This window comes from Mesorhizobium sp. WSM4833, assembly GCF_055811095.1.
In genome coordinates this window covers 352,226-403,861 of sequence record NZ_JBVVQG010000007.1, presented here as the reverse complement: position 1 = coordinate 403,861, position 51,636 = coordinate 352,226, and the positions used below count along the sequence as shown (strand labels likewise).

The 51,636-nt window shown below is 62.8% G+C and carries 48 protein-coding genes and 1 pseudogene (1 of these 49 running past the window's edge); 45 read left to right on the top strand and 4 right to left on the bottom strand.

Annotation, left to right across the window (positions count from 1 at the left end; all coding sequences use genetic code 11):
• The 3 genes and pseudogenes from AC0L2D_RS17115 to AC0L2D_RS17105 all read right to left on the bottom strand — a co-directional run.
• Positions 1-200, bottom strand: a 200-nt coding sequence (locus AC0L2D_RS17115; RefSeq protein WP_473541631.1) for an NAD(P)-binding domain-containing protein, incomplete at its 3' end; no start/stop codon positions are given.
• A gap of 1,012 nt (positions 201-1,212) precedes the next feature.
• Positions 1,213-1,466: pseudogene (gene groEL / locus AC0L2D_RS17110) on the bottom strand (chaperonin GroEL); the annotation flags it as partial.
• 37 nt (positions 1,467-1,503) lie between these two features.
• Positions 1,504-1,893: a hypothetical protein gene (locus tag AC0L2D_RS17105; RefSeq protein WP_473541635.1), complete on the bottom strand. Its 390-nt coding sequence runs from the start codon at positions 1,891-1,893 to the stop codon at positions 1,504-1,506.
• Positions 1,894-2,338: 445 nt separating this feature from the next.
• Between AC0L2D_RS17105 and queC the strand changes: the two genes are divergently transcribed.
• The 26 genes from queC to AC0L2D_RS16975 all read left to right on the top strand — a co-directional run bounded on the left by queC (position 2,339) and on the right by AC0L2D_RS16975 (position 28,708).
• Complete coding sequence (gene queC / locus AC0L2D_RS17100; protein ID WP_473541630.1) at positions 2,339-3,037, top strand: 7-cyano-7-deazaguanine synthase QueC; 699 nt, start codon at positions 2,339-2,341, stop codon at positions 3,035-3,037.
• Entirely contained in the window at positions 3,037-3,393 is a 357-nt protein-coding gene (gene queD / locus AC0L2D_RS17095; RefSeq protein WP_473541629.1) for a 6-carboxytetrahydropterin synthase QueD, read from the top strand. Before queC ends, queD begins: the two co-directional genes overlap by 1 nt.
• Positions 3,390-4,124 carry a 7-carboxy-7-deazaguanine synthase QueE gene (queE, locus tag AC0L2D_RS17090; RefSeq protein WP_473541628.1) on the top strand — a complete coding sequence of 245 codons (735 nt, stop codon included), beginning with the start codon at positions 3,390-3,392 and terminating at the stop codon, positions 4,122-4,124. The genes queD and queE overlap by 4 nt, the downstream gene beginning before the upstream one ends.
• Positions 4,125-4,690: 566 nt before the next feature.
• On the top strand, positions 4,691-5,398 hold the full coding sequence (locus AC0L2D_RS17085) for a DsbA family protein (protein WP_473541627.1): 708 nt from the start codon (positions 4,691-4,693) through the stop codon (positions 5,396-5,398).
• 632 nt (positions 5,399-6,030) lie between these two features.
• A complete protein-coding gene (locus tag AC0L2D_RS17080; protein ID WP_473541626.1) occupies positions 6,031-6,993 on the top strand; it encodes an ArdC family protein in 963 nt (320 codons plus the stop codon).
• Complete coding sequence (locus AC0L2D_RS17075) at positions 6,990-7,136, top strand: hypothetical protein (RefSeq protein ID WP_473541625.1); 147 nt, start codon at positions 6,990-6,992, stop codon at positions 7,134-7,136. The genes AC0L2D_RS17080 and AC0L2D_RS17075 overlap by 4 nt, the downstream gene beginning before the upstream one ends.
• On the top strand, positions 7,133-7,543 hold the full coding sequence (locus tag AC0L2D_RS17070) for a DUF2958 domain-containing protein (RefSeq protein WP_473541624.1): 411 nt from the start codon (positions 7,133-7,135) through the stop codon (positions 7,541-7,543). The genes AC0L2D_RS17075 and AC0L2D_RS17070 overlap by 4 nt, the downstream gene beginning before the upstream one ends.
• 84 nt (positions 7,544-7,627) lie before the next feature.
• On the top strand, positions 7,628-9,355 hold the full coding sequence (locus tag AC0L2D_RS17065; protein WP_473541623.1) for a ParB/RepB/Spo0J family partition protein: 1,728 nt from the start codon (positions 7,628-7,630) through the stop codon (positions 9,353-9,355).
• A gap of 527 nt (positions 9,356-9,882) precedes the next feature.
• A complete protein-coding gene (locus AC0L2D_RS17060; RefSeq protein ID WP_013533279.1) occupies positions 9,883-10,206 on the top strand; it encodes a DUF736 domain-containing protein in 324 nt (107 codons plus the stop codon).
• 151 nt (positions 10,207-10,357) lie between these two features.
• Positions 10,358-10,597, top strand: a complete 240-nt coding sequence (locus AC0L2D_RS17055) for a helix-turn-helix transcriptional regulator (RefSeq protein WP_473541622.1) — start codon at positions 10,358-10,360, stop codon at positions 10,595-10,597.
• Complete coding sequence (locus tag AC0L2D_RS17050) at positions 10,594-11,142, top strand: S26 family signal peptidase (RefSeq protein WP_473541621.1); 549 nt, start codon at positions 10,594-10,596, stop codon at positions 11,140-11,142. Before AC0L2D_RS17055 ends, AC0L2D_RS17050 begins: the two co-directional genes overlap by 4 nt.
• Positions 11,130-11,810 (top strand): lytic transglycosylase domain-containing protein, encoded by a 681-nt coding sequence (locus tag AC0L2D_RS17045; protein WP_473541620.1) that lies wholly within the window; start codon positions 11,130-11,132, stop codon positions 11,808-11,810. Before AC0L2D_RS17050 ends, AC0L2D_RS17045 begins: the two co-directional genes overlap by 13 nt.
• Before the next feature lie 182 nt (positions 11,811-11,992).
• Entirely contained in the window at positions 11,993-13,963 is a 1,971-nt protein-coding gene (gene rlxS / locus AC0L2D_RS17040) for a relaxase/mobilization nuclease RlxS (RefSeq protein WP_473541619.1), read from the top strand.
• A gap of 680 nt (positions 13,964-14,643) precedes the next feature.
• Entirely contained in the window at positions 14,644-16,467 is a 1,824-nt protein-coding gene (gene glmS, locus AC0L2D_RS17035) for a glutamine--fructose-6-phosphate transaminase (isomerizing) (protein ID WP_473541618.1), read from the top strand.
• A 343-nt stretch (positions 16,468-16,810) separates the two neighbouring features.
• Positions 16,811-18,841 (top strand): conjugal transfer protein TraG, encoded by a 2,031-nt coding sequence (locus tag AC0L2D_RS17030; protein ID WP_473541617.1) that lies wholly within the window; start codon positions 16,811-16,813, stop codon positions 18,839-18,841.
• A gap of 117 nt (positions 18,842-18,958) precedes the next feature.
• Positions 18,959-19,372, top strand: coding sequence for a CopG family transcriptional regulator (locus AC0L2D_RS17025; protein ID WP_473541634.1), 414 nt, complete (start codon positions 18,959-18,961; stop codon positions 19,370-19,372).
• Entirely contained in the window at positions 19,369-20,337 is a 969-nt protein-coding gene (gene trbB, locus AC0L2D_RS17020) for a P-type conjugative transfer ATPase TrbB (RefSeq protein ID WP_473541616.1), read from the top strand. Before AC0L2D_RS17025 ends, trbB begins: the two co-directional genes overlap by 4 nt.
• A gap of 11 nt (positions 20,338-20,348) precedes the next feature.
• Positions 20,349-20,657, top strand: coding sequence for a TrbC/VirB2 family type IV secretion system protein (locus AC0L2D_RS17015; protein WP_027164073.1), 309 nt, complete (start codon positions 20,349-20,351; stop codon positions 20,655-20,657).
• Positions 20,657-20,926, top strand: coding sequence for a VirB3 family type IV secretion system protein (locus tag AC0L2D_RS17010; RefSeq protein WP_027164072.1), 270 nt, complete (start codon positions 20,657-20,659; stop codon positions 20,924-20,926). The genes AC0L2D_RS17015 and AC0L2D_RS17010 overlap by 1 nt, the downstream gene beginning before the upstream one ends.
• On the top strand, positions 20,920-23,370 hold the full coding sequence (gene trbE / locus AC0L2D_RS17005; RefSeq protein ID WP_473541615.1) for a conjugal transfer protein TrbE: 2,451 nt from the start codon (positions 20,920-20,922) through the stop codon (positions 23,368-23,370). The genes AC0L2D_RS17010 and trbE overlap by 7 nt, the downstream gene beginning before the upstream one ends.
• On the top strand, positions 23,367-24,092 hold the full coding sequence (gene trbJ, locus AC0L2D_RS17000) for a P-type conjugative transfer protein TrbJ (protein ID WP_473541614.1): 726 nt from the start codon (positions 23,367-23,369) through the stop codon (positions 24,090-24,092). Before trbE ends, trbJ begins: the two co-directional genes overlap by 4 nt.
• Positions 24,093-24,123: 31 nt before the next feature.
• Positions 24,124-25,446 (top strand): P-type conjugative transfer protein TrbL, encoded by a 1,323-nt coding sequence (gene trbL, locus AC0L2D_RS16995; RefSeq protein ID WP_473541613.1) that lies wholly within the window; start codon positions 24,124-24,126, stop codon positions 25,444-25,446.
• The gene (gene trbF / locus AC0L2D_RS16990; protein ID WP_473541612.1) at positions 25,447-26,178 is read left to right on the top strand and encodes a conjugal transfer protein TrbF; all 732 of its coding nucleotides are present in this window, start codon (positions 25,447-25,449) and stop codon (positions 26,176-26,178) included. It abuts the gene before it with no gap.
• Complete coding sequence (gene trbG, locus AC0L2D_RS16985; protein WP_473541611.1) at positions 26,168-27,196, top strand: P-type conjugative transfer protein TrbG; 1,029 nt, start codon at positions 26,168-26,170, stop codon at positions 27,194-27,196. Before trbF ends, trbG begins: the two co-directional genes overlap by 11 nt.
• Before the next feature lie 13 nt (positions 27,197-27,209).
• Entirely contained in the window at positions 27,210-28,433 is a 1,224-nt protein-coding gene (locus AC0L2D_RS16980) for a TraB/TrbI/VirB10 family type IV secretion system protein (RefSeq protein ID WP_473541610.1), read from the top strand.
• A gap of 2 nt (positions 28,434-28,435) precedes the next feature.
• Positions 28,436-28,708, top strand: a complete 273-nt coding sequence (locus AC0L2D_RS16975) for a DUF2274 domain-containing protein (protein ID WP_473541609.1) — start codon at positions 28,436-28,438, stop codon at positions 28,706-28,708.
• 301 nt (positions 28,709-29,009) lie between these two features.
• Here AC0L2D_RS16975 and hemN read toward each other — a convergent pair whose 3' ends face one another.
• Positions 29,010-30,359, bottom strand: a complete 1,350-nt coding sequence (gene hemN / locus AC0L2D_RS16970; RefSeq protein ID WP_473541608.1) for an oxygen-independent coproporphyrinogen III oxidase — start codon at positions 30,357-30,359, stop codon at positions 29,010-29,012.
• A gap of 153 nt (positions 30,360-30,512) precedes the next feature.
• On the opposite strand from hemN, the gene AC0L2D_RS16965 reads away from it, so the two are divergent.
• The 19 genes from AC0L2D_RS16965 to AC0L2D_RS16875 all read left to right on the top strand — a co-directional run.
• Positions 30,513-31,262, top strand: coding sequence for a Crp/Fnr family transcriptional regulator (locus AC0L2D_RS16965; protein WP_473541607.1), 750 nt, complete (start codon positions 30,513-30,515; stop codon positions 31,260-31,262).
• A 497-nt stretch (positions 31,263-31,759) separates the two neighbouring features.
• Positions 31,760-33,388, top strand: coding sequence for a cytochrome-c oxidase, cbb3-type subunit I (gene ccoN / locus AC0L2D_RS16960; RefSeq protein ID WP_473541606.1), 1,629 nt, complete (start codon positions 31,760-31,762; stop codon positions 33,386-33,388).
• Positions 33,379-34,110 (top strand): cytochrome-c oxidase, cbb3-type subunit II, encoded by a 732-nt coding sequence (gene ccoO, locus AC0L2D_RS16955; protein WP_473541605.1) that lies wholly within the window; start codon positions 33,379-33,381, stop codon positions 34,108-34,110. Before ccoN ends, ccoO begins: the two co-directional genes overlap by 10 nt.
• Before the next feature lie 12 nt (positions 34,111-34,122).
• Complete coding sequence (locus AC0L2D_RS16950; protein ID WP_473541604.1) at positions 34,123-34,272, top strand: cbb3-type cytochrome c oxidase subunit 3; 150 nt, start codon at positions 34,123-34,125, stop codon at positions 34,270-34,272.
• 2 nt (positions 34,273-34,274) lie between these two features.
• Positions 34,275-35,138: a cytochrome-c oxidase, cbb3-type subunit III gene (ccoP, locus tag AC0L2D_RS16945; protein ID WP_473541603.1), complete on the top strand. Its 864-nt coding sequence runs from the start codon at positions 34,275-34,277 to the stop codon at positions 35,136-35,138.
• A gap of 175 nt (positions 35,139-35,313) precedes the next feature.
• Positions 35,314-36,831, top strand: coding sequence for a cytochrome c oxidase accessory protein CcoG (ccoG, locus tag AC0L2D_RS16940; RefSeq protein ID WP_473541602.1), 1,518 nt, complete (start codon positions 35,314-35,316; stop codon positions 36,829-36,831).
• Positions 36,828-37,325: a FixH family protein gene (locus AC0L2D_RS16935; RefSeq protein ID WP_473541601.1), complete on the top strand. Its 498-nt coding sequence runs from the start codon at positions 36,828-36,830 to the stop codon at positions 37,323-37,325. Before ccoG ends, AC0L2D_RS16935 begins: the two co-directional genes overlap by 4 nt.
• Positions 37,322-39,610, top strand: a complete 2,289-nt coding sequence (locus tag AC0L2D_RS16930; RefSeq protein WP_473541600.1) for a cation-translocating P-type ATPase — start codon at positions 37,322-37,324, stop codon at positions 39,608-39,610. Before AC0L2D_RS16935 ends, AC0L2D_RS16930 begins: the two co-directional genes overlap by 4 nt.
• Positions 39,607-39,762 carry a cbb3-type cytochrome oxidase assembly protein CcoS gene (gene ccoS, locus AC0L2D_RS16925; protein WP_473541599.1) on the top strand — a complete coding sequence of 52 codons (156 nt, stop codon included), beginning with the start codon at positions 39,607-39,609 and terminating at the stop codon, positions 39,760-39,762. Before AC0L2D_RS16930 ends, ccoS begins: the two co-directional genes overlap by 4 nt.
• A gap of 704 nt (positions 39,763-40,466) precedes the next feature.
• Positions 40,467-41,648 (top strand): 5-demethoxyubiquinol-8 5-hydroxylase UbiM, encoded by a 1,182-nt coding sequence (gene ubiM / locus AC0L2D_RS16920; RefSeq protein ID WP_473541598.1) that lies wholly within the window; start codon positions 40,467-40,469, stop codon positions 41,646-41,648.
• 1,918 nt (positions 41,649-43,566) lie between these two features.
• Positions 43,567-44,769 (top strand): cytochrome P450, encoded by a 1,203-nt coding sequence (locus AC0L2D_RS16915; protein WP_473541597.1) that lies wholly within the window; start codon positions 43,567-43,569, stop codon positions 44,767-44,769.
• A 90-nt stretch (positions 44,770-44,859) separates the two neighbouring features.
• Complete coding sequence (locus AC0L2D_RS16910) at positions 44,860-46,149, top strand: cytochrome P450 (protein WP_473541596.1); 1,290 nt, start codon at positions 44,860-44,862, stop codon at positions 46,147-46,149.
• A gap of 1 nt (position 46,150) precedes the next feature.
• Complete coding sequence (locus AC0L2D_RS16905) at positions 46,151-46,459, top strand: ferredoxin (protein ID WP_473541595.1); 309 nt, start codon at positions 46,151-46,153, stop codon at positions 46,457-46,459.
• Complete coding sequence (locus tag AC0L2D_RS16900) at positions 46,446-47,291, top strand: SDR family oxidoreductase (RefSeq protein ID WP_473541594.1); 846 nt, start codon at positions 46,446-46,448, stop codon at positions 47,289-47,291. The genes AC0L2D_RS16905 and AC0L2D_RS16900 overlap by 14 nt, the downstream gene beginning before the upstream one ends.
• Positions 47,291-48,634: a cytochrome P450 gene (locus tag AC0L2D_RS16895; protein ID WP_473541593.1), complete on the top strand. Its 1,344-nt coding sequence runs from the start codon at positions 47,291-47,293 to the stop codon at positions 48,632-48,634. The genes AC0L2D_RS16900 and AC0L2D_RS16895 overlap by 1 nt, the downstream gene beginning before the upstream one ends.
• 136 nt (positions 48,635-48,770) lie before the next feature.
• Complete coding sequence (locus AC0L2D_RS16890; RefSeq protein WP_473541633.1) at positions 48,771-49,769, top strand: polyprenyl synthetase family protein; 999 nt, start codon at positions 48,771-48,773, stop codon at positions 49,767-49,769.
• A gap of 28 nt (positions 49,770-49,797) precedes the next feature.
• The gene (locus tag AC0L2D_RS16885) at positions 49,798-50,070 is read left to right on the top strand and encodes a hypothetical protein (protein ID WP_473541592.1); all 273 of its coding nucleotides are present in this window, start codon (positions 49,798-49,800) and stop codon (positions 50,068-50,070) included.
• Entirely contained in the window at positions 50,067-51,617 is a 1,551-nt protein-coding gene (locus AC0L2D_RS16880) for a hypothetical protein (RefSeq protein ID WP_473541591.1), read from the top strand. Before AC0L2D_RS16885 ends, AC0L2D_RS16880 begins: the two co-directional genes overlap by 4 nt.
• A protein-coding gene (locus AC0L2D_RS16875) for a terpene synthase family protein (RefSeq protein WP_473541590.1) crosses the window boundary here: on the top strand, positions 51,614-51,636 show its start. Its footprint extends 871 nt past the window's final position; the window shows 23 of its 894 coding nt (coding positions 1-23); its start codon is at positions 51,614-51,616; its stop codon lies off the right edge, out of view. The genes AC0L2D_RS16880 and AC0L2D_RS16875 overlap by 4 nt, the downstream gene beginning before the upstream one ends.

Genomic DNA, 51,636 nt, shown 5'->3' with positions numbered 1-51,636 from the left:
TGCCACCGGGCTCCTTTTTCGACCACGTCTTCCGCGGCTGCGGGATCGATATCGTAGACGTTCACCAGATAGCCGGCCTGCAGGAGCTTGGCGATCATCGGTCTTCCCATGCTGCCGGTACCAATGAATCCGATGCGTTCAGTGTTGTGGAAATGAGCGGCGCTTACAGCCCCTGCGGCAGACACTGGGTTCCCTTTCATAGATGCAGTCGCGCGCTTCTCTTAATGGCGCGCCGAATAGTAGTAAATAGACATCGGCATGGCGATGGGAGCAACGGGAAATGTGTGAAAACAATTGGCATTTATGTTGCAAATCTACTGGCGATTGTTAAATTGTGGTTGGAAAAATTTCAATTGTGCTTTGCCGTCGAGTTAGAGAGTCTTTCATCCGGGTCGACCGACCGATCATCGATCATGGTGATCGCTCGCAGGCTAAGATGTGAGTCTGACTGGGTCGAAGGCTTGCTAATGGGCGAGCGCTTCGCCGCCTGGCTTAGGAACATGGCTTGTCGAAGGCGAGGGTGCGCCAAATCATCGAGATGGCCGTGCGGCCGCAAGCTGAACGTTCAAGCCCAAGTCCGCCCCGATTACATGGTCGAGCGTCCATAGGTGTGGAAGCTGGCGGATCTGCATGGACTCGGAAGCGTCACGCCGCACCACTTCTTTACGGAGCCGGAACGCGGGATCACTGGAGCGGTTGGTCGACAAAAAGGGAGTATTTTTCCGAGCCGCGCACAGGCAACACGTGAGCTGGCGCGCCTCGCGTGGCAAAAGGAGAAGCGCGAGAGACCATGGCCTGCAATGGAGCGATCAAGCATGGCGGTAGTGCAACCAAGCTGCCCGGCTGACGATCCGGTCCGCGGCCTTCGGTGCAACTCGCCTTGGAACCGGCCCTCCAGAATTGAGCGCAGCGAAAACCGGTTGAACCCAGGAGGCGCAGGCCGGCCGGACACACGAGGAAATCACCATACGTTTCGAGAGACCGCGCATGACCGAGATCTCGCCTCGGGCCAGTTCCGGCGAGGGGATACTTTGCTTTCTCTCGGGAATATGAGTGAGTGTTGAGGGGCGCTCGACAGACCCCCGCCAAGCCCGCGTCGCGCACGACAAAAGACGGGTGTGGACATCTCAATAAGCTCCCGACAGGCTAGACGCCCGTGCGGTTATGAGGGCAGTGCCGGTCCAGCTGACACCTGGCATGTGTGCTGAACTTTATCGCGTGCTCCGCCAAGTCGACCTGATGCGGGTGACCGAAGTCCGGTGCCTTGACCGCGGCGATCTTCATTCCACCGCGCAGCTTGTTGACGACCAGTGTGGCCAGGGCCTCCTTGACGTCTTCCGAGATGATGAGCAGCGGCTTGGAGGTTTGCACGACGGCTTCAAGAACTGGCAGCATGGCCTGCAGGTTGGAGAGCTTCTTCTCGTGGAGATGTAGGCGTCCTCGAGATCGGCAACCCCTCTGGCAGGCTGCGGTCGGGCGGATCACACATCCATTGCGGTCGCGCTAACCGCCAAGCATATGACCGGCATTTCGTAAGGCGCCGAGGAAGAGACCGGCATGGACGGTAACATTGATCTTGGCTTGCATCGCCAGGGGCATGCTGGTCCAGTCCTCCAACGGCGCCATCAGATCTGCGAAAGTGCTGTTCACCATGCAATAGTGGGTAACAAGGCCTTGTCTGTCCAACGCCACCACGCCAGTCCATTCGGCTCGATACCGGATGGCTGCGACCCTCTGCACCTGCGCGTCACCGTACACCCGCACGTCGAAAACCAAGGTACCCTGGCTCCTCGCCGCTATCTCCACGGCTCTTTCGCTGAAGCTTAGCGAGAGGGAGCGGACGCTTTCGACCGCCATCTGGAAAATCGCCCAATCCAGTTCATCCGAGGCCATGGCGGCAATAGCGCGCAACGGAGGGGTGATTGCAACGACGCACACGGCTTGTTCACAGATGTCGGCTGACGACCAATCCTTAGCGGTCCTGCCGCCCCGCCACCGGCTGACCGCGATGTCCGGTCGGACCGATGCTGAAGCGGGGGGCACGCCTACCGCCGCTAAACCTGGACCTGGTGCACTCGCGTCCACTCCCTTCCGCATCGCCTTGCCAAGCAGCGCGTGGCCTCCACAGCCCATGGCGCGAGGACGCGCCGCATTTGTGCTCCTGAACATGTGCCCGGGGTAGAACATCCAGCAACGAGGCTCAGTCCCCCTGTTCGCCACCCTGCAGCACCCCGGGTCAGCGCATCAGCCAGGGTTCACAAAGTTGGCTGGCCGGGGTAGGGGAAGCGCAGAGAAATCTCCGGTCGCAGCCTTACCCGGTCAAAACAAGGATACCATGATGAAGACTCTCGTCATCTGCTCCGGCGGATTGGACTCTGTTTCCCTTGCCCACAAAGTGGCGTCGGAGCACGAACTCACCGGGCTCCTGTCCTTCGACTACGGCCAGCGGCACAGGAAAGAATTGAGATTCGCCGCTCTGTGCGCGGAGCGACTGAACGTTGCGCATCAGATCATCGACATCCGCCAAATCGGCCGCGGCCTTCGCGGCTCGGCGCTGACCGACAGTGTCGACGTGCCCGACGGCCACTACGCAGAAGACACCATGAAGATCACGGTGGTGCCGAACAGGAACGCCATCATGCTGGCAATCGCGTTTGGTCTTGCCGCCGCGCATAAGGCGGAAGCGGTGGCGATGGCCGCTCATGGCGGGGACCATTTCATCTATCCAGACTGCCGTCCCGCCTTCATCGAAGCTTTCCAGACGATGCAGGACCGAGCGCTCGACGGCGACACGCAGATCCGCCTTTACACGCCCTATGTGAACCTCACAAAGGCGGACATCGTCGGCGATGGAGCAGGATACGGAACCCCATTTGCGCAGACCTGGTCCTGCTACAAGGGCGGCGAGCGTCACTGCGGACGGTGCGGGACCTGCGTCGAGCGACGCGAGGCGTTTCATCTCGCGCAGCACGCCGATCCGACCGAGTATGAGGATACCGATTTCTGGCTTGAGGCGCTGCGGAGGCGGAGCGCCTGATGTTCCGCATCACCAAGGAATTCCACTTCTCGGCCTCGCATCAGCTCACCTCCTTGCCACCTGAACACCAGTGCGCGCGCCTGCACGGGCATAACTACATCGTCCAAGTGGAGCTCTCGGCCGAGGAGCTGAACGCGCACGGCTTCGTGCGCGACTATCACGATCTGGCGCCGCTCAAACGCTATATCGACGAGAGCTTGGACCACCGGCACCTCAACGACGCGTTGGCACATGAGCAGGTCACGGCGGAATACTTGGCCAGGCATTTCTATGAATGGTGCAAGGCACGGCTGCCGGAAACCGCCGCCGTGAGGGTGAGCGAAACCCCGAAAACCTGGGCGGAGTACCGACCGTGACGGACACGCGCCCCGCAATCCGGGTGAGCGAGATATTTGGGCCGACGATCCAGGGCGAGGGCGTGCTCATCGGTTTGCCGACCGTCTTCATCAGAACCGGCGGCTGTGACTACCGCTGTTCCTGGTGCGACAGCCTCCATGCGGTTGACAACCAATTCCGCCATGAATGGAAGATGATGCCGGTGGATGCGGTGTGGCAAAGCGTGGTTGCGCTTTCCGGCGGCCGGCCGGTGATGGTGTCGCTGTCAGGCGGCAACCCCGCCATTCAGCCCTTTGGCGGGCTGATTCAGCGAGGCCATGCTGAAGGTTACCGCTTTGCGCTGGAAACCCAGGGTTCGGTGGTCAAGGACTGGTTTGCCGAGCTTGATGTGCTGGTCCTCAGCCCAAAGCCTCCGTCGAGCGAAATGCGGCCCGACTGGGCCGCCTTGGAGGCCTGCATCGAAGCGGCGCGGGAGAAGCCGCAAGTCGTGCTCAAGCTCGTTGTTTTCGACGAGGGTGACTATGCGTTCGCCAAAGACGCCGCCGCGCGATTTCCACGCCTCCCGGTCTATCTGCAACCTGGCAATCACACCCCACCGCGCCTTGGCGATGAAGACGCACCTGTCGACCTTGACGGAATCATGAGACGCATGGAGTGGCTGATCGACAAGGTGACGCGAGACAGGTGGTTCGAAGCACGCATTTTGCCGCAGCTGCACGTTCTGCTCTGGGGCAACAGGAGGGCCGTCTAGCTCCTACTTGCCCGTGGGTGCAGCACCCGTCGGATCTTCGGCTGACGGACTCACGCGGATGTGACAGCGCTGCCGGCGTAACCGCGCGCTGCTCAAGGCGGAGACCAACCAGGCGCTTGCAAAGCGAGCGCGAACCGGAGGGGCTTAGCTGTCGCTCCGGCTTTGTGACAGCTCGCGTGCGTGTGAAACCTCACAAAACCATTTTCTACAAAGTGCCGAGACAGAGGCGCCAACAAATCCCCGAATGGGCATGAATGGTTCCCGACTTTGTGTCGCAAATCCTTCGCATGTTCCGCCGTTTCATGGTGTGCCGGACCAAAGCCGTCGCGCGTGGCCACGCGGGTGTTCGTGTCCGCTGCGTAAGCCAAACGGCGATCGCGCCAATGTCCTAGCCGGCCTTTTCGCAGCGCAGCGCTCACCTGCGTTCCTGCCCCCACTGGCACGCTATTTGCGGCACCGGGGTGCGGCGCTTGACCGGAGCGCGGCGACGGGAGAAGCGCGGCCACACGGCGGGAGCCGGTGCTGCGGGCGTCCTGTCCTGCCGTTTATGTTCGATGGAGCCACCCATGTCCCGATTGAATGCCGCGCTTGTCGCGGCGATCGCTCTCTTGGTGTTCGCGCTGGGAGTGTTGAAACATCGTCAGGATGCGGCCGAGTACCTGCAGCGTCTGGAAGACCAGCGCCAGATAGCGGCTGACTTGCGCATACGCATTCCGCAGCGGCGCGACGCCCTCCTCAACGACCCAGCCTCGCCAATCGCGGGCAATCCCTTGGGCGATATCGCTGTTGTCTCGTTCTTCGACTACAACTGCGGCTATTGCCGGGCGGCAGCCCTCCACCTCATTCAAGCCCTCAGGGATGATCCCAATGTGAAGCTTGTGTTCAAGGACTTCCCAATCCTGGGGCCAGGTTCCAGATTCGCAGCGCGCGCAGCGCTCGCCTCGCACAAACAGGGGAAGTACGAGGCGTTCCACCTCGCCCTCATGGCTTTCCCCGGCTCCATCAACGAGCGCAGCACCTTGACCGTTGCAGAGCGTGTGGGCCTCGATCTCGAGCAACTGAAGCGGGACATGCAAGACCCGGCGATCACAGATGCCATCACACGCAATTTCGCACTCGCCAAAGATTTGTATATCGACGGCACACCTGCGTTGGTGATCGGCGACGAAGTGATCCCAGGGGAAATCGGGATGGCCAGACTGCAACGCTCCATCGCTGAAGCGCGCGCGAAGGCAAAGGTACAATCTTCGGCAGCCGCAAAATCGGCATTTTGACATACTGTCGGCAAATGCTGTGGTCACCGGTTCGTTTGTCGGAGTGGTTTTGATGTGCTCCTGAGCGCCTTTTTCGTGGTTGGCTTCTTGACCGCATCGTGACGCCGGCGGGCGCGACGCCGAACATGGCACCGTCTCCCGGTGTGCGGCTACATCAAACGAACATTCGCGGCGGCTGCGACCTCGCTTCCTGGACGCTGTGATCCAGCAAGGGGCGCCGAGGCGTGGAGATTCGCTGCCCTGCGACATCGGCTCAAGGAGTCCTGAATCCCGCGCGCCTGAAGGCGCGCGCCGGGTGCTCGTGCACCGAGCCCGCTTTTTCCTCGGCAGGCTCGGGCGGTCTCGGCCATCCGGCTTCGCCCCCTGGCTCGGGCAGCCTGGCGGCTGCTGACGGCCGCCGGCCGATTGGCCGGCGTGGTTTTCATGGTGGCCTTCCCCGGTGGCGCGCGGTGGGCGGCTCTCCCTTCTAGGCCCGCCGCGGCGTCCCGCAACCCTTCGCTGCGCTTCGGGTCCTCCTCTCCGTTCCGGTCCTTCGGATGCGGTCCGCCTTTCACGGCGGGCCTTTCCGGTCGTTTTCGCCGCCCACCCCGCTTCCGGGGGAGGGCGCGATTTGGCGAGCGGAGGACCAGGGCATGCGTTCAAACAACAAGCGTTCCGGCAGCCGAAAGGCGGGCGCAAGCAGGGGCGGGCGCGCAGGCGCCAGCCTTTATCAGGAGATCACCGACCGCATCATTGCCGAGCTCGAGCGCGGTATCGTGCCATGGGTCAAGCCCTGGGGAAGCGCAAAGGCAGGCCTTGGCCTGCCCAGGAATGCGGCCACCGAGCGCCGCTATTCCGGCATCAATATCCTGATCCTTTGGGGCGCGGTGATCGAGCGCGGCTATGCCAGCCAGAACTGGCTGACCTTCCGGCAGGCGCTTGCCCTTGGCGCCAATGTCAGGAAAGGCGAGCGCGGCACGACCATCGTTCACGCCGACCGCTTTGTTCCGAAAAACGAAAAGCAACGCGCCAAGGTCGATGGCGACGAACCGCAGGCCGTGCCTTACCTGAAGCGCTTCACCGTCTTCAATGTCGCGCAGTGCGATAACCTGCCCGAACATCTCCATGCCGCCGCCGAACCGCTGCCGCAGCGCCAGATCATCCCGCAGGCCGAGGCGCTCATTCGCGCAACCGGCGCGGATGTCCGCATCGGCGGCGATCGCGCTTTCTACATGCCGGGCAGCGACTTCATTCAGGTGCCGCCGCAACCGGCCTTCTTTCAGCAGGTCAACTATTACCGCACCTGCTTTCACGAGCTTGGCCACTGGACTGGCCACCCGACGCGCCTTGCGCGCGACCTCTCCGGCTCGTTCGGCTGCAAGGTCTATGCGCGCGAGGAACTGGTCGCTGAAATCTGCGCAGCCTTCGTCTGCAGCACTGTCGGCATCGAGCCGACCGTGCGCCATGCCGATTATATCGGCTCATGGCTGACGGTGCTGCGCGAGGACAATCGCGCCATCTTCCGCGCCGCCAGCCATGCCTCGAAAGCCGCCGATCTCCTGCTCGGCTTCAATGCCGACGTCGAAGGCGATGCGCATGCCGAAATCGCCGCATGAGCGCGCCCGATCGCCATGCCGACAGGCTTGCGCTTCTGATGGCGCGCGATGCGGCCGCGCCGCGCACAAGCCGCTCGATATCGGCGGGTTTGTCTCAGCCGCTCTCAATCAGCACCAACCGTTTTGAAGGAACGCCGCAATGATCCTGATCACCGACGAACTGCGCCTTCTTCTGCTCGCCAATGGCGCTGCCGAGACCGAAACCGACCATGTTCCGGTCGTGAAACTGTTCAATCCGGTCGGCTCCGCCACCTGGCTTCTGAGCGAGCTCGACGCCGACGGCGATACACTCTTCGGCCTTTGTGATCTCGGTTTTGGCTTCCCTGAACTGGGCAGCGTCAGCCTTGCCGAGCTCCAAGCCGTCAAGGGACCGCTTGGCCTGGGCATCGAGCGCGACCTGTACTTCAAGGCGCGGTTTCCGCTCTCTGTCTATGCCGAAGCCGCTCGCCTGTGCGGCCACGTCACCGAGGCCGAACGGCTCTTGCGGCAGGCCGCCGCCGCCCTCTCGCTTTCCCTTCCCGAGCTTCCGCCCGACCGGGCGGAACAATAGCGCCATCCGGCGCAAAACCGTCGCGCCGCTCGGCCTGCGGCCTCGCGGTCAGGCACTTTCAGGCCACAGCAAAGGAGAAAGACCATGCAGCTTGCCCACGTTTCCATCGACCAATTGAGCGTCGCCGCCGCCAACATGCGACATTCCAAACGCGCGCCCGACATCTCCGACATCCTGCCGTCGGTGCGCGCGCGCGGCGTCCTCGTTCCGCTGCTGGTGCGGCCCAACGGCTCGCCCGAAACGTTCGAGATCGTCGCCGGACGGCGACGCTATTTCGCCGCCAAGACCGTCGCCGACGAGCGCGGCGAGGCCGAGCCGCTGCCATGCGCCATCATGGAGGATGGTGACGACGCCGACGCGCTCGAAGCCTCCCTGATCGAAAACATCGCCCGCCTCGATCCCGACGAGGTCTCGCAATGGGAAACCTTTACCCGCCTCATCAGGGAAGGTCGCACCATTGCCGATATCGCGGCCACTTTCGGCCTCACCCAGCATCAGGTGAAGCGCATTCTGGCGCTCGGCGAGCTTCTGCCTAGGATTCGCGAAGCCTATCGCCGCGAGGAAATCGACGCCGAGACGGTGCGCCACCTCACCATGGCCTCGAAGGCGCAGCAGAAGGACTGGCTGGCGCTTTTTGCCGATCCCGACAACCGCGCGCCGCGCGGCTGGCAATTGAAGCAATGGCTGTTTGGCGGCCAGTCGATCTCGACCAAGGTGGCGCTGTTTGCCATCGAGGATTATCCCGGCCTGATCGTCTCCGATCTGTTCGGCGAGGAAACCTATTTTGCCGACGCCGACCTGTTCTGGCTCAAGCAGAACGAGGCGATAGCCGCCAGACGCGATGCCTATCGTGAGGCCGGATGGAGCGACGTGATCGTGCTCGAGCCGGGTCAGCATTTCTACGCATGGGACTACGAAAAGACGCCGAAGAAGAAGGGCGGCAAGGTCTTTATATCAGTCTCGCATCGCGGCGAGGTCGGGTGTCACGAGGGCTGGCTATCGCACAAGGAAGCCCGCCGCGCCCGCGCCAATGGCGAGGCCGCTGAGGCCGAGACCCCGGATAAACCGTCGCGGCCCGAACTCACCGGACCGATGCAGAACTATGTCGATCTGCACCGCCATGCCGCCGTGCGCTTGGCGCTCCTCGACCATCCGGCAGCAGCACTTCGCCTGATGGTGGCGCATGCGATCGCCGGCTCAAGCCTGTGGCAGGTGCGGACAGAGCCGCAGCGCGCCGCCAACGAGACAGTTGCCGCGAGCCTCGCAGCCTGCAAGGCCGAGGCCGCCTTCGCGAATAAGCGGCGTGCGGTCCTGGCGCTGCTTGGACGATCCGACGAGGATGGCACAATCGCTGGCGGCAATGGCGGCGACATCGGCACGGCAACCCTGTTTGCGCATCTGCTGACGCTGTCCGACGACGATGTCCTGCGCGTCCTTGGCATCGTCATGGCCGAGACGCTTGAAGCCGGCAGCGCCGTCATCGAGGCGCTCGGCAATCATCTGAATGTCGACCTCGCCGCTTGCTGGCAACCGGACGACGCCTTCTTCGAGCTGTTGCGCGACAAGGAAATTGCCAATTCCATGCTAGCCGAACTCGGCGGCAAGCATGTCGCGGACGGCAATGTCGCCGAGAAGGTGAAGACGCAAAAGACGATCATCCGCGACTTTCTTTCCGGCGAGAACGGCCGCGACAAGGTGGGAAGCTGGCTGCCGCGCTGGATGAAATTCCCGGTCGAAAGCTACACGCAGCGAGGCGGCTTGCGCACCGCCGATCAATGGGCGCGGGTCCGGTCCCTGTTCGGCTGCCAATAGGCGTCACGCTGGGCGGCGGCTCCAGAATGGCCGCCGCCCGGCAAAGTACCCCGGTCGCACTGGGCGCATGTTCGGGACCTTTGCCCCCGCGTCCCCGCGGCAATCCAGCCTGGCAAACCGCCTTAATCCCGATCGTTCAGCCCGTCGGATGCCTGCTCCGGCGCCGACCCGTGGGCACGATGTCGATCGGCATGCCACGGCATCAGCCCGCAGTCCCGCAAATCCCGGCTGTCCTGGCTTGGCTGCAGCGATCGCGCTTGCCACGAACTCCTTGCTCCCTGCCAGGACCATCCCCTGCGGCTGGCTTGTTGACCTATGGACGGGTCCGGCCGCCCGAAACCCTCGCCAGCAGCTTTTTTCCCCGCCGCCTGCGGCGGCTTCCTCGCGCCGCTCCGCTTCAAAAAAGCTGCCTGCTCGGGTCCTCCGCTGGCGCTGCGGCCCTGTCGGGTTCAGGCGCTCCGGACGCGTCCATCACGGTCCGCCATCGCAGGGGATGGTCCCCGGCGACAGCAAAAGGAGACTTCGAAATGACCGCGATCGGTTACGTCAACAAGCAGGAAAACGGCGCCTACAAGGGCCAGCTCAAGACGCTCAGCGTCCGCGCCGACATCGACATCATCCCCAACCAGGCCAAGAGCGCCGACAACCATCCCGACTACCGGGTGCTGACGCAAGGGGTCGAAGTTGGCGCCGGCTGGATCCGCACCGGTGAGACGTCCGGCAAGGATTATGTGAGCCTGTCGATTGCAGCGCCGGAGTTCGGGCCGCGCAAGCTCTACGCCAATCTGGGCCGCGCCGCCGGCCAGGACGATGACGACACCTACGCGATCATCTGGAACCCGGCCGATTGATCCGATCGGCCCCGAGCCTCGCGCCGCAACCGGCGCGGGGCTCTTGTCACAGGAGCGGCGAAAACTCGCCCCCCACTCTTCGCCCGTCCCCGGGGCGACCTCGTTCGCCCATCCTCGCCGTCGCTTCTCCTTAAGCGACACGAGGACAATTATGGACGACGAAAATGAACGCGCCGCCCGCGCCAAGAAGGGCAGTCCGTTTCTCAACACAGCCCAAGCCGCCTTCTACATAGGGCTCTCCCAACGCACGCTGGAAAAGATGCGGCTCAACGGCGGCGGCCCGAAATTCCGCAAGCACGGCCGCTACGTCCGCTACCACATCGACGAGCTCGACGAGTGGTCGAAAGGCCGCCAGAAGGTGACCGGTTCCGACGACGGAGGCCGCCCATGAGCCGGCGTCCCTCCATCCGTCTGACCGGCAGCCGCCTGCGTCGCGTTCGCGCGACAAGGGCGATCGCCGCGACCGCGATTGGCTTGGGCCTGATTGCCTTTGGCCCCCTTGCAAACCCATCGCCCTGGCTGATCTGGAACGCCTCGGCGAGCGCGCCGGTCGGCCTCTATCGCGTCGTGGCGGGAGCGCCCGCACGCGGCGACCTGGTGCTCGTCAGCCCACCAGAACCGGTCGCCGGTCTCGCTGCCGAACGCGGCTATCTCCCGCACCGCGTTCCCCTTGTAAAGCACATTGCCGCGCTGCCGCACGAACGTGTCTGCGCCTTCAACGAGGCGATCATCATCGGCGGCAAGATCGTTGCGCGTCGGCTCGCAACCGACACAAAAGGCCGTCCGCTGCCCTGGTGGAGCGGCTGCCGCGCGCTCGCCTGCGACGAATTCTTGGTGCTGAACGGCGAGGCGCCGCGCTCTTTCGACAGCCGCTATTTCGGGCCGGTGCCGGCCGCGAATGTCATCGGGAGGCTCGTGCCGCTATGGACCGAGTAGCCCTCCTGATGCTTGGCATGATCGCTGTCGCGCCATGCGCCTGTTCCGCCTCGACCGGCGCTGAGCCGGTCGCCATCTTCCAAAGTCCGCAGCTTGGAAAATGGCAGCACTTCGTTGCCGAAGCAAGCAAGCGTTTCCGTATTCCCCAGGCCTGGATTTACGCGGTGATCGATGCCGAAAGCAGTGGCAGGACGATGCTCGACGGCCGGCCAATCACCTCGCGCGCCGGCGCCATGGGCCTGATGCAGCTGATGCCGGAAACGTATGAGGACATGCGCGTGGCCCATGGTCTCGGCCCAAATCCGCACGACCCGCGCGACAACATTCTGGCCGGCACGGCCTATCTCCGCGCCATGTATGAGCGCTTCGGGTTCCCCGGCCTGTTTGCCGCTTACAACGCCGGCCCCGAGCGCTACGAGGCGCATCTGAAGCGCGGCAAGCCGCTGCCGAAAGAGACCGTCGACTACCTCAAGCAGCTCGGAGCGGCCGGGGTTTCGGCCACCGACATGAATGGTTTCAAGGGCAGATCTGTCGCTCCAGGCAGGCAAAATGCGCCCTCGGGGCGTTCGCTGTTTTTCCTGCAACATGGTGGTCGCGCCGATGCGCGAAACGATCTCTTCGTGCCGCTGGGGACGGACGTCGAACAGGTCAAGAAGCCGGACGGCTAAGCGAAGGGCGGGCTGGACGCGTCCGAAGGGGCAGGGGCGCGTAAGGCAAGATAAAGGCACCGCCTCCGTGAGGCGGCGAAGTGTTTGTCTGCACATCGTTTTTGCAGGAGGCACCCTGCCGCGTCAGGAGAGCTTTGGAGCGCAAATGTCTGGTTCCACTTGGTTGAGCCGGGAGGCTAAGCATGCAGGATGACGAGTTCAGACCGAAGCTCGGGAAGATAGGCTCCCGTGGCTCGAAGGCAGGCAAACGCTTTGCCGGCCAGGTCCGGGCGGCGATCAACCGAGCCGGTGGCCGGCCCCAGCGTGGTGGCCGCTTCGTGGGGAGCAGGACGGGCCGCGGCGGGGCGACGGCCGCGCTGCTGAAGTCACGCGATCGCCATGCAGCCTTCCGCCAGCGCCGGGTCGTCGTCAAGGCGCGTGTCGTCAAGCTGGCCGGCAAGAGCGCGGACGGGGCGCGTGCGCATCTGCGCTACATCCAGCGCGACGGCGTCACCCGGGACGGCGCGCCTGGCGAGCTGTACGGTGCCGACAGCGACTGCGTCGCCGGCAAGGACTTCCTCGATCGTGCCGATGGCGATCGCCATCAATTCCGCTTCATCGTCGCACCCGAGGACGGCATCGAATTTGACGACCTCAAGCCACTGACGCGGCGGCTCATGGCACAGATGGAGGAGGATCTCGGCACGAAGCTCGACTGGGTTGCCGTGGATCATTTCAACACCGGCCATCCGCACACCCACATCATCTTGCGTGGCAAGGACGATCGCGGCGAGAACCTCGTGATAGCGCGCGAATACATCTCGAGCGGCATCCGCGAGCGCGCCGCCGAGCTGGTCAGCCTCGATCTCGGTCCGCGCACTGACCACGAGATCGAGCACCGCCTGCGTCAGGAAGTGGAGCAGGAACGGTTCACCAGCATCGACCGCCGCCTGCTGCAACTCCGTGACGACAGTGGGCTCGTTTCGCCGGATAGCCGCGACGCGTTTCGGCAAACCTTGGAGCAGGGGCGCCTGCGCAAGCTCGAGCGGATGCATCTGGCCGAAGAGATCAGCTCGGGTCGCTGGCGCCTCGATGACGGGCTTGAAGCGACGCTACGCCGCATAGGGGTACGTGGCGACATCATCAAGACCATGCATCGCGAGTTGACGGGCAGGGGGATTTCCCGCAGTGCCGCCGACTGGGTGATCCATGATCGATCCGGCGAGCCGGTCGAGCCTGTCGTCGGGCGTGTTGTCGCCCGCGGGCTGGCCGACGAGCTCACCGACCGGCATTACCTGATCGTCGACGGTGTTGACGGCAAGACACGATACATCGACATCGGCAAAGGCGAGGCGACAGAGCCGACGCCCGACGGCTGCATCGTGCGTGTCGCGCCGAGGAACACAGAACCAAGGCAGGTTGACCGCACGGTGGCCGAAATCGCGGCTGCCCATGACGGCCGCTACAACATCGACATTCACCTGAAGCACGATCCGACCACCAACGACCGCTTCGCCGAAACGCATGTCCGCAGGCTGGAGGCGATCCGGCGCGCTACCGGCGGCGTCGAGCGCCAGCCCGACGGCACCTGGATCATCGCGCCGGATCATCTCGATCGTGTCGCCGCCTACGAGCGCCAGCAGGCGAGGACCCAGCCTGTCACGGTCGACAAGCTCTCGTCGATGCCGCTGGAGCGGCAGGTTGGCTTTGACGGCGCCAACTGGGTCGACAGCCAGCTGGTCTCCGAGAAATCAGAGAGGTTGCGCAATTCGGGCTTCGGCCGTGAAGCCCAGGAGGCGCGGAGCCGCCGACAGCAGTGGCTGATCGCGCAAGGCCTTGCCCATGAGGAGCAGGATCGGATCGTCTATCGGGCCAATTTGATCGCGATCCTCCGCCAGCGCGAGCTGAACCGTGTTGCCGGTCAGCTCTCGGAAGAGCTAGGTCTATCTTATGCTGAAACGCGACCCGGAGACCGGGTAGAGGGCACGCTCCGCCGCTCAGTTGAGCTCGCCAGCGGCAAATATGCCGTTATCGAGAAATCGCGTGAGTTCGTGCTCGTCCCGTGGCGGCCGGTGCTCGAGCGGCATATCGGCAAAGAGGTTTCTGGCCTGGTGCAGCGCGAGGGTATCTCTTGGAACATCGGTCGGCAAAGGAGTGGACCCAGCGTTTCGTGACTTTCATGGCAGCCATGCGCAGGCGCGGTCTTAGGGCTGTCTACCGTGGATGCGCTCCACATACCATGAGGCATAAGGTGGCACGACGCGTCCGCTCGCTTGCATGGGCAGCCAAAATTGAGGCTAATAGCGCCCCATTCGAATCGGCATCGATCTCTGATGCACGATCCATCGACCAACGCGGAAGACGGGAATGCGCTGGGCAGCAGAGGAAAGTAGCATTGCAAATGATTCTTAGGGCCATCGGCAGGGCCTGGCATTCCGCTTTGTATAAGATCGACATAGCCCGGTTGCGATGGCAGCGCAGGCAACTCCGCGACTGAGTCGGCCACCGGACCATCCTCCCCGCTACCCGCGGCGGTGCCCACGAGGGGCAGCTTGCAGGGACGATTTGCGCGGCCGGCTCGGTCGAAAGCCCGCAAATCGCGACAGTTGGTGGCGAATTTGACGGCTTCTCACTCTCTGAGACGGGTGAAGCTGAGGTCAGGAGACCTGTTTAGCCGAGGTCAAAGCTCCTCTCGCCGGGTCGTCAAACACGTTTCCCGATTATCCGCTAGGTGGATGGCAGCTATCCCAACAATCGATTTTACCTCTTTCGCCGAATTCCACTAGGGGCTGAGCGGTGGCGGGTTTCCTTCGCGCCGACTGAGGCTACCGGGAAGAAGAATTCGGAGACGATCATGTGCGGGATTGTTGGCATCGTTGGGCATCAGCCAGTGTCGGAGCGGTTGGTTGACGCGTTGAAGCGGCTCGAATATCGCGGCTATGACTCAGCCGGCGTTGCCACCCTTTGCGAGGGCTCGTTGAACTGCCGGCGCGCCAAGGGCAAGCTTGTCAATCTCGAGAGAAGATTGAAGGAAGAGCCGCTGAGTGGCTTCATCGGCATCGCACACACGCGTTGGGCAACCCATGGGGCACCCACTGAGCGCAACGCGCACCCGCACATTGCGGAGGGTGTGGCCGTGGTTCACAACGGCATCATCGAGAATTTCGCCGAGTTGAAGGACGAACTGGCGGCGGCGGGCGCCGAGTTCCAGACCGATACCGACACCGAAGTCGTCGTTCATCTCTTGGCAAGATATCGCCGGGAGGGCATGGGGCGGGGCGAGGCAATGCACGCCATGCTGAAGCGCGTCAGCGGTGCCTACGCGCTTGCCGTTCTCTTTGAGGATGATCCGTCGACCATCATGGCGGCGCGCAATGGACCCCCATTGGCGATCGGTCACGGCGACGGCGAGATGTTCATGGGCTCCGACGCCATCGCGCTTGCGCCCTTCACAAATGCAATCACCTATCTCGTCGACGGCGACTGGGCCGTTATCAGCAAGACAGGAGCTGATATCTTCAATTTCGATGGCCATCCCGTCGAGCGTCCACTCCAGACTTCCCTTGCCGGGGCATACCTGGCCGATAAGGGCAATTATCGCCATTTCATGGAGAAGGAAATTCATGAGCAGCCCGAGGTTGTCGCCCGTGCGCTCGCTCATCACATCAATTCCGAAGAGAATCCCATCGACACGGCTTCTTGCATAGATTTTGCCAGCATCCCGAGCCTGGCGATCTCGGCTTGCGGCACAGCCTATCTGGCTGGACTGATCGCAAAATACTGGTTCGAGCGCTATGCGCGCCTGCCGGTCGAAATCGACGTCGCGTCCGAATTCCGCTACCGGGAGATCCCATTGCCGCCGCACTCGGCGGCTCTTTTCATTTCGCAGTCCGGTGAAACCGCCGACACGCTCGCATCTCTGAGATACTGCAAGGGGCGTGGGCTGACGACCGGCGCTGTCGTCAACAGCCGGGAATCGACCATCGCGCGGGAGGCCGACGCGGTCTTCCCAATCCTTGCCGGGCCGGAGATCGGCGTCGCCTCCACCAAGGCTTTCACCTGCCAGCTTGTGGTTCTTGCCACACTCGCCATTGGTGCTGCCAGGGCCCGTGGAACGGTAACCGAAGCTGAGGCGAGGGCGTTCGTCGCGAGTCTTGCCGAAATGCCGCGCATCATGCGCCAGGTCCTGAACAGCATCAAGCCAGATGTCGAGCTCCTGGCGCGCGAACTGTCAAAGTGCCATGACGTCCTGTATCTCGGCCGCGGCACCAGTTTCCCACTGGCCATGGAAGGTGCGCTGAAGCTCAAGGAGATTTCCTACATCCATGCCGAGGGATATGCGGCTGGTGAATTGAAGCATGGTCCGCTCGCATTGGTCGACGAAAACATGCCAGTGATCGTCATCGCGCCACATGATCGCTTTTTCGATAAGACCGTCTCCAACATGGAGGAAGCGGCCGCCAGGGGAGGACGGATTATCCTCATCACTGATGAGAAGGGGGCCGCTGCTTCGAAGCTCAAAACGATGCACACGATTGTGCTGCCGACCGTCGACGAGATTATCGCGCCAATGATCTTTGCCCTGCCGATACAGCTTCTTGCCTACGACACGGCTGTCTTCATGGGCAAAGATGTCGACCAACCGCGCAATCTCGCAAAATCGGTTACCGTCGAATGATTTGTGACGGCCCGTCCATACGAAACACGCCGGAGTAAAGCGTGTCATCGGCCAGTCGGATGTCGAGGAGATGCCGATCCGTTGAGCTGCCTGTGGATCGCTCGCGCTAAACGCATGCCTGCGTTTTGATCAGACGAAGCAAAAACACAGAATAGGTCGCGATCGCCGAGGGCGGCCATAACCGGTGACCCAGTCTGCGGCGCGGGCTCCAGGGACGTAAAAGGCTGCTCTGTGAGCGATCCGGCCCATTCCCCATCGCACCTGGTCGTGCGTAGTGTGCATTTCAGTTCACATCGCGCTGCGCGATGCTTGCCCCCGACGTTCAGAACAGCGGAGCAAGCCAATGACGCCCACGAAGTTGCTGATTGGGCAGATCGCCGTCGTATTCGCAATCGTCATCCTCGGGGTGTGGGCGGCCACGCAGTGGTGCGCCCACATGCTGGGTCATCAGCCGCCACTCGGCACGCCGTGGTTTGTCGTGGCTGGCTGGCCGATCTACAAGCCGTGGAAACTGTTCGAATGGTGGTACCATTTCGACGCCTATGCGCCCGAGGTCTTCGATAAGGCCGGTGCGCTCGCCGGCGCCAGTGGGTTCGTGGGCTGTGCCGCAGCCATCGCGGGCTCGCTCTGGCGCGCGCGACAGCTCGGATCGGTGACGACCTATGGCTCGTCAAGGTGGGCAACAACTCAGGAGATCGAGAGGGCAGGCCTGTTTCGACCGGGCGGCGTTTTCCTCGGCAAGCTGAAGGATCGCTATCTGCGACATGACGGACCCGAGCACGTCATGGCCTTTGCCCCAACACGATCAGGCAAGGGCGTCGGACTGGTTGTTCCAACGCTTCTGTCCTGGACCGGGTCGGCCGTCATTCACGATATCAAAGGCGAGAATTGGCAATTGACCTCCGGCTGGCGGTCGAAATTCTCCTATTGTCTTCTCTTCAATCCGACAGATCCCAGGTCGGCGCGCTATAACCCGTTGCTCGAGGTGCGAAAGGGTCCGCAAGAGGTCCGCGACGTCCAGAACATCGCCGACATCCTGGTAGATCCGGAAGGTGCGCTGGATCGCCGGAACCACTGGGAGAAGACAAGTCATTCCCTCCTCGTCGGCGCCGTTTTGCACGTTCTCTATGCCGAAGAGGAAAAGACGCTTGCCCGCGTCGCCACTTTCCTGTCGGACCCGCAACGTTCCTTTTCCGCGACGCTGCAGCGGATGATGACCACCAACCACCTGGGCACGCCCGACAAGCCTGAGGTTCATCCGGTCGTGGCCTCGGCGGCACGCGAGGTGCTGAACAAATCGGAGAACGAGCGTTCGGGTGTTTTATCGACCGCCATGTCGTTTCTCGGGCTCTATCGCGACCCGACGGTTGCGGCGGCAACATCGGCCTGCGACTGGCGCATTGTCGATCTCATGGATGCCGAGCGACCGATGTCGCTCTATCTGGTCGTGCCGCCGTCGGACATCTCGCGCACCAAGCCCTTGGTACGACTGATCCTGAACCAGATCGGCAGACGCCTGACGGAGCGCCTTGAGGGCGACCCTAACAAGGGTCGCAAACATCGGCTCCTCATGATGCTCGACGAATTCCCGGCGCTCGGTCGGCTAGATTTCTTCGAGACCGCGCTCGCCTTCATGGCCGGCTACGGCATTCGCGCTTACTTGATCGCGCAATCCTTGAACCAGATATCCAAGGCCTACGGCGAGAACAGTGCCATTCTCGACAACTGCCATGTGCGCATTGCCTTTTCCTCCAATGACGATCGCACCGCCAAGCGCATCTCCGACGCGCTCGGCACGGCGACGGAACTGAGATCCATGCGCAACTATGCCGGCCATCGGCTGGCCCCTTGGCTGTCGCACGTCATGGTCAGCCGCCAGGAAACGGCCCGACCGCTGCTGACTCCTGGCGAGGTGATGCAGCTGCCCCAGACCGACGAGCTGGTGCTGATTTCAGGGCTGCCGCCATTGCGCGCGCAGAAGCTGCGCTACTACCAGGACCGGAATTTCACGGAACGCGTGCTACCGTCCCCGGTGCTGCGGGACGGCACTTACGCCGACTGTCCCGCTTCGCGCCCGGACGATTGGACTGGACAGGTCCGCGGCGTTGACAGCCGTCTGGCTGCAGGCGACGAGATTGCCGACGCGGCGATCGGGGACGAGGGTGGCGTCCAGCAGCAGCGACATCCAGCTCTGCCAGAAGATCAAGTCGTGCTTTCTCAAGAAACTGACCAGGGCGATCTCTTCAAGTCTGTTGACGATGACAGCGAGCCGGTCGCCGACAAGCGTGTCATGGATCGGATTTCGACGGCTGCCCGCGCCTATGGCATCAACGAGGGAAGGGGCGACGATAAAGACATCGTGCCCGGTTTCTGAACGCCGCTTCCTGACGGCGTACTTCGGCGTAGATAACGGCGATAAGCTTTCGTGGGCATCTGGCGGATGCTTGTTCCCGTCGCCGGCGCGCCGGCGCTGGCAGCTGGAACAAGCCACATGAAGCCCCGCCGCATTCGTCACCAGTTTCTGCTTGAGTTTGAGCTGAGCGAGAAGCTGGACAAACTCAGTCGTGATCCTTCGACCACCAAATCGGCGATTGTCGCGAAGGCGGTAGAAGCCTTCATCGAGCGCCGTGGCGAGAATGAGCTCGACAAACGCTACGGCGTACGGCTCGACCGTCTTTCTCGCGACCTCGCTTATGTCAGGCGCGACGTCGAGATGATGCTGGAGAGCCTGGCGCTCTTCATCCGCTTTTCGATCACGCTTCACGCCCACACGCCGGTCCCGGACAGGGCAACGCAGGCCGTTGGCCAGGAGCGCTTCGACAAATTTGTCGAGCAGGTGGGTCGGCAGATCGCTTCCGGAAAACGATCGCTTGGCAAAGACAATGACGTGGGAGGGGAACGGTGAACTCTCATCCGGAAGCCGACCACCGCCGCAGCGCCATGCTGCGAACCGCCATGGGTCCGGCGATCACCACAGCGCTCTCCGATCCATTGATCATCGAGGTGATGGTCAATCCCGACGGAGCACTGCGGCTCGATCGGCTCGGAGAAGGCCTGGTCGACACAGGCGTGCACATCCATCCTACCGAGGCGGAGCGCATCGTCCGCCTCGTCGCTTCCCATGTGCGCGCCGAAGCGCATGCGGATAGTCCGATCGTCAGCGCCGAACTGCCGTCGGGCGAGCGATTCGAAGGCCTGCTGCCACCCGTGGTGTTGGCGCCGTGCTTTGCTATTCGTAAGCCTGCCGCAAAACTCTACACCCTGGCCGATTATGTCGCCGACCGCGTCATGCTGCCGCTGCAGGCCGATGCGTTGAAGGGAGCCGTCCGCGAGCGGCGCAACATCCTGATCGCAGGCGGCACGTCCTCGGGCAAGACAACCCTTGCCAATGCGCTGCTGGCGGTAGTCGCCGACTGCGACGAGCGGGTGATCCTGATCGAGGATACGCGCGAACTTCAATGCGCAGCAAAAGACTGCGTTGCCCTGAGGACGAGGCGGGGTTCGGTCACGCTCGCCGATCTCGTGCGTTCGACACTGCGCCTCAGACCCGATCGCATTATCGTCGGCGAGATCAGAGGCGCCGAAGCGCTCGACATGCTGAAGGCATGGAACACCGGTCACCCAGGCGGCATCGCCACGGTTCATGCCAACTCGGCGCGGTCTGCCCTCTACCGCATCGAGCAGCTCGCACAGGAAGCCGTGGTCACCGTTCCCCGCCGGCTCATCGCCGAGGCGATAGATCTGATCGTCTTCATCGCTGGCCGCGGATCCTCACGCCGCATCGAGGCGATCGCCGAGGTCACTGGCCTCGATGGCAGTGGCGACTACGCCGTCACGCAGCTCACGCTTCCGCAACTCCAGCAACTCTGAAAGGTCATTTCATGCGCAAGAAGCTTCGCTTTCTCTGGGCCACCGCGCTCGCTTTTCTTCTCACTTTTCCGGCATACGCCGCCGGCTCCGGCATGCCTTGGGAGCAGCCGCTGCAGCAAATCTTGGAATCGGTGCAGGGTCCGGTCGCCAAGATCATCGCGGTCATCATCATCATCACCACCGGCCTGACACTCGCCTTTGGCGACACGGCAGGTGGGTTCCGTCGGCTCATCCAGATTGTCTTCGGTCTGTCGATCGCCTTTGCCGCATCGAGCTTCTTCCTCTCCTTCTTCTCCTTTGGCGGCGGGGCACTCGTCTGATGCTGGCCGGAGAGCACATAGAAGGCTTCGAGGTTCCGGTTCACCGGGCACTGACCGAACCGATCCTGCTCGGCGGCGCGCCGCGAGCGGTGGCGATCCTCAATGGCACCGTTGCCGCGGCGATCGGGCTTGGCTTGCAGCAGTGGATTGCCGGACTGGTGCTGTGGATCTGCGGGCACACTGTGGCTGTCTTCGCGGCCCGCCGCGACCCGGACTTCGCCGGCGTGCTCGTCCGCCACCTTCGCCTGAGGGGGTGGCTTGCATGCTGAATCTTTCGGAATATCGGGGCAAGGCCGACCGGCTTGCCGATCATCTGCCTTGGGCCGCACTGATAGCACCAGGCATCGTGCTCAACAAGGACGGCAGCTTCCAGCGCACATTTGCATTCCGCGGCCCTGATCTCGAGAGTGCAACAGAAGCCGAACTCATCGGCATCTGCGCGCGAGCCAACAATGCGCTCAGACGCCTCGGCTCTGGCTGGGCATTGTTCTTCGAGGCCGAGCGCATCGAGGCGCTGGGCTATCCAGACTCGCGCTTCCCCGACGCCGCGTCATGGTTGGTCGACGAAGAACGGCGCGCGGCCTTTCAAGGCAAGGTCGCGCACTACGAGAGCCGCTACCACCTGACGCTGGCGTTCATGCCGCCGCCGGATAGCCAGGCGCGGGCGCAAAGCGCTCTCGTCGACTCGCATCATTCACAAGGCGAGAGAGAGTGGCGCCAGGAACTGGCGCGGTACCGGGACGAGACCGGCCGCGTGCAGGATCTCCTGTCGGGCTTGATGCCCGAAATACGCGCACTCGATGATGCCGAGACGCTGACTTACCTCCACGGCACGATCTCGACCAGCCGCCATCCAGTCGCCGTGCCGGAAACGCCGGTCTATCTCGACGGCATCCTGGTCGATGCGCCGCTTACTGGCGGATTGGAGCCGATGCTTGGCGACCAACATCTGCGCACGCTCACCATTCTCGGTTTTCCGAATGTCACACGGCCCGGAATTCTCGACGCGCTCAACCATCAGGATTTCGCCTATCGCTGGATGACACGCTTCATTCCGCTCGACAAGACGGAGGCCACCAAGACGCTGACGCGGTTGCGGCGGCAGTGGTTTGCCAAGCGCAAGTCGATCGCAGCCATCCTGCGCGAGGTGGTGACCAGTGAACCTGTCCCCCTCGTCGACAGCGACGCCGAAAACAAGGCGCTCGATGCCGACGGCGCACTCCAGGCCTTAGGCGGCGATCATGTCGGGTTCGGCTATCTGACGACGACAGTGACGGTATGGGACGAGGACCATCAAGCCGCCGCGGAGAAACTTCGCGCGGTCGAGCGCGTCGTCAACGGCCTCGGCTTCGCCACGATCCGTGAAGGCGTGAATGCGGTCGAGGCCTGGCTCGGCTCGTTGCCCGGCCATGTTTACGCGAATGTCCGCCAGCCGCTCGTTCACACATTGAACCTCGCCCACTTGATGCCGCTTTCCTCGGCGTGGGCCGGCCCGGCGGCGAACGAGCATCTAGCCAAGGTAACCCAGGCAGAGGCCTCGCCGCTTCTCTTCGCCTCAACCAGCGGGTCGACACCGTTCCGGCTCTCCACCCACGTCGACGATGTCGGCCACATGCTGATCGTGGGACCGACTGGTGCCGGCAAGTCGGTTCTCGTCGCCCTCTTCGCACTGCAGTTCCGACGCTATGCCGGCGCGCAGGTCTATGTCTTCGACAAAGGCAATTCGGCCCGCGCCGCCACGCTTGCCATGGGTGGAGAGCACCACGCGCTGCGTGCGCACGGTGCGCTTGCCTTCCAGCCGCTGCGCAGGATTGACGATCCGGCCATCCGCAGCTGGGCGGCCGAATGGATCGCCGGACTCATCGCTCATGAGAACGTCACAGTCACCCCAGAGGCGAAAGAGGCAATCTGGTCGGCACTCACCAGTCTTGCAACCGCGCCGACACAGGAACGCACACTCACCGGCCTGTCGCTCTTGCTTCAGTCCAAGGCGCTGAAGTCTGCTTTGATGCCCTACACGCTCGACGGCCCCTTCGGCCAGTTGCTCGACGCGGATGACGATCGGCTGGCCTTGTCGGATGTGCAGTGCTTCGAGACCGAAGAGCTGATGCAGACCCAAGGTGCTGTGCTGCCGGTGCTCACCTATCTTTTCCATCGGCTCGAAGCGCGGTTCGATGGGCGACCGACCTTGCTCATGCTCGACGAGGCTTGGCTCTATCTCGACAACCCGCTCTTTGCCGCCCGCCTACGCGAATGGCTGAAGGTACTGCGCAAGAAGAACGTCTCCGTCATTTTCGCCACGCAGTCACTGGCCGACATCGCTGGTTCTGCAATCGCACCGGCTATCATCGAGAGCTGCCCACAGCGCATTTTTCTTCCCAATGATCGTGCCGTGGAACCGCAGGCACGGGAAGCCTACGAGCGTTTCGGCTTGAACGAGCGGCAGATCGAACTGGTCGCGCGCGCCACGCCGAAGCGGCACTACTATCTGCAATCGCGCCGCGGCAATCGTCTGTTCGATCTGGGCTTGGGTCCCATCGCGCTTGCACTATGCGGCGCCTCCGATCCGGCCAGCCAGACCCTGATCGACAGGATCCTGTCAGAGCATGGACAGGACGGCTTTCCCTATCATTTCGTGAGTGCCCGCGGGCTCGATTGGGCCGCCGAGCTTCTCCGCCAATTCCCTCAACCAGACATGGAGCAATCGTCATGATGCGGCGCCGTTTCCTTTCCGGCCTGATCACCCTTTCCCTGATCGCCAAACCGATGGCCGACTATGTCCAGCCAGCCTATGCCCTCATTGTCTTCGATCCGTCAAACTATACCCAGAATGTGCTGACGGCGGCGCGCTCGCTAGAGCAGATCAACAACCAGATCCAGTCGCTCCAGAACCAGGCGACCATGCTGCAGAATATGGCGCGCAACCTTCAGAGGTTGGATTTTTCTTCGGTGGGCCAGCTCACCGGCTCGCTGCAGAGGATCGACGGCCTCATGGACCAGGCGAGTGGCCTGAGTTTTGATCTGGGCAAGCTGCAGGACCAGTGGCGCAATCAATATCCCGAAAGCTACGACGCCACGATCAAGGTCAGCGATGTGGCAACCGCAGCGCGCGAGCGCTGGCAGAGTGCCATGCAGGCGTTCCGGCAGACGATGGGTGTCCAGTCGCAGATCCTCGAGAACGTCCGCGGCGATCGCGACCTGCTTGCTGATCTCGTCAACCGCAGCCAGGGTGCTGCTGGTGCGCTTGAGGCAAGCCAGGCCACCAACCAACTGATCGCGCTGTCAACCAAGCAGCAGATGCAGATCCAGACGCTGCTCGCGACGCAGTTTCGCGCTGAGGCGGAGGATGCGGCTCGCAAGGCGCAGTCCGAAGAAGCCGCCCGCCAGACGACAAAGCGGTTCCTCGGCACCGGCACGGCCTATCCCGCCAACTGATCACCAGTTCTTTCACGAGGGGAAAGGCGGAATGAACGACCTCGGGGTCATCGATCGCTTCATGGAGACTTTCATCCGCTATATCGACAGCGGGTTCGGTCTGCTGTCGGGCGATGTCGCCTTCCTCACCACGACGCTAATCGGCATCGACATCACGTTAGCCGGGCTCGCTTGGGCATTCGCCGGCGAGCCCAGCATTCTGGGCCGCCTCATCCGCAAGGTGCTCTATGTCGGCGTCTTCGCTTTCATCCTGAACAATTTCAAGAACCTCGCCGACATTATATACCGCTCCTTTGCCGGGCTGGGCATCAACGCTTCTGCCGACAATCTTTCCCCCGACAATCTCCTGCGGCCTGGACGTATTGCCGCCACAGGCTTTGAGGGCGCCTGGCCGCTGCTTGATCAGGCGAGCCAGCTTCTTGGCTTTCCTGAAATCTTCGGCAACGCGCTCACCATTTTCGTGCTGCTCGTGGCCTGGTTCCTGGTCATCATCGCCTTCTTCATTCTTTCCATCCAGCTCTTCATCACCATTCTGGAGTTCAAGCTCACCACTCTCGCCGGATTCGTTCTGGTGCCTTTCGCACTCTGGAATCGGTCGGCGTTTCTGGCCGAGCGTGTGCTCGGCAACGTGATCTCGTCGGGCATCAAGGTGATGGTGCTTGGCGTCATCGTCGGTATCGGGTCCACACTGTTCGGTGAGTTCGCTTCCGCGCTGCAAGGCAAGGAGCCGGATTTGGCCGCAGCCATGTCGCAGGTGTTGGGCGCGCTGGCGCTTCTTGGGCTAGGCATTTTCGGACCCGGAATAGCATCCGGTCTCGTCTCCGGCGCCCCGCAGCTTGGTGCGGGCGCCGCACTGGGTACGGTCGCGGCCGCTGCCGGTGCATCACTCGTTGCCGGAGGTGCCGCGGTCGCTGGCGCGCGCGTGGCAGCTGATGGCGGACTTGCCGCAATTCGAGCCGGCACGACCATCGGTTCGGCAGCTTCCTCAGCATGGCAGTTGGGGCGTGCAACCTCGCCTGACTCCGGCCTGTCCGGTGTGGCTGCTGGGATGCAGGGCGTGGCAGGTGCCGCCAGTGGCGCCGCGATGCGAGCGGCACGATCTGCCGCGGGAACCTTCGGGCGCAGCGCCGATGCCGGGCGCCAAGCCGCATGGACCGCGACCGGTGGGTCGTCTTTCGCGTCGATGACTGAAAGTGCTGTGGGTTCGACCGCCGATGCGGCCCCTGGCTGGGCCAGGCGCCTGCGTTCCCAGCAGTCTGCGCGAGCCCACCGCCACGCCGCCATACAGGCCGTGCGTGATGGTGACAGACCGGGCGGTAGCGCCAATCCCTCTCTCAACGACAAGGACGACTAGATGCTCTTCAGGCGATCTGTTCAACGCTACGGCAAGACACCCGAGCCCACTACACCGTACCAGAGGGCGGGCCACATGTGGGATGAGCGCATCGGCTCATCGCGGGTGCAGGCCCGCAATTGGCGGCTGATGGCTCTTGGCTGCCTGGCGTTGGCAACCGGGCTCTCGGGCGGGCTCATTTGGCAGTCCATGCAGAGCCGGGTTGTGCCATACGTCGTCGAGGTCGACCGCTTCGGCGAGGCGCGCGCCGTAGCCCCGGCAATCCAGGACTACGAGCCAACGGATGCCCAGATCGCATGGCATCTTGGCCGCTTCATCCAGAATATCCGTTCCGTTTCCACCGATCCGGTGTTGGTGCGGCAGAACTGGTTGGCGGCCTATGACTTTGCCACCGACCGCGCCGCGCACTTTCTCAACGAATATGCCAAGGCGAACGACCCTTTCGGTCAGATCGGCACGCGCAGCGTGTCCGTCCAAGTGACCAGCGTGGTGCGGGCTTCCGACAGCTCGTTCCAGGTCAAATGGACCGAGCAGGTATTTGAGCGCGGCAGCCTTGCCAGCACGACCCGCTGGACGGCGATCCTCACAGTCATGATCCGGCCGCCAAGCAATACGGACCAACTGCGCAAGAATCCGCTCGGCGTCTTCATCAACGCCATCGATTGGTCGCGCGAGCTCGACAGCGCCGCGCCGTCATCCCTTTCCCCCAAGGAGCCCGCCAATGACAAATAGAGCCCCATCGCTCCGTGCCGCGCTGATCCTGTCGGCCTCAGCCGCGGTGCTGTCGGCCTGCGCATCCAAGCCGGTGCCACCGCCCGAGATTTCCTATGACGCGGCCGACTTCAAAGCCGCGTCGATCAAGAAGCCGCCGGAGCAACCGGTCAAGATCGTCGAGGTGCCAAAGCCGCTACCGCTCCCCGGCCAGTTGCAGCCTGACCCGGTCAAGGTCGCCGAAGACAAGCGCTCACCTGAAGAACGCGTTGCCGATGCCAACAAGGCCGCAACCCGGCAGCCAACCAGGTATGGCTATGTCAACGCCGTCCAGATCTATCCCTTCACCGACGGGGCTCTTTATCAGCTCCTTGCCGCGCCGGAGCGCGTCACCGATATCGCTCTGCAGCCGGGCGAGAAGCTGACAGCCGTGTCCGCTGGAGACACGGTCCGCTGGGTCATAGGCGATACCGTCAGTGGCACCGGTGACAGTCAGCGCACCCACGTCTTGGTGAAGCCGTTTGCGCCCGAGCTTACCACAAATCTGGTGATCACCACGGATCGACGCACCTATCACTTGCAGCTTCAAAGCACGGAGAAGACCGCAATGGCGGCCATCTCTTGGACTTACAGCGAAGACCAGATTGTCGCTCTACGTCAGCGTAACGTTCAGGCCGAGGCTGCTACGCCGGTCGCGTCGAATGTTGCGCTCGAAAATATCCGATTCCGCTATTCAATAGCCGGCGACACACCGCCCTGGAGACCGACACGGGCCTTTGACGACGGCAGCAAGGTCTATATCGAATTCCCGCGCCGCATCGATCAGGGCGAGGCGCCGCCGCTCTTCATCGTCGGTGCTGGCGGCGGCAATCAGCTGGTCAACTACCGCATGCGCGGCAACTACTACATCGTCGATCGCCTGTTCGCCGCGGCCGAACTGCGCCTCGGCGCCAAGCCGCAGCAGGTCGTGCGCATCACAAGGATTGACGGTCGGCAATTGCCGCGTCGGATGCCACTGTTTGCCGGTTTTGGCAGGTGAGGGGACAAGGCTCATGACCGATACGTCCCACTCCAATGCGCCGCCGAAACTTGATCCCGACCAGCTCCAGCTGCGCGCCTCACCCCGCGCGGCTGTGCGCTTCAGGCGAGGTGTAATTGTCGCGATCGCTGCCGCCGGATGCGGTGCCATTTTGGGCGTCATGATGATTGCGCTTCAGGGACCGGCATTGCGATTCAAAGGGCATGCGGAAGACCTCTACCATCCTGACCACAAGCCCACCGCCGAGGGACTCGACGGGCTGCCCAGGGATTATTCCGGCGTCAAGTCTAAGGCCCCGGTGCTTGGGCCGCCGCTACCCGGTGATCTCGGCCGCCCCATCCTCGAGCGGCAGCGCCAGCTCGGCATCGCGCCGGGACAGGAGGTCTCAGCCGAGGATCAACGCCTTGCCCAGCAGGCGATCGAAGCGCGCGAGTCGCAAGTGTTGTTCCGGATCGACAATCGACCGAGACCGACAGATCTCGCCGGCGGCGCGGAGAGTGTACAGCAGCGGCCTGAAGCGCTTCCCCAACCCGGAGCGACAGGCGCGTCGGCTTCCGTTGCTCCAGCCGAGGGCGATCAGAACAACCAACAGCGCAAGCTGGATTTTGTCAGTCAGCGGAGCACAAGCGGGATCTACAATCCGCATGCGCTGCAGACGTCTGCTTCACCCTACCAGCTGATGGCCGGCAGCGTGATCGCGGCAAGCCTCATCACCGGCATCAATTCCGACCTACCCGGCCTCATCGTCGCGCAGGTCACAGAAAATGTTCAAGACACAGTCACGGGCAGCATCTTGCTCATTCCACAAGGTTCACGGCTGATCGGCACCTATGACAGCGTGGTGGCGTTTGGGCAAAGGCGCGCATTGCTGGTCTGGCAGCGAATAATCCTGCCGGACGGTTCCTCGATCGAAATCGACAATCTGCCGTCAACAGACAGCGCCGGATATGCAGGGCTTGAGGACAAGGTGGATTTCCACACCTGGCAGCTGATCAGGGGGGTCGCGCTTGCGACCTTGCTTGGCGTGGGCACCGAATTGAGCCTCGGAGACAATGAAAGCGATCTGGTCAAGGCGATCCGCGAATCCGCCCAGCAGAATGTTAGTCGAGCCGGCCAGCGCATAATTGAGAAGAATCTCAATGTTCAGCCCACCATCACTATCCGGCCAGGCTGGCCGCTGCGCGTCATCGTGCACAAGGACCTTTTGCTGCGGCCGTACAAAGTTGAACGGGAGTGATTATGGCCAATTTGAAACTTGGTAAGCTTCCAGATCGAACGCCTTTGAAGATCACCATCACCGTGAGCGCGGAGTTGAGCCAAGAACTCAATGCGTATGCTGCGCTCTATCGTCAGACCTACGGCGAGTCTGAAACGGTGGCGGAACTCATCCCTTTCATGCTGGCGGGATTTCTGGAAGGCGACCGAGCGTTTGCCAAGGCCAGAAAAGAAGGTCTGGCGACGGCCGGCATCCCGGACAAGTCGCGGTCTCAGCCAGCCTCAGATTCCAAATGACCGGAGCAGAGAGTTGGTCAAGTGCAATGGTGGCGCACCGCCCGCTCGGCGGGGCCAGCCACATGAGGCCGAGCTGTCGCCAAGCGATGGTCCATCGCCATCATGCGGCGGCCGATCTCGACCGGGAAGACAACCATTCAGGCGGCAGCGTGGTGCGTGGATGCAGCGCGTCACCTTAGGTTTTCCGATCCGATTTATGCCTGCGTGCTTGTCATCGACAAGAGGGGTACGCCGACAACATCGTGGCATGGCCAATAGGCCACCTAAGATGGACCTGCGTGGTTTGCGACGCACTCTCTGCTCAAACTGCCACCGAGTGCCTGGCCTTTCCGCTTTCGAGATATTTGTCGAACTTCGCAGCGACGCTTCTGACGAAGGGACGACTTTCCACCGGCACGACGAAACGGTCGCCATCGAGTTCAAGCAATCGGACGGGGTTGTCGAGGGCCACGGTACTCGACCGGAGAAGGAGGTTCTGGCCGCATTTGCCGAAGCGTTCTACCAAATCGACTGCCGAGAAGCCGAAATCGCACATCAGCCGCTCGATGATCCAGCCGCGAGCGCGGTCGTCGTTGGAAAAAACAATTCCGCGGACCGAAGCCAACCCACCCTGATCCACCATGCGGCCATATTCGGCCGTTGAAGGCATGTTCTGGACGTAGCCTTGCCGGAATTGGCTGATGGACGACGGGCCGAGGCCGATTAAGGTCTCGCAGCGATCCTCGGTATAGCCCTGAAAGTTGCGACGCAAAGTCCCGGCGCGCGCGGCCTGGGCCAGCGAATCGTTGGGTTTGGCGAAATGGTCGAACCCGATTGCTTCATATCCGTGCTCGAGGATGGCGCGTGCTGCCAGTTGCGATTGGGCAAGCCGCTCCTCCGGGCCTGGCAACCAAGCCTCGTCGATCATGGTCTGATGTTTCTTGAACCATGGCACATGCGCGTAGCCAAAAAGCGCGATCCGCTCCGGCTCCAACGTCAGCGCCTGCATGACTGTGGACAGGACTCTTTCCCTGGTCTGGTGCGGCAAGCCGTAGAGCAGGTCCAGGTTGACCGATTCGACGCCGCGGGACCGAACGCCGTCGACAACTGTTTTAGTCTGCAAGAAGGTCTGCTCGCGATTGATAGCCTTTTGCACCTTCGGATCGAAATCCTGCACGCCGAGGCTCGCCCTCGTCATGCCGATTTCGGCAAGCGCGTCGAGGCGGGCTTCGTCCATATCGTTGGGTTCGATTTCGACGCTGATCTTCGCGCCGGGAAGAAATGTGAAGCTAGTGCGCAGAACTGCTCCCAGCGCCACCATATCCTTCGGTTTGAGCATCGTCGGCGAACCGCCACCGAAATGGACGGCACGCACCCGGCCCTTGCCTCCGGCGAGATTTGAGACGGTGGCGATCTCCGCATGCAATGATCTCAGATATCTGGTCACCGGTTCGTAGTGGCGTGTCTGCTTTGTGTGGCATGCACAGAACCAGCAAAGTTTGTCGCAATAAGGGATGTGCACGTAGAGCGATACCTCATCGTCCCCGCCGAGCGCCTCCAGCCAGCCACGATAAGCCGCAGCATCGACGCCCTCGTGGAAATGGGGTGCCGTCGGATAGCTGGTGTAGCGAGGGACGTTTTCGACAATCCGGGCAGCTACTTTCGACTGCATGTCGTGGTCACCAGTTTGCATCGCTGCAACTGTTGACTGGTTGGCCGGCCAACGCCCTGATTTCGATCAAGTGCAGCTCGGACAAACTGCCGCAAGGATTTTTCTACCTGGATGGCTATCCTGTCGGTGCTTGGGAAAGGGTAGAGCGAGCGCATGACATTACGGCAAGACATTCACAGTTCCGGCATTCCCGTTCTTTGCCGCTCTTGCGAGGGAAGGCGTCGTGGCATTTGCGGTGCTCTCGATCCAGACCGTTTGGTTTGGCTCGCCAAGACTTCGTCGCGGCACAAGATCGAGCCGGGAGTCGAACTGATCGGCGACTGCGAGGCCGTGGGCAGCTATTCGAATGTGCTTTCAGGCGTGGTGAAGTTGACCAAGAGTCTTTCGGACGGGCGCCAGCAGATCGTAGCTCTCCAGTTTGCACCGGATTTTCTGGGGCGCCCCTTCAAGGTGGAAAGCGAGATCAGTGCGGAAGCGGCAACAGTTGTCACGCTGTGTTCGTTCCCCAAGCCAGCCCTCGAACGGATGATGAAGGATTCGCCGGAACTCGAGCATCGCCTGCTTAAGCAGGCGCTGGACGAACTTGACGCAGCACGCGAATGGATGGTGACGCTCGGCCGCAAGACGGCATCGGAAAAGGTGGCGAGTTTTCTCCTCATGATCGCCCTGAATATCGATTCCGGTGTTAATCCGACTGCCAGCTCGGCGTCCTTCGATCTGCCACTGACTCGTGCTGACATCTCTGATTTCCTTGGACTGACGAATGAGACGGTGAGCCGGCAGCTGACTCGATTGCGAGCTGAAGGCGTGATCCGGATCGAGAACAAACGCCATGTGATGGTGGAGAGCGTCGACCGGCTGGAGCAGCGTTGCGGCGGCCGAAGGCCGCGGCAGTTTGAATAACCCCAAGCGGCAAGGTCTGCGCCAACTCCGAAGCCGCGGCAGGACATGCTGCGTTCGAACGCAATGTATCGCTACAGCCTTCGAGCCCCCGGTAGCATGGACACGAAAGCATCCGCGACCCTTATCGAATAACCTAGCCACCCGCCATGAGTGTCCCGCTCGCGGTGAAGCATTGATCGTTGAGGTCCTCTTACCCCCTGTGGTAATGGCGATATCGCCATTTGCGAGCCGTTCCAAGCGACGTTAGCAGCAGTACTTCCAAAGTCGCGGAGGGTCTCGACATATGGCCCGCCTCACCGTCCGCTCGACTTCAATCCACTTGTCGTGAGCGGGGCAGGGCCGTCGCGCGCTCCTCTGTATGCCACCTTCTGATTTGCGCGAATTCGATTCTACCGAACAAACCTGGCGCCTGACATGGATCAGGGCGAGCAGAGGGCAGTTGCGCAATTGATGCACAGCGGATTTGGCGTCCGCCCGATTCGGGATCAGGATTTGCGATGAAATTCGGGACAGCGATCGTCGTGGTGGGCATGTTTGCTTTTGCAGCCCTGGTAGCTGCCGGCTTCGGCATCGACGGACCTTTCCGCAAGCACATGTGGGTGCTGTTTTTTGCCCTTACTGCCTTCACCGGGATCTTGATGCGCAACACGGAGTTCAAGCCGGCACCTCCGATTGACCCATCAGCTTACATGGACGGTCCGATCCGCTACGGCGCCATCGCCACGATGTTCTGGGGTGTTGTCGGCATGCTGGTCGGCGTCGTGATCGCGCTGCAGCTGGCCTACCCCGATCTCAACATCCAGCCCTGGTTCAATTTCGGCCGCTTGCGGCCGCTGCATACCTCAGGGGTCGTCTTCGCCTTCGGCGGCAACGCGCTCTTGTGCACATCATTGTATGTCGTGCAGCGCACCTGCCGCGCCCGCCTCTTCGGCGGCGATCTCGCCTGGTTCGTGTTCTGGGGCTACCAGCTTTTCATCGTCATGGCGGCGACTGGTTATCTGCTCGGCATCACCGAAAGCCGCGAATACGCCGAACCCGAATGGTATGTCGATATCTTGCTGACCATCGTCTGGGTCGCCTACCTCATCCTGTTCCTTGGCACCATCCTGAAGCGCAAGGAACCGCACATCTACGTCGCCAACTGGTTCTATTTGTCCTTCATAGTGACCATCGCGATGCTGCACGTGATCAACAACCTGTCGATGCCGGCCTCATTCCTCGGCTCCAAGAGTTACTCCGCCTTTTCCGGCGTCCAGGACGCGCTGACGCAATGGTGGTACGGCCACAATGCGGTGGGCTTCTTCCTGACCGCCGGCTTCCTCGGCATGATGTATTATTTCGTGCCCAAGCAGGCGAACCGGCCAGTCTATTCCTACCGGCTGTCGATCATCCATTTCTGGGCACTGATCTTCCTTTACATCTGGGCCGGGCCGCACCACCTGCATTTCACTTCTCTGCCAGACTGGGCGCAGACGCTCGGCATGGTGTTCTCGATCATGCTGTGGATGCCGTCATGGGGCGGCATGATCAATGGCTTGATGACGCTATCCGGCGCCTGGGACAAGCTGCGCACCGATCCGATCATCCGCATGATGGCGATGGCCATCGCCTTCTACGGCATGTCGACCTTCGAAGGTCCGGTGATGGCTATCAAGGCGGTCAACTCGCTGTCGCATTATACCGACTGGACCATCGGTCACGTGCACTCCGGCGCGCTCGGCTGGGTTGGCATGATTTCTTTCGGCGCGATCTACTACATGGTGCCGAAGCTCTGGAACCGTCAACGGCTCTATTCGCTGCGGCTGGTTACCTGGCACTTCTGGCTGGCGACACTCGGCATCGTCGTCTATGCCGCGGTTATGTGGGTGTCCGGCATCATGCAGGGCCTGATGTGGCGCGAATACGACGAGCAGGGCTTCCTGGTCTACTCCTTCGCCGAAACCCTCGCCGCCATGCACCCCTACTATGTGATGCGCGCCATCGGCGGCGCCATGTACCTCTCCGGCGCCCTGATCATGGCCTGGAACATCGCCATGACCATCCTCGGCCACCAGCGTGAGGAGAGGCCGATGTCGGGTGCCGCGCCTGTCCTGCAGCCTGCCACGGAGTCAAACCGATGGGCTTGATGGACAAACATGCCATTATCGAGAAGAACGCCACCCTTCTTCTCGTAGGCTCCCTTCTTGTGGTGACGGTCGGCGGCATCGTCGAGATCGCACCGCTCTTCTATCTCGACAACACGATCGAGAAGGTGGAAGGCATGCGTCCCTACTCGCCGCTCGAGCTCGTTGGGCGCAATATCTATGTGCGCGAGGGCTGCTATGTCTGCCACAGCCAGATGATCAGGCCGTTCCGCGACGAGGTCGAGCGTTACGGCCACTACAGTCTGGCTGCGGAGTCGATGTACGACCACCCCTTCCAATGGGGATCGAAGCGCACCGGGCCGGATCTCGCCCGGGTCGGTGACCGCTACTCCAATGCATGGCATGTCGCGCATCTTTCGGATCCACGTTCCGTGGTGCCGGAATCGATCATGCCGAGCTATGCCTTCCTGAAGGACGCGGAGATCGATGTGAAGGACTTCTCGACGCATCTGGTTGCGAATGCGCGCGTTGGTGTCCCCTATTCGGATGACAGGATTGCCCACGCCAACGCCGATCTGAAAGCGCAGGCTGACCCGAATGCCGACACCTCCGGCCTCGAGAAACGCTATCCCAAAGCCAAGATCGGTGACTTCGACGGCAATCCGCAACAGGTCACCGAAATGGATGCCCTCGTCGCCTATTTGCAGATGCTGGGCACGCTGGTGGATTTCAAGAATTACGACGAAGCCGCCGGCTACCGCTGAGGAGTGTTTTCCATGGATTATAATTTGATGCGGGAGTTTGCGGATAGCTGGGGTCTGCTTGCCATGGCGCTTTTCTTTGCGGGGTCGACTGTCTTCGCGCTCCGCCCCGGAAGCCGCGCGCTGGCCGACGAAGCTGCCCTAATTCCGCTTCAGGACGGGTGATCATGAGCGAGGAGCATATCGATGAAGTCTCTGGGGTCCCAACGACCGGCCACGAATGGGACGGCATCCGGGAGCTGAACAACCCCCTTCCGCGTTGGTGGGTCGTGACCTTTTACGTCACCATTGTCTGGGCCATCGGCTACACGATCGCCTATCCGGCATGGCCGCTGCTGCACTCGGCGACGACGGGTGTTCTCGGCTATTCGAGCCGCAATGACGTCAAGCACGAGCTGGCGGATGCGGAGGCAGCGAAGGGCAAATACCTCGCGGCGGTGGAGTCGAAAAGTGTCGGGGAAATCATCTCGGATGATGCCCTGCGCGAATTCGCCATTGCCGCCGGTAGCGCTGCCTTCAAGATCAATTGCGTCCAATGCCATGGCTCCGGCGCCCAAGGTTCCAAGGGCTTTCCCAATCTCAACGACGACGACTGGCTGTGGGGCGGCAAGGCCGAGCAGATCCAGCAGACAATTACGCACGGCATCCGCTTCGCGTCCGATCCTGACACGCGCATGTCGGAAATGCCTGCCTTTGGCGACATCATAACCGCTGACCAGATTGCTCAGGTCAGCGCCTACGTCGCCAGCCTTTCCGGCAAGGTCCAGGACGCAAGTCTGATCGAGCCCGGCGCCAAGGTCTTTGCTGAAAATTGTGTGGGCTGTCATGGCGACAATGCAAAGGGCAACAAGGAGCTCGGCGCGCCCGACCTGACCGATGCGATCTGGCTCCATGGATCCGGCGAGGCAGCCATCGCCGCCCAGGTCCGTGCACCGAAACAGGGAGTCATGCCGGCCTGGGTCGGCCGTATCGGTGGCATCAAAGTCAAGGAACTTGCGGTCTATGTCCATTCGCTTGGCGGCGGAGAATAGGAAGGAAAGCCCTATTCTCGGCCTCCCCCTGCCAAGCGACGAGGCCCGGCGCGAGCCGGGCCTCGACACCATTTCGGCTGCGCGCATCATCAATGCGGCACGCTTCTGATATCGGCTGGGAGTGGAGACGCACGTGCGCAGTAGTACGCGAATAGGACGGCTCGAAGCCTCGGCCATGAATTCCCCCAATCCGCGCCGGCCGCATTATGCCAGACGCAAGAAAATCTTCCCCAAGCGCGCCTCAGGCAGCTTTCGCCGATTCAAATGGCTGGTGATGGCGATCACCCTTGGCATCTACTACATGACGCCGTGGCTGCGTTGGGATCGCGGCCCATTTGCCCCAGACCAGGCCGTGCTCCTCGATCTCGCCAACCGGCGCTTCTACTTCTTCTTCATCGAGATATGGCCGCAGGAATTCTACTATGTGGCTGGTCTTCTGGTCATGGCCGGCGTTGGACTTCTCCTGATTACCTCGACTGTCGGGCGTGCCTGGTGCGGCTATGCGTGTCCTCAGACGGTGTGGGTCGATCTGTTCCTTGTCGTCGAACGCGCGATCGAGGGCGACCGCAACGTCCGCATGAAACTCGATGCGGGCCCCTGGACCGCGCGCAAGCTGATGCTGCGCGTATCGAAGCATGCGATCTGGCTGGTCATAGGCGCGGCGACCGGCGGCGCTTGGATTTTCTACTTCGCCGATGCGCCGACGCTTGTCGGTGAGCTCCTCACTGGCACCGCCGCTTCTGTCGCCTACATCACGATCGCCGTGTTGACCGCGACCACCTATACGTTCGGCGGCCTGATGCGCGAACAGGTCTGCACCTATATGTGCCCATGGCCGCGCATCCAGGCGGCGATGCTCGACGAGAACTCACTCACGGTCACCTACAACGACTGGCGTGGTGAACCGCGTTCGCGACACGCCAAGAAGGTTCTGGCCGCAGGCCAGCCTGTCGGGGACTGTGTCGACTGCAATGCCTGCGTGGCGGTCTGCCCGATGGGGATCGACATTCGCGATGGCCAGCAGCTCGAATGCATCACTTGCGCGCTCTGCATCGACGCCTGCGACGGTGTTATGGACAAGCTCGGCAAGGAGCGCGGGCTGATCGCCTATGCGACGCTGTCCGACTACAACGCCAACATGATGCTGGTGACCGCAGGCAGCTCCAGCGCAGTCAGTCCATCGCTCGTCAGGATTGCTGGCGGCACCTTCTCCGACAAGGTGGCGCACTTTCACATCCGCAAGATCTTTCGGCCGCGCACCTACGTTTACATGGGTTTGTGGTCGCTGATCGGCCTTGGCCTGCTCTATTCGCTGCTGACTCGCGACCGGCTCGAACTGAACGTGTTGCATGATCGCAATCCTCAGTTCGTCACTCTGTCAGATGGTTCCATCCGCAATGGTTATACCGTCAAGCTGCTCAACATGATCCCGGAGCCGCGGACGATCGTCGTCACCATGCAGGGCCTTGAAGGCGCTGACATGGTTGTCGTCGGCGACGACATCCCCGCAGGCCGTTCCTTAGCCATCCCGATCGAACCCGACCGACTGAAAACGTTGAAGGTCTTCATTCGTCAGCCGGCGAGCCAGATCCGCGCGCCGGCGCAGACTTTCACCTTCCGTGTCGAGGACAAAGCCAGCTTCGAGTCCAACGAATACATTGCCACTTTCAACGCGCCAGAGGCTGCCAGATGACTGCCAACGCTCAGAAACCTCGCGAATTTACTGGCAGGCACATGCTAGCCATCATCCTTGCCTTTTTCGGTGTGGTGATCGCCGTGAACCTGACCATGGCGACGCTCGCCAACACCAGCTGGACCGGCATCGTCGTCGAAAACACCTATGTCGCGAGCCAGCAGTTCAACAAGCAGGCGCAGGAGGGCCGCGCCCAGGCTGCGCTCGGTTGGACTGGCAAGCTAACCATCGCCTGGGGTGAAGTCCGCTACAGCCTCTCCGACGCGGCCGGCAAGCCGGTTCCCCTGCACGGCGTCAAGGTGCTGTTTCGTCATCCCGCCTACGAGAAGGAGGACAAGTCCGTCACGCTCGCCCTCGCCTCCGGCCAGGAATTCGCCGCGCGGCATACGCCGAAGGACGGCGTCTGGATCGTCGAGATCGACGCTGATGCCGGTCTGGATAAACCGTACCGCGACGTCCGCAGGATTATGATTTCTCATGGAGCGCTGCAATGAGCTGTTGTGGACCGGGCGCCGAAATGGCGCTGGACCTGGGCAGCGCGGCATCGGTGCTGCCATCCAGCCAGGAAATCAGGCTCGCGAGCCGCTCGCTTGGCCACGATCTTCGCCAGACCGATCTTTCAGTGCCGATGGTTCATTGCGCAGCCTGCATCCGGACGATCGAGACGGCGCTGGGGAAGCTCGATAATGTCGAAGGCGCGCGTGTCAACCTATCGACGAAGCGGGTCGCGATTCGATGGCGTGGGGACAAGGTGCCGCCCTTCGTCGCTGCACTGGGACGTCTGGGCTACGAGGCGCATCTGTTCGCCGCCGAGATCGATGAAAAAGACAGCACGCTTGCCGAGCTGATCCGGGCCGTTGCTGTCGCTGGGTTCGCCGCAGGCAACATCATGCTGCTTTCGGTCTCGGTCTGGTCCGGCGCGGAAGGGGCTACCCGCGACCTGTTTCACTGGGTCTCCGCATTGATCGCTATCCCGGCGCTCGCCTTCGCCGGCGGCATTTTCTTTCGCTCGGCCTGGAATGCACTGCGCCACGGCCGCATGAACATGGACGTGCCGATCGCGGTTGGGGTGTCGCTCGCTTATGCGATGAGTCTTTACGAGACGATCAACCATGGCGAGCACGCCTATTTCGACGCGTCGGTATCACTGCTGTTCTTCCTTTTGATCGGCCGCACGCTGGATCACGTGATGCGCGAACGTGCCCGCACCGCGGTGAAAGGCCTATCTCAACTGGCCGCACGCGGCGCCATGGTGCTGCGCGGCGACGGCGCGCGCGACTATCTGCCGGTCGGTGAGATCGAACCGGGGATGCTATTGCTGATCGCGGCCGGTGAAAGGATGCCCGTCGACGGCAAGATCATTCAGGGGGCCTCGGATCTCGACTGCTCGCTGGCCTCGGGCGAAAGCGTGCCGAAAAGCGCGGCGCCGGGCGCAGCCGTGCAGGCCGGCGTGCTCAATCTTACTGGCTCGCTGACGATTGAGGCGAGCGCCGCCGCGAAGGATTCGTTCCTCGCCGAAATGGTTCGGCTGATGGAAGCCGCCGAGGGCGGTCGCTCGGACTATCGCCGCATCGCTGATCGCGTGTCGGCACTCTACGCGCCCGTGGTTCATCTCACCGCCTTCGTGACATTCCTGGGCTGGATGGCGGCGACCGGGGACTGGCACCGGGCGATGACGATCGCCATCGCTGTTCTCATCATCACATGCCCGTGCGCGCTCGGCCTCGCCGTGCCGATCGTGCAGGTGGTCGCCGCGCGACGCCTGTTCGAGAACGGCATCATGGTCAAGGACGGCTCTGCCATGGAACGCCTGGCGACAATCGACACGGCGGTGTTCGACAAGACCGGAACGCTCACGCTCGGCCAGCCCCGGCTGGTCAATGCAGGCTCAATTGATTCTGGCATGCTGGCAATCGCGGGAGACATGGCCGCGCATTCCCGGCATCCGTTTTCAAAGGCCATAGCCGGTTTTGCCGCTCCTGGCGGGCAGCACAAATTCGATACCGTCACCGAGCATGCAGGGTTTGGAATAGAAGCCACCGACGCGGGAAGCACCTGGCGGCTGGGTCGGCGCGGATGGGCTGGATTGAAGGCCCCGACCGGTGGTGAAGGCAAACATGGCTATGGTGGAACGGTCCTGACAAAAGACGAGTTCATTGTCGCGACCTTCGATTTCGAGGATGCGCTGCGCGCCGACGCGGCGGCGGCGATCAAGCGATTGAACGATGCCGGGTTGTCGGTCAAAATGCTGTCGGGCGATACCGCGGGGGCCTGCGGGGACGTTGCAGAAATGCTGGGTGTCGATGACTTCGTTCCCTGCCTGCTGCCGTCCGGCAAGGTCGAACGCATCGAGAGTCTGGCGAGAGACGGGCACAAGGTTCTGATGGTTGGCGACGGGCTCAACGACACGCCGGCGCTGAGCGCTGCGCATGTCTCGATCGCGCCAGCCACTGCCGCCGACATTGGCCGCAATGCAGCAGACTTCGTTTTTCTGCGCGAAAGCCTCCTAGCGGTCCCACTGGCGCTGGACGTCTCGCGTCAGGCAGGACGCTTGATCCGGCAGAACATCGTCATCGCGATCGTCTACAATGCTGTCGCCGTACCGATCGCGATACTAGGGCACGTCACGCCATTGATCGCGGCGATCGCCATGTCCGCTTCATCACTGATTGTCATTGGGAACGCGTTGCGTCTGCAAGGCTTTGCGCCGAACCGGATGACGAGAGTTTCTTCGACAGCCGCGCGTTCCAGCATTCATGCATCGGCGCAGCCGTCGTGACGACGCTTGTCTACCTCATTCCAGTAGCTCTGTTTCTTGGCGCGCTGGGGCTGTCTGGCGTTGTGTGGGCCTTGAGGAGTGGTCAATATCAGGATCTCGACGGCGCCGCCGAGCGGATCCTCATCGACCAGAATGACGATCTGGAACTCTGAACGAAGCCGTTGTCCGAGTTGAGTTGCCATGCTCTGAACAAGGTGTGGAGGCTCAGCAGCTTGCAATCCCCAAGTCTGACTTAACGTTGATTGTGAAAAGCCTCTCTCAGACAGTGATTTGCTCGCGTGCGGAATTGGCGGCGTTCCGGTTGCGAGTGCGAGGTCGCGATCACCAGAGGAACGGGAGCCGCGCTACCTTCAAACGCGTTTGGCTGATCCAGATCAGGACTATCTCCTCATCGCCATGGTTTATCGGCCCTTCAAGAGAGAACGAATGCCCAGTGGGAGTTTGGTCGCCAGTGTCACCGTCTCGACGGTTTTGGCTTTTTCACGGTCGGCTCTGCTGCTTCGACGAGTCGCGGCCGAAGGCCTATGCGCGCCTTCGATCAAGAGGGCCGCGAAGAATGAGCCGAGCCGGGTCTGGGGTGACGCGTTCGGCGATGGTTGATGCCGACCCTGTGCGCAGCGTGATTGTGGCGCTTCGCCCGTCAACAGCCGGCACTGTGAGAACCTCGCTTGCTGGCTGGCCCTACGCTTGGCTGCGAGGAGACTATGACTGGTCCATCATGCGCGTCCGCGATTGAACCGATGGTATGCTTCGGGTTTTTCTGTCCTGCGCCTTGGGGCGGTGAAGCCGCCCAAAGGCGGCGCACAGCACCGGTCACTGAATCTGCCCTGCACAATCCACCCATGGCGGGACGGTGATGTGCAGCCCTAACCATAGATTCGATATTGTTGTCGTGGGAGCCGGGCCGGTCGGCCTTTCGTTTGCCGCTTCGCTCGCCCAAAGCCAACTCAAGGTGGCGGTTGTTGAACAGAACTCGATCGACCGTCTCGCGAACGCGCCTTTCGATGGCCGCGAAATCGCCCTGACTTCCGCCTCCGTCAGAATCCTTCGCCAGCTCGGCGCTTGGGATACGATCCCAGCTTCGGAGAAATCGCCGCTTTATGGCGCGCGCGTGCTCAACGGTTCGAGCGCTTTCGCACTGCGTTTTGACGCTCCCAGAGCGTCTGGAGAACCCCTCGGAATTTTGGTCCCGAACTGCCACATTCGCGATGCGCTGTTCAAAGTCGTTCGGATGTGTGATGAGCCACTTCTGCTGTGCGGCCACTCGGTTGTCCGTGCAACGACCAGCCACAAAGGAGCAGTGATAACGCTTTCTGACGGCATGCAGTTGAGCGCCAGGCTTGTTGTTGCAGCGGATTCGCGCCTGTCTCCCACGCGTGATCTGCTCGGCATCGGCGCCGACATTAATCGGCTTGGCCAGTCGATGCTGATCTGCCGGGTGCGGCATGAGGGCGCCCATCACCAGGTGGCAACCGAATGGTTCGATCATCATCAAACGATAGCGATGTTGCCTCTCGGGGAGGGAGTGTCCTCGCTGCTGCTCACTCTGCCCTCAAGCGAGGCCGACAGACTGCTTGCCTACAACGACGATTTGTTCCTCTTGGAATTGACGAACCGGTGCCGAGGCCGTCTCGGGAAAATGAGGTTGGCAAGCAACCGCCACGCTTATCCGCTGGTCACCACATGGGCGCATAAATTTAAGGCTCCGAGCGCGGCACTCATCGGGGACGCTGCTATCGGAATGCATCCGGTAACTGCGCATGGCTTCAACATCGGTCTCAGCAGCCAAAAGCAACTTGCCGATGCAATCTTAACTGCAAGTCGCGACGGCCGTGACATTGCCGATCCCGCCGTGCTGCACAGATACGAACGGTGGCTGCGCCTGTCTGCGGCGCCTCTCTACCATGCTACTAATATACTTGTCGGCCTCTACTCGAGCGAGCAACCGGTGGCACGGCTTGTACGCCATGCCGGGCTTCGGTTCGCCCAACATGTTCCCCTTGTCCGGCATGTCATCTCGGCCATGCTCAAACGATGAAAGCACCAGATCGGAAATCCTTCCTCCTAGCGCGTGCACGGCCGCGATAACGGCTGGGAGCGGCTCCTTCAAGTCCCGCCTCAAATGCGCCTTGCCCGGCATCGAAAGGCTGTCGGCATACGGTCGAGCCCCCCACGTCGAAGCTCCGCGGGATCTCCTCGCCGGCACCGGCGGCCGTAAGATCTCGTGCCGGCTTGAGCTTGCGCCGCGTAGCCTTTGCCGTCGCACGGCCACAGTGTTCTCGATCCCGCAAGTTCATTGCCGACCGATCGTCACAAAAAATTGAAAATCGGTGTGCCTTAAACGTAATATTATAAAATATTGATGAGCATAGGCACGTACTACGGTTCAGAAGCGATCGCCGAACTGCGGTTCGGCGGCTCGGTTTCACTCCTGCGGGCAATGGTCGCCGATCAGAATGGAAAGCGCACCGTTGGACTTACGAACGCCTCCACTTGAAGACCCGCGGGGACTACATTGCCAAACCGAGGTCGCGCGTCCGTGAAATGTTAGCTCCCGTGCGACTCGAACAAGCTGACCAGCCTGTCGCCGGCCTGCACTACCTTTTCAGCCGGGGCCCGCTCCTTCTGCACCATCTGTCTAATCAGCGGCCGGGGCGGGCCATGGCCTGCCAGTTCGCAGGCTGGACCCGCCGCTGGCGCCTGCCTTACCGCCTGTTCGACATAGCCGGGGGTTTGCGGGTCATCTTGAACAATTAGCGGTAGGGCTTGCCCCCTTCAGGCGGCAGACTTGGTCGTCGGCCTTGCTCCTTCGCCGCGGGGCAATGATCGTGTTATGGGTTCGCACTTTTCTTCGAAGGCTTGCCGGGCAACGAGACCAGCCGCAACGCTCCCCCTCTGCCGGTCGACGAGCGCATCGCTTTTATTGCTGGCGCGGAAGGCCGGCGTCTGATTGAGGAACTCACGCAACTACTGCCACCGGTGCGCGGCCGGGTCGCGGCCTTGATCTGTGCAATGGAGACGAGTTGGCAGTCATTCATGAGCAGTACAGCGTAGGGGCCGATGAGCACGCGCCGGCCAAGCGCAAACACGTCGCTAACTGTGTCAGTGTAAGTGAGAGAGCTGGGCGGTAAGCCCAACCGTGCCCAGCTCAAGGCCGGCGCGACGCGTGTGTCACCGACCGTCTCGACGACGGCCTGCCCCAATTCCTCGCTTTCATCGATGGCCATCGCTGCGGCAGGGGCCGCGCTAGCGAATCTCCGTCGATACGTTGCGAGTCACACGATCCTTCAGCAGATCATCTGCAGGACATCCGAAATGGGGCCGCGAGGCAGGCGTTATCGAGCAGGCCTCGTTCGCCCCAGATGACTGCATCGAGAGGTGGCCCATGGTTCAAAAAGGTCAGGCGGCCTGCCATCATTCCAGGACAGGACAACTCATGAAGTCGCCAGTGGCGTGTGACGACCGCTATCCGACCTGTTCTGTCGCCTTTTGTCGGGTCCGCGACACCGGTCTATTTCGCCGAACTGTCTGGCGCCGTGCTAACTCGCTGAAAATAATCATAATATTTTTTCTCCGCCGGGCCGCCAAATTGGCACGAGTTTTGAAGCTCCTTCGTTGCAAGCCGGAGCCCCGACCGACCTTCTTTTGTGGATGACGTCGCGATCAACTGAACGAAGATAGAAAGTAAAATGTCAAATCTGCATCAGATAGCATTCTATGGGAAGGGAGCGCCGGCGAAACCGCCGCTGCCAAACAGGCTGCCCTTTTCGACCCTTGCGCACGAAATGTTGATGGCTGGCTACGACTCAAAGGCCAGCCTACCACACTCGCCTTATCCTGAATTCGAAGGCGCAGGATAAGTCGGCTACGCCGCGGGACGTCTACATGCCGTCTTACGTCATTGGCTGCCCGCAGCGCCTTTCGCCCTTCCATAGGTTAGAAACTGAAGTGCCACGATGTCCCAACAACCACTGCCGACGCTGCCGATGTGGCGCGTCGATCACATTGAGCCCTCGCCCGAGATGTTGGCGCTACGCGCCAACGGTCCAATCCACCGCGTGCGGTTCCCGTCCGGGCACGAAGGCTGGTGGGTGACGGGCTACGACGAGGCCAAGGCGGCGCTGGCCGATGCGGCGTTCCGCCCCGCGGGAATGCCGCCGGCGGCATTCACCCCGGATTCAGTAATTCTCGGTTCGCCGGGATGGCTGGTCTCGCACGAAGGGGGCGAGCACGACCGGTTACGCACGATCGTGGCGCCGGCCTTCAGCAAGCGCAGGGTGAAGCTGCTCGCGCAGCAGGTCGAGTCGATCGCCGCGCAGTTGTTCGAGACACTGGCCGCCCAGCCCCAGCCCGCCGATCTGAAGCGCCACCTCTCCTTTCCGCTTCCGGCCATGGTCATCAGCGCGCTGATTGGCGTGCCCTACGAGGACCACGCCTTTTTCGCCGGACTGTCCGACGAGGTGATGACGCACCAACATGAAAGCGGTCCGCGCAGCGCGTCTCGCCTGGCCTGGGAAGAACTGCGTGCCTACATTCGCGGCAAGATGTGGGACAAGCGCCAGGATCCGGGCGACAACCAGCTGACGGATCTGCTCGCGGCGGTCGACCAGGGTAAGGCGTCCGAGGAAGAGGCGATCGGCCTGGCGGCGGGCATGCTGGTGGCGGGGCACGAGAGCACCGTTGCGCAGATCGAATTCGGCCTACTGGCCATGCTCCGCCATCCGCAACAGCGCGAACGCCTGGTCGGCGATCCATCCCTTGTGGACAAGGCGGTGGAGGAAATCCTGCGCATGTACCCGCCGGGCGCGGGCTGGGACGGCGTCATGCGCTATCCGAGGACCGACGTGACTATCGCCGGCGTGCATATTCCCGCGGAGAGCAAGGTGCTCGTCGGCCTGCCGGCGACGTCGTTCGACCCGCGCCATTTCGATGACCCGGAAATCTTCGATATCGGACGCGACGAAAACCCGCACCTGGCGTTCTCCCACGGGCCGCACTACTGCATCGGCATGGCGCTGGCCAGGCTGGAACTCAAGGTGGTGATCGGTTCGATCTTCCAGCGCTTCCCCGCGCTGCGTCTGGCCGTGGCGCCCGAAGCGCTGAAGTTGCGCAAAGAGATCATCACTGGCGGGTTCAAGGAGTTCCCGGTGCTCTGGTGATGCGCGGACGCCGCCCGGAAATGCGATCTTCTCTGCAATTTGCCGGCGTAGCATGCGCCGGTCAGATCAGCTAGCCAACAGGTAATCAAGATGGACGTGCAGGAAACCACGGCAACATGCCGGGACGCCTTCGCCGAATTGGCGTCGCCAGCGTGCCTCCACGACCCGTATCCGTTCATGCGGTGGTTGCGCGAGCACGATCCGGTGCATCGCGCGGCGTCGGGCCTCTTTCTGTTGAGCCGCCACGTCGATATTTACTGGGTGCTCAAGGCCACGGGCGATGCGTTTCGGGGACCAGCGCCTGGCGAACTGGCGCGCTATTTCCCGCGTGCGGCGACCAGCCTGTCGCTCAGTCTGCTGGCGTCCACGCTGGCGATGAAGGAACCCCCGACGCATACGCGTCTGCGCCGGCTGATCTCGCGCGATTTCACTATGCGCGAGATCGACAACCTGCGGCCGAGCATCGCGCGCATCGTCGCAGAGCGCCTGGACTGCATGGCGCCCGCGCTGGAGCGGGGGGAGGCGGTGGACCTGCATCGGGAATTTGCGCTGGCCTTGCCCATGCTGGTCTTCGCCGAACTGTTCGGCATGCCCCAGGACGACATGTTAGGGCTTGCCGCCGGCATCGGTGGCATTCTGGAAGGCTTGAGCCCGCACGCCAGCGATCCCCAGCTCGCCGCGGCGGACGCGGCCAGCGCCAGGGTGCAGGCCTACTTCGGCGACCTCATACAGCGCAAACGCACCGATCCCCGCCACGACATCGTGTCGATGCTAGTCGGCTCACACGACGACGATGCGGACACGCTGTCGGATGCGGAGTTGATCAGCATGCTGTGGGGCATGCTGCTGGGCGGCTTCGCCACCACTGCTGCGAGCATCGACCATGGGGTCCTGGCGATGCTGGCGTTTCCCGAACAGCGGCACTGGCTTGAGGGGGACGCCGTGGGAGTGAAGGCATTCGTCGAAGAGGTCCTGCGCTGCGACGCGCCCGCCATGTTCAGCTCCATCCCGCGTATTGCCCAGCGCGACATCGAGCTGGGCGGCGTGGTAATCCCGAAGAACGCCGACGTGCGCGTGCTGATCGCGGCGGGCAATCGCGACCCGGACGCCTTTGCCGATCCCGACCGCTTCGATCCCGCGCGGTTCTACGGCACCAGTCCTGGCATGTCGAGCGACGGGAAGATCATGCTGAGCTTCGGCCACGGCATCCACTTCTGCCTCGGTGCGCAATTGGCCCGAGTGCAGTTGGCCGAGAGCCTGCCGCGGATCCAGGGGCGCTTTCCCACGCTGGCCTTGGCCGAGCAGCCGACCCGCGAGCCCTCCGCGTTCCTTAGGACGTTCCGCGCGCTGCCGGTTCGGCTGAATGCGCAGGGAGGCTGAGATGCGCGTCGTGGTCGACCAGGATCTGTGCGGAACCACCGGGCAGTGCGCGCTGACGCTGCCGGGTACCTTTCGCCAGCGCGAACCGGACGGAGTGGCCGAATTATGCGTGGCGACGGTCCCGCAGGCGCTGCACGCCGCCGTGCGGCTCGCGGCCAGCCAGTGCCCGGTCGCCGCCATTCGGGTCATCGAGAGCCACGCTAGCGATGACGAGCGCGCCGGCGCCGACCCTGAGCCTTCTCCGGCGGAGGCTGAGCGGCACACCGAGAAAGACCAACGCAACCCAGGAGGACACGGTGGGACGGTTTGAAGGCAAGGTGGCCGTGGTGACCGGTGCCGGCGCCGGCATCGGCAAGGCATGCGCCCTCGCCATCGCCCAAGAGGGCGGCAGAGTGGTGGTGGCCGACATAGATGCCTCGGCGGCGATCGCCTGCGCCGCGCAGATCGCCGCCGAAGCGGGCCACGCGCTGGCCCTGGCCATGGACATCGCCGATGCGCAAGCGGTGGCAGCGCTATTCGAGTCGGGCGAGCGGCACTTCGGTGGGGTCGACCTGCTGGTGAACAACGCCAGCGCCATGCATCTGACCGCACGCGACTGTGCGATCCTCGACCTGGACCTGGCGATCTGGGATGAGACTATGGCGACCAATCTGCGAGGCACGCTGCTCTGCTGCCGACAGGCCATCCCACGGATGATCGCCCGCGGCGGTGGCGCGATCGTCAACATGTCGTCGTGCCAGGGGCTCAGCGGTGACACCGCGCAGACGTCCTACGCCGCGTCGAAGGCGGCGATGAACATGTTGTCGGTCTCGCTCGCCACCCAGTACGGTCATGCGCAGATTCGCTGCAACGCTGTTGCGCCGGGTCTCATCATGTCCGAGCGTCTCCTCGCCAAGCTGGACGAGTGCATGCAACGGCATCTGCGCCGGCACCAGCTCCTGCCGCGCGTCGGCCGCCCCGAGGATGTGGCCACGCTGGTGGCGTTCCTGCTCTCCGACGATGCTGCGTTCATTACCGGCCAGGTCGTGTGCGTCGACGGCGGCATGCTGGCGCATATGCCGACGTACGCCGACGGTGGCAACAGCCCCGCAGCGCGGTCTGCCGGCGGCATCGCCGAAGCGGCCGCGGCGCGGCGCTGCTGATGGATATGTTGCTCAACCCGCTGGACCGTCGGCACCGGCTGCGGCACGACATCCCGGTGATGCCCGGCGCTTACCCCCTGGTCGGGCATCTTCCCGCGATTGTCTGCGACTTGCCGCGCCTGCTGCGGCGCGGGGAACGGACGCTGGGCAGCCACTTCTGGCTGGATTTCGGCCCTGCCGGACACCTGATGACCTGCGTGGATCCGGATGCGTTCGCACTGCTCCGGCACAAGGACGTGTCCTCGGCACTGATCGAAGAGATCGCGCCCGAATTGCTTGGCGGAACGTTGGTAGCCCAGGACGGCGGCGCGCACCGGCAGGCCCGCGATGCGATCAAGGCGGCGTTCTTGCCCAAGGGGCTGACCCAGGCCGGCATCGGCGACCTGTTCGCGCCCGTCATCCGAGCGCGGGTGCGGGCGTGGCGCGACCGCGGCGACATAACCATCCTGCGCGAAACCGGCGACCTGATGCTCAAGCTCATCTTCAGCCTCATGGGAATCCCCGCGCAGGATCTACCGGGATGGCATCGCAAGTACCGGCAACTGCTGCAGTTGATCGTCGCGCCCCCGATCGACCTTCCCGGATTGCCGTTGCGGCGCGGCCGCGCCGCCCGCGACTGGATCGATGCGCAGTTGCGCCAGTTCGTCCGCGACGCGCGCGCGCATGCCGCGCGCACCGGGTTGATCAACGACATGGTGAGCGCGTTCGATCGCAGTGACGATGTGCTCTCCGATGACGTACTGGTTGCCAACATCCGCTTGCTGCTGCTTGCCGGTCACGACACAACCGCCTCGACGATGGCCTGGATAGTGATCGAGTTGGCTCGGCAGCCTGTGCTGTGGGACGCCCTGGTCGAGGAGGCGCAACGCGTGGGCGCGGTGCCGACCCAGCACGCGGACCTGGCGCAGTGTCCGGTCGCCGAGGCGCTGTTCCGCGAGACGCTGCGTGTGCATCCGGCGACCACGCTCCTGCCGCGTCGCGCGCTGCAGGAATTGCAACTCGGCCAACGACGCATTCCCGCGGGCACCCATCTGTGCATCCCGCTGCTCCATTTCTCGACCTCGGCGCTGCTGCACGAGTCGCCTGATCAGTTCCAGCTGGCGCGGTGGCTGCAACGCACAGAGCCGATCCGGCCGGTGGACATGCTGCAGTTCGGTACCGGTCCACACGTCTGCATCGGCTACCACTTGGTATGGCTGGAAATGGTGCAGTTTTGCATCGCCTTGGCGCTGACCATGCACGGGGCCGGGGTGAGGCCGCGGTTGCTGAGTGGCGTCGAAAAAGGCCGACGCTATTATCCGACCGCACATCCGTCCATGACAGTCCGCATCGGATTCTCATGAGCTGGCATCGCATGCCCCGTCTGGCGGGCAGCGGGGCAGGAGAGGCGCCACATTGCTGCACTCAGTGCGACACTGGCAACACCGCGGCGGTTCGGCGCTCGCAGTGGCCGTGTCAGGTACAAGGACTATGAATAACATGCAGACCTGTTCCAAGCCAGACGACGACCGAACTGGCGTTTCGGCGCTCGACGGATCGGGCGCGCCGGCGCGCGGCGCGTCCGGCAGGCTGCTGCCGGAGACCTGGATGCAGGACGGCGCAAAGCGGGTGGAACAGGCACTGGCACGTCTTCTCTGCGCCGAAGACGACGGTGAGACCGAGCTAATGGGGGCCATGCGCTACGCCACCTTGCACGGCGGGAAGCGCACCCGCGGCTTGCTCTGTCTGGCTGCCGGCGCATTGGCCGACACGCCGGCGCACATGCTCGACGACGTCGGCGCCGCCATCGAGATGATGCACGCCTGTACCCTGGTCCACGACGACCTGCCCGCGATGGACGACGACGTGCTTCGCCGCGGCCTTCCGACGGTGCACGTCAAGTTCGGCGAAGCCACTGCGATCCTGGTCGGCGATGCGCTGCAGGCGCACTCTTTTCTAGCCCTGGCGAGGTTGGATGCGCCGGGCGACAACCGTATAGCGCTCGTGCGCGAACTGGCGCAAGCGGTGTCCGCCGAGGGTGCCGCAGGCGGGCAGGCCATGGATCTGTCGCTGGTCGGAAAGGACGTCGAGCTGGACAGGATCGTGGCGATGCACCGGATGAAGAGCGGAGCGCTAGTGCGCGCGTCCGTACGCATGGGCGCGCTATGCGCCATCGCCGAGGATGCCGCGCACACTGCGCTGTATTGTGCGCTCGATCGCTACAGCGCCTGTTTCGGTCTGGCGTTGCAGGTGGTCGACGACGTTCTCGACGCGACAGCGGATACCGCGACGCTGGGCAAAACCCCCGGCAAGGACGCGGCAGCGCAGAAGCCGACCTGCGCGTCAATCATGGGGCCGCAGGCCGCGCGCCAGTTCGCGCTGGATCTCTTGCGCGACGCCGGCGAGGCCATCGCCCCGCTGGGGCCTCGTGCGGAACGGTTGGTGCAGATACTGCAGCGGGCCAAAGCGTATCTCTTCAAGCACACGCCGTGCGCATGAGCTCGCCCATTCGCATGGAGTCGCCCGTGTGGCGCTGCGATCGGCCGGCGGCAGCTGTGCATCCTGCGCCTGTGTCCGAGTCCGCGGCGATGGTCAGGGGTTGCCCAGCGCGGCCGCAGCGCACAGCGTGCTGCGCGCAAGCCTATTCGGCGGACCGGCGCCGGCATTGGCGCGCGTCCCCGCGCCGAGGGCGGCCGTCCGGCTGCACATGCGCCATCCCGCGATGGACTGCGGCGAGGTGCGCAGCGTCTGCCCGATCGTGATTCTCGTCAACCACCTGCAGAAGGAATATGCCGCGTGAACGCGCTGTCCGAACAGATCCTTTCCGAACTGCGCCATCTGCTGAGCGAGATGAGCGACGGCGGCAGCGTCGGTCCGTGCGTCTACGATACGGCGCGTGCTCTGTATTTCCACGGCAATGTCACCGGTCGGCAGGACGCATACGCGTGGCTCATCAGGCAGCAACAGGCCGATGGCGGATGGGGAAGCGCGGACTTCCCGCTCTTCCGCCATGCGCCCACGTGGGCGGCGTTGCTGGCATTGCAGCGTGCCGATCCTCTTCCCGGGGCTGCCGACGCAGTCCAGACTGCAACTCGATTCCTCGAGCACCAGCCCGATCCTTATGCGCATGCGGTGCCAGAAGACGCGCCGATCGGCGCGGAGCTGATTCTTCCGCAGTTGTGCAGCGAGGCCGCATCCTTGCTGGGCAGCGTGGCGTTTCCGCGCCACGCTGCGCTGTTGCCGTTGCGGCAAGCGCGCCTGGTCAAGCTGGATGCCGTGGCGACGTTGCCGAGCGGCCATCCGATGCTGCACTCCTGGGAAGCCTGGGGCACCTCGCCGACCGCCGCATGCCCGGATGAGGACGGCAGCATCGGCATCAGCCCGGCGGCTACCGCTGCGTGGCGTGCGCACGTTGTGACACAGGGAAGCACGCCGCAGGTCGAGCGCGCCGAAGCGTATCTGCAGGCGGCATCACGAGCGACGCGCAGCGGCATCGAAGGTGTCCTTCCCAACGTCTGGCCTATCAATGTGTTCGAGCCATGCTGGTCGCTGTACACCCTGCATCTGGCCGGGCTGTTCGCGCATCCCGCGCTCGCAGAGGCGGTACGTGTCGTCGTCGCGCAGCTCGACGCACGCCTGGGGGCGAGCGGCCTCGGCCCGGCCTTTCACTTCGCGGCCGATGCAGACGACACCGCCGTTGCGTTGTGTGTCTTGCGCCTTGGAGGCCGCGACGTGTCAGTCGATGCGTTGCGCCGTTTCGAAATCGGCGAGTTGTTCGTCACCTTCCCAGGCGAGCGCAATGCATCGGTGTCGACCAACATCCATGCCCTGCATGCGTTGCGCATGTTAGGAAAGCCCGCCGCCGGCACAAGCGCCTACGTCGAGGCCAATCGCAATCCGCACGGTCTATGGGACAACGAAAAATGGCACGTTTCCTGGCTGTATCCTACCGCGCATGCGATCGCTGCGCTGGCGCAAGGCAAGCCCCAGTGGCGCGACGAACGCGCGCTGGCGGCGCTGCTGCAGGCGCAGCGCAACGACGGCGGCTGGGGCGCCGGTCGCGCGTCCACATTCGAGGAAACCGCCTATGCGGTGTTCGCATTGCACGTGATGGACGGAAGCGGAGAGCCGACAGGAAGCCGGAGCATCGCGCAGGCGGTGGGGCGTGCACTGAAGTGGATGCTCGCCCGCTATACGGCGCATGCGTTGCCGCAGACGCCGCTGTGGATCGGCAAGGAACTGTATTGCCCCACCCGGGTCGTGCGCGTGGCCGAACTCGCCGGGTTATGGCTGGCGCTTCGTTGGGGGCGGCGCGTTCTAGTCGAGGGACGAGGAGTGGCGCCATGATCCAGCCCGAACGCGCGCT

Bases quoted from the DNA above. Each gene is read 5' to 3' on its own strand.
- ccoN (WP_473541606.1), top strand. From the start codon at position 31,760: ATGAAATTCGGGACAGCGATCGTCGTGGTGGGCATGTTTGCTTTTGCA.
- trbF (WP_473541612.1), top strand. From the start codon at position 25,447: ATGCTCTTCAGGCGATCTGTTCAACGCTACGGCAAGACACCCGAGCCC.
- AC0L2D_RS17085 (WP_473541627.1), top strand. From the start codon at position 4,691: ATGTCCCGATTGAATGCCGCGCTTGTCGCGGCGATCGCTCTCTTGGTG.
- AC0L2D_RS17060 (WP_013533279.1), top strand. From the start codon at position 9,883: ATGACCGCGATCGGTTACGTCAACAAGCAGGAAAACGGCGCCTACAAG.
- AC0L2D_RS16905 (WP_473541595.1), top strand. From the start codon at position 46,151: ATGCGCGTCGTGGTCGACCAGGATCTGTGCGGAACCACCGGGCAGTGC.
- AC0L2D_RS17015 (WP_027164073.1), top strand. From the start codon at position 20,349: ATGCGCAAGAAGCTTCGCTTTCTCTGGGCCACCGCGCTCGCTTTTCTT.
- AC0L2D_RS16980 (WP_473541610.1), top strand. From the start codon at position 27,210: ATGACCGATACGTCCCACTCCAATGCGCCGCCGAAACTTGATCCCGAC.
- AC0L2D_RS17070 (WP_473541624.1), top strand. From the start codon at position 7,133: ATGATCCTGATCACCGACGAACTGCGCCTTCTTCTGCTCGCCAATGGC.
- AC0L2D_RS17105 (WP_473541635.1), bottom strand. From the start codon at position 1,893: ATGGCCTCGGATGAACTGGATTGGGCGATTTTCCAGATGGCGGTCGAA.
- AC0L2D_RS16975 (WP_473541609.1), top strand. From the start codon at position 28,436: ATGGCCAATTTGAAACTTGGTAAGCTTCCAGATCGAACGCCTTTGAAG.
- AC0L2D_RS17025 (WP_473541634.1), top strand. From the start codon at position 18,959: ATGAAGCCCCGCCGCATTCGTCACCAGTTTCTGCTTGAGTTTGAGCTG.
- AC0L2D_RS17080 (WP_473541626.1), top strand. From the start codon at position 6,031: ATGCGTTCAAACAACAAGCGTTCCGGCAGCCGAAAGGCGGGCGCAAGC.
- trbL (WP_473541613.1), top strand. From the start codon at position 24,124: ATGAACGACCTCGGGGTCATCGATCGCTTCATGGAGACTTTCATCCGC.
- rlxS (WP_473541619.1), top strand. From the start codon at position 11,993: ATGCAGGATGACGAGTTCAGACCGAAGCTCGGGAAGATAGGCTCCCGT.
- ccoP (WP_473541603.1), top strand. From the start codon at position 34,275: ATGAGCGAGGAGCATATCGATGAAGTCTCTGGGGTCCCAACGACCGGC.
- AC0L2D_RS16935 (WP_473541601.1), top strand. From the start codon at position 36,828: ATGACTGCCAACGCTCAGAAACCTCGCGAATTTACTGGCAGGCACATG.
- trbE (WP_473541615.1), top strand. From the start codon at position 20,920: ATGCTGAATCTTTCGGAATATCGGGGCAAGGCCGACCGGCTTGCCGAT.
- trbG (WP_473541611.1), top strand. From the start codon at position 26,168: ATGACAAATAGAGCCCCATCGCTCCGTGCCGCGCTGATCCTGTCGGCC.
- AC0L2D_RS16950 (WP_473541604.1), top strand. From the start codon at position 34,123: ATGGATTATAATTTGATGCGGGAGTTTGCGGATAGCTGGGGTCTGCTT.
- AC0L2D_RS17030 (WP_473541617.1), top strand. From the start codon at position 16,811: ATGACGCCCACGAAGTTGCTGATTGGGCAGATCGCCGTCGTATTCGCA.
- AC0L2D_RS16915 (WP_473541597.1), top strand. From the start codon at position 43,567: ATGTCCCAACAACCACTGCCGACGCTGCCGATGTGGCGCGTCGATCAC.
- ccoG (WP_473541602.1), top strand. From the start codon at position 35,314: ATGAATTCCCCCAATCCGCGCCGGCCGCATTATGCCAGACGCAAGAAA.
- hemN (WP_473541608.1), bottom strand. From the start codon at position 30,359: ATGCAGTCGAAAGTAGCTGCCCGGATTGTCGAAAACGTCCCTCGCTAC.
- ubiM (WP_473541598.1), top strand. From the start codon at position 40,467: ATGTGCAGCCCTAACCATAGATTCGATATTGTTGTCGTGGGAGCCGGG.
- AC0L2D_RS17055 (WP_473541622.1), top strand. From the start codon at position 10,358: ATGGACGACGAAAATGAACGCGCCGCCCGCGCCAAGAAGGGCAGTCCG.
- AC0L2D_RS16910 (WP_473541596.1), top strand. From the start codon at position 44,860: ATGGACGTGCAGGAAACCACGGCAACATGCCGGGACGCCTTCGCCGAA.
- glmS (WP_473541618.1), top strand. From the start codon at position 14,644: ATGTGCGGGATTGTTGGCATCGTTGGGCATCAGCCAGTGTCGGAGCGG.
- ccoO (WP_473541605.1), top strand. From the start codon at position 33,379: ATGGGCTTGATGGACAAACATGCCATTATCGAGAAGAACGCCACCCTT.
- AC0L2D_RS17065 (WP_473541623.1), top strand. From the start codon at position 7,628: ATGCAGCTTGCCCACGTTTCCATCGACCAATTGAGCGTCGCCGCCGCC.
- queC (WP_473541630.1), top strand. From the start codon at position 2,339: ATGAAGACTCTCGTCATCTGCTCCGGCGGATTGGACTCTGTTTCCCTT.
- AC0L2D_RS17045 (WP_473541620.1), top strand. From the start codon at position 11,130: ATGGACCGAGTAGCCCTCCTGATGCTTGGCATGATCGCTGTCGCGCCA.
- AC0L2D_RS16930 (WP_473541600.1), top strand. From the start codon at position 37,322: ATGAGCTGTTGTGGACCGGGCGCCGAAATGGCGCTGGACCTGGGCAGC.
- AC0L2D_RS16890 (WP_473541633.1), top strand. From the start codon at position 48,771: ATGCAGACCTGTTCCAAGCCAGACGACGACCGAACTGGCGTTTCGGCG.
- AC0L2D_RS17010 (WP_027164072.1), top strand. From the start codon at position 20,657: ATGCTGGCCGGAGAGCACATAGAAGGCTTCGAGGTTCCGGTTCACCGG.
- AC0L2D_RS17050 (WP_473541621.1), top strand. From the start codon at position 10,594: ATGAGCCGGCGTCCCTCCATCCGTCTGACCGGCAGCCGCCTGCGTCGC.
- trbJ (WP_473541614.1), top strand. From the start codon at position 23,367: ATGATGCGGCGCCGTTTCCTTTCCGGCCTGATCACCCTTTCCCTGATC.
- AC0L2D_RS16895 (WP_473541593.1), top strand. From the start codon at position 47,291: ATGGATATGTTGCTCAACCCGCTGGACCGTCGGCACCGGCTGCGGCAC.
- queD (WP_473541629.1), top strand. From the start codon at position 3,037: ATGTTCCGCATCACCAAGGAATTCCACTTCTCGGCCTCGCATCAGCTC.
- AC0L2D_RS17075 (WP_473541625.1), top strand. From the start codon at position 6,990: ATGAGCGCGCCCGATCGCCATGCCGACAGGCTTGCGCTTCTGATGGCG.
- AC0L2D_RS16965 (WP_473541607.1), top strand. From the start codon at position 30,513: ATGACATTACGGCAAGACATTCACAGTTCCGGCATTCCCGTTCTTTGC.